The organism is Holtiella tumoricola (assembly GCF_027857615.1).
GTDB lineage: Bacteria > Bacillota > Clostridia > Lachnospirales > Cellulosilyticaceae > Holtiella > Holtiella tumoricola.
Window position 1 is genome coordinate 1 of the sequence record NZ_JAQIFT010000065.1, and the last position, 54555, is coordinate 54555.

General features: G+C 33.2%; 53 protein-coding genes and 1 riboswitch. Of the genes, 7 read left to right on the forward strand and 46 right to left on the reverse strand.

Annotation, left to right across the window (positions count from 1 at the left end):
- Positions 1-389: 389 nt before the first annotated feature.
- The 20 genes from PBV87_RS18740 to PBV87_RS18830 form a co-directional block, all read right to left on the reverse strand.
- Complete coding sequence (locus PBV87_RS18740) at positions 390-1106, reverse strand: FtsX-like permease family protein (protein ID WP_271013335.1); 717 nt, start codon at positions 1104-1106, stop codon at positions 390-392.
- Between the two features lie 141 nt (positions 1107-1247).
- Positions 1248-3035 (reverse strand): ABC transporter permease, encoded by a 1788-nt coding sequence (locus PBV87_RS18745; RefSeq protein WP_271013336.1) that lies wholly within the window; start codon positions 3033-3035, stop codon positions 1248-1250.
- Entirely contained in the window at positions 3035-3715 is a 681-nt protein-coding gene (locus tag PBV87_RS18750; protein ID WP_053986050.1) for an ABC transporter ATP-binding protein, read from the reverse strand. Before PBV87_RS18750 ends, PBV87_RS18745 begins: the two co-directional genes overlap by 1 nt.
- A 70-nt stretch (positions 3716-3785) precedes the next feature.
- Entirely contained in the window at positions 3786-4982 is a 1197-nt protein-coding gene (locus PBV87_RS18755) for a sensor histidine kinase (protein WP_271013337.1), read from the reverse strand.
- 1 nt (position 4983) lies between these two features.
- Positions 4984-5652 (reverse strand): response regulator transcription factor, encoded by a 669-nt coding sequence (locus PBV87_RS18760; protein ID WP_271013338.1) that lies wholly within the window; start codon positions 5650-5652, stop codon positions 4984-4986.
- 161 nt (positions 5653-5813) lie between these two features.
- Positions 5814-7385 carry a Na+/H+ antiporter NhaC family protein gene (locus PBV87_RS18765; protein WP_271013339.1) on the reverse strand — a complete coding sequence of 524 codons (1572 nt, stop codon included), beginning with the start codon at positions 7383-7385 and terminating at the stop codon, positions 5814-5816.
- A gap of 135 nt (positions 7386-7520) precedes the next feature.
- A riboswitch (Lysine riboswitch) is annotated at positions 7521-7696 on the reverse strand.
- 118 nt (positions 7697-7814) lie between these two features.
- The gene (locus PBV87_RS23080) at positions 7815-8075 is read right to left on the reverse strand and encodes a diguanylate cyclase domain-containing protein (RefSeq protein ID WP_416388427.1); all 261 of its coding nucleotides are present in this window, start codon (positions 8073-8075) and stop codon (positions 7815-7817) included.
- A 78-nt stretch (positions 8076-8153) separates the two neighbouring features.
- Positions 8154-8360 carry a hypothetical protein gene (locus PBV87_RS18770; RefSeq protein ID WP_053986053.1) on the reverse strand — a complete coding sequence of 69 codons (207 nt, stop codon included), beginning with the start codon at positions 8358-8360 and terminating at the stop codon, positions 8154-8156.
- A 72-nt stretch (positions 8361-8432) separates the two neighbouring features.
- Positions 8433-9581 carry a lactaldehyde reductase gene (fucO, locus tag PBV87_RS18775; protein WP_271013340.1) on the reverse strand — a complete coding sequence of 383 codons (1149 nt, stop codon included), beginning with the start codon at positions 9579-9581 and terminating at the stop codon, positions 8433-8435.
- A 151-nt stretch (positions 9582-9732) separates the two neighbouring features.
- Positions 9733-10281: a TetR/AcrR family transcriptional regulator C-terminal domain-containing protein gene (locus PBV87_RS18780; RefSeq protein WP_271013341.1), complete on the reverse strand. Its 549-nt coding sequence runs from the start codon at positions 10279-10281 to the stop codon at positions 9733-9735.
- Between the two features lie 19 nt (positions 10282-10300).
- Entirely contained in the window at positions 10301-10714 is a 414-nt protein-coding gene (locus PBV87_RS18785; protein WP_271013342.1) for a peptide deformylase, read from the reverse strand.
- Positions 10715-10785: 71 nt separating this feature from the next.
- Positions 10786-11364 carry a hypothetical protein gene (locus tag PBV87_RS18790; RefSeq protein ID WP_271013343.1) on the reverse strand — a complete coding sequence of 193 codons (579 nt, stop codon included), beginning with the start codon at positions 11362-11364 and terminating at the stop codon, positions 10786-10788.
- Positions 11365-11518: 154 nt separating this feature from the next.
- The gene (locus tag PBV87_RS18795; protein ID WP_271013344.1) at positions 11519-12793 is read right to left on the reverse strand and encodes an alkyl/aryl-sulfatase; all 1275 of its coding nucleotides are present in this window, start codon (positions 12791-12793) and stop codon (positions 11519-11521) included.
- Positions 12794-12925: 132 nt separating this feature from the next.
- Positions 12926-13744, reverse strand: coding sequence for a PepSY domain-containing protein (locus tag PBV87_RS18800; protein ID WP_053986059.1), 819 nt, complete (start codon positions 13742-13744; stop codon positions 12926-12928).
- Between the two features lie 94 nt (positions 13745-13838).
- Positions 13839-15200 carry a sensor histidine kinase gene (locus tag PBV87_RS18805; protein WP_271013345.1) on the reverse strand — a complete coding sequence of 454 codons (1362 nt, stop codon included), beginning with the start codon at positions 15198-15200 and terminating at the stop codon, positions 13839-13841.
- Complete coding sequence (locus PBV87_RS18810) at positions 15197-15871, reverse strand: response regulator transcription factor (protein ID WP_271013346.1); 675 nt, start codon at positions 15869-15871, stop codon at positions 15197-15199. The genes PBV87_RS18805 and PBV87_RS18810 overlap by 4 nt, the downstream gene beginning before the upstream one ends.
- A gap of 182 nt (positions 15872-16053) precedes the next feature.
- Positions 16054-16662, reverse strand: coding sequence for a hypothetical protein (locus tag PBV87_RS22955; protein WP_330680478.1), 609 nt, complete (start codon positions 16660-16662; stop codon positions 16054-16056).
- Positions 16663-16679: 17 nt separating this feature from the next.
- Positions 16680-18257, reverse strand: a complete 1578-nt coding sequence (gene abc-f, locus PBV87_RS18820; RefSeq protein ID WP_271013347.1) for a ribosomal protection-like ABC-F family protein — start codon at positions 18255-18257, stop codon at positions 16680-16682.
- Positions 18258-18526: 269 nt separating this feature from the next.
- On the reverse strand, positions 18527-19255 hold the full coding sequence (locus PBV87_RS18825; protein ID WP_271013348.1) for a TVP38/TMEM64 family protein: 729 nt from the start codon (positions 19253-19255) through the stop codon (positions 18527-18529).
- Between the two features lie 155 nt (positions 19256-19410).
- On the reverse strand, positions 19411-19842 hold the full coding sequence (locus PBV87_RS18830; protein WP_271013349.1) for a pyridoxamine 5'-phosphate oxidase family protein: 432 nt from the start codon (positions 19840-19842) through the stop codon (positions 19411-19413).
- Between the two features lie 120 nt (positions 19843-19962).
- Here PBV87_RS18830 and PBV87_RS18835 point away from each other — a divergent pair, with 120 nt between their 5' ends.
- Complete coding sequence (locus PBV87_RS18835; protein ID WP_271013350.1) at positions 19963-20907, forward strand: helix-turn-helix transcriptional regulator; 945 nt, start codon at positions 19963-19965, stop codon at positions 20905-20907.
- 47 nt (positions 20908-20954) lie between these two features.
- On the opposite strand, the gene PBV87_RS18840 is transcribed toward PBV87_RS18835, so the two are convergent.
- From PBV87_RS18840 to PBV87_RS18865, 6 genes are all read right to left on the reverse strand, one after another.
- A complete protein-coding gene (locus tag PBV87_RS18840; RefSeq protein WP_271013379.1) occupies positions 20955-21329 on the reverse strand; it encodes a phosphotransferase enzyme family protein in 375 nt (124 codons plus the stop codon).
- Positions 21330-21335: 6 nt separating this feature from the next.
- Positions 21336-22268, reverse strand: a complete 933-nt coding sequence (locus PBV87_RS18845) for a helix-turn-helix domain-containing protein (RefSeq protein WP_271013351.1) — start codon at positions 22266-22268, stop codon at positions 21336-21338.
- Positions 22269-22361: 93 nt separating this feature from the next.
- Positions 22362-22796 (reverse strand): hypothetical protein, encoded by a 435-nt coding sequence (locus PBV87_RS18850; protein WP_271013352.1) that lies wholly within the window; start codon positions 22794-22796, stop codon positions 22362-22364.
- Positions 22797-23043: 247 nt separating this feature from the next.
- Positions 23044-24210, reverse strand: a complete 1167-nt coding sequence (locus PBV87_RS18855) for an iron-containing alcohol dehydrogenase (RefSeq protein WP_271013353.1) — start codon at positions 24208-24210, stop codon at positions 23044-23046.
- Positions 24211-24253: 43 nt separating this feature from the next.
- Complete coding sequence (locus PBV87_RS18860; RefSeq protein WP_271013354.1) at positions 24254-24823, reverse strand: DapH/DapD/GlmU-related protein; 570 nt, start codon at positions 24821-24823, stop codon at positions 24254-24256.
- 19 nt (positions 24824-24842) lie between these two features.
- Positions 24843-25346 (reverse strand): cyclophilin-like fold protein, encoded by a 504-nt coding sequence (locus PBV87_RS18865; RefSeq protein ID WP_271013355.1) that lies wholly within the window; start codon positions 25344-25346, stop codon positions 24843-24845.
- Between the two features lie 164 nt (positions 25347-25510).
- Here PBV87_RS18865 and PBV87_RS18870 point away from each other — a divergent pair, with 164 nt between their 5' ends.
- Positions 25511-26404 (forward strand): LysR family transcriptional regulator, encoded by an 894-nt coding sequence (locus PBV87_RS18870; RefSeq protein ID WP_271013356.1) that lies wholly within the window; start codon positions 25511-25513, stop codon positions 26402-26404.
- A 60-nt stretch (positions 26405-26464) separates the two neighbouring features.
- Here the strand turns inward: PBV87_RS18870 and PBV87_RS18875 are convergent, their stop codons facing one another.
- Together PBV87_RS18875 and PBV87_RS18880 are read right to left on the reverse strand one after the other, a co-directional pair.
- Positions 26465-29728, reverse strand: a complete 3264-nt coding sequence (locus PBV87_RS18875) for a hypothetical protein (RefSeq protein ID WP_271013357.1) — start codon at positions 29726-29728, stop codon at positions 26465-26467.
- Positions 29721-32153, reverse strand: a complete 2433-nt coding sequence (locus PBV87_RS18880) for an efflux RND transporter permease subunit (protein ID WP_271013358.1) — start codon at positions 32151-32153, stop codon at positions 29721-29723. Before PBV87_RS18880 ends, PBV87_RS18875 begins: the two co-directional genes overlap by 8 nt.
- A 147-nt stretch (positions 32154-32300) precedes the next feature.
- On the opposite strand from PBV87_RS18880, the gene PBV87_RS18885 reads away from it, so the two are divergent.
- Positions 32301-32867, forward strand: coding sequence for a TetR/AcrR family transcriptional regulator (locus PBV87_RS18885; RefSeq protein WP_271013359.1), 567 nt, complete (start codon positions 32301-32303; stop codon positions 32865-32867).
- A 114-nt stretch (positions 32868-32981) separates the two neighbouring features.
- On the opposite strand, the gene PBV87_RS18890 is transcribed toward PBV87_RS18885, so the two are convergent.
- From PBV87_RS18890 to PBV87_RS18905, 4 genes are all read right to left on the reverse strand, one after another.
- Positions 32982-34424, reverse strand: coding sequence for a bifunctional metallophosphatase/5'-nucleotidase (locus PBV87_RS18890; RefSeq protein ID WP_271013360.1), 1443 nt, complete (start codon positions 34422-34424; stop codon positions 32982-32984).
- Positions 34425-34441: 17 nt separating this feature from the next.
- Complete coding sequence (locus PBV87_RS18895) at positions 34442-34792, reverse strand: DsrE family protein (RefSeq protein WP_271013361.1); 351 nt, start codon at positions 34790-34792, stop codon at positions 34442-34444.
- A 507-nt stretch (positions 34793-35299) separates the two neighbouring features.
- Positions 35300-35959: a DUF4367 domain-containing protein gene (locus PBV87_RS18900; RefSeq protein ID WP_271013362.1), complete on the reverse strand. Its 660-nt coding sequence runs from the start codon at positions 35957-35959 to the stop codon at positions 35300-35302.
- On the reverse strand, positions 35959-36495 hold the full coding sequence (locus PBV87_RS18905) for an RNA polymerase sigma factor (RefSeq protein WP_271013363.1): 537 nt from the start codon (positions 36493-36495) through the stop codon (positions 35959-35961). The genes PBV87_RS18900 and PBV87_RS18905 overlap by 1 nt, the downstream gene beginning before the upstream one ends.
- Before the next feature lie 440 nt (positions 36496-36935).
- Between PBV87_RS18905 and PBV87_RS18910 the strand changes: the two genes are divergently transcribed.
- Complete coding sequence (locus tag PBV87_RS18910) at positions 36936-37628, forward strand: YjjG family noncanonical pyrimidine nucleotidase (RefSeq protein ID WP_271013364.1); 693 nt, start codon at positions 36936-36938, stop codon at positions 37626-37628.
- Between the two features lie 131 nt (positions 37629-37759).
- Here the strand turns inward: PBV87_RS18910 and PBV87_RS18915 are convergent, their stop codons facing one another.
- Together PBV87_RS18915 and PBV87_RS18920 are read right to left on the reverse strand one after the other, a co-directional pair.
- Entirely contained in the window at positions 37760-37981 is a 222-nt protein-coding gene (locus tag PBV87_RS18915) for a hypothetical protein (RefSeq protein ID WP_271013365.1), read from the reverse strand.
- Positions 37982-38035: 54 nt separating this feature from the next.
- The gene (locus PBV87_RS18920) at positions 38036-39442 is read right to left on the reverse strand and encodes an MATE family efflux transporter (protein WP_271013366.1); all 1407 of its coding nucleotides are present in this window, start codon (positions 39440-39442) and stop codon (positions 38036-38038) included.
- A gap of 222 nt (positions 39443-39664) precedes the next feature.
- On the opposite strand from PBV87_RS18920, the gene PBV87_RS18925 reads away from it, so the two are divergent.
- Entirely contained in the window at positions 39665-40096 is a 432-nt protein-coding gene (locus PBV87_RS18925) for a MarR family winged helix-turn-helix transcriptional regulator (RefSeq protein ID WP_053986083.1), read from the forward strand.
- 243 nt (positions 40097-40339) lie between these two features.
- On the opposite strand, the gene PBV87_RS18930 is transcribed toward PBV87_RS18925, so the two are convergent.
- Both PBV87_RS18930 and PBV87_RS18935 read right to left on the reverse strand, forming a co-directional pair.
- Positions 40340-40630, reverse strand: a complete 291-nt coding sequence (locus PBV87_RS18930; RefSeq protein ID WP_053986084.1) for a hypothetical protein — start codon at positions 40628-40630, stop codon at positions 40340-40342.
- Positions 40631-40849: 219 nt separating this feature from the next.
- Positions 40850-41023, reverse strand: a complete 174-nt coding sequence (locus tag PBV87_RS18935; protein WP_271013367.1) for a hypothetical protein — start codon at positions 41021-41023, stop codon at positions 40850-40852.
- Positions 41024-41291: 268 nt separating this feature from the next.
- Here PBV87_RS18935 and PBV87_RS18940 point away from each other — a divergent pair, with 268 nt between their 5' ends.
- Together PBV87_RS18940 and PBV87_RS18945 are read left to right on the forward strand one after the other, a co-directional pair.
- Positions 41292-41642: a MerR family transcriptional regulator gene (locus PBV87_RS18940; RefSeq protein WP_053986085.1), complete on the forward strand. Its 351-nt coding sequence runs from the start codon at positions 41292-41294 to the stop codon at positions 41640-41642.
- Positions 41643-41731: 89 nt separating this feature from the next.
- The gene (locus PBV87_RS18945; protein WP_301335131.1) at positions 41732-42556 is read left to right on the forward strand and encodes a nitroreductase family protein; all 825 of its coding nucleotides are present in this window, start codon (positions 41732-41734) and stop codon (positions 42554-42556) included.
- Positions 42557-43315: 759 nt separating this feature from the next.
- Here the strand turns inward: PBV87_RS18945 and fmt are convergent.
- From fmt to PBV87_RS18995, 10 genes are all read right to left on the reverse strand, one after another.
- A complete protein-coding gene (fmt, locus tag PBV87_RS18950) occupies positions 43316-44257 on the reverse strand; it encodes a methionyl-tRNA formyltransferase (protein WP_271013368.1) in 942 nt (313 codons plus the stop codon).
- 281 nt (positions 44258-44538) lie between these two features.
- Complete coding sequence (rlmH, locus tag PBV87_RS18955) at positions 44539-45018, reverse strand: 23S rRNA (pseudouridine(1915)-N(3))-methyltransferase RlmH (protein WP_271013369.1); 480 nt, start codon at positions 45016-45018, stop codon at positions 44539-44541.
- A gap of 588 nt (positions 45019-45606) precedes the next feature.
- The gene (locus PBV87_RS18960; protein ID WP_271013370.1) at positions 45607-45771 is read right to left on the reverse strand and encodes a hypothetical protein; all 165 of its coding nucleotides are present in this window, start codon (positions 45769-45771) and stop codon (positions 45607-45609) included.
- Between the two features lie 82 nt (positions 45772-45853).
- Positions 45854-46693 carry a glycoside hydrolase family 25 protein gene (locus PBV87_RS18965; protein ID WP_271013371.1) on the reverse strand — a complete coding sequence of 280 codons (840 nt, stop codon included), beginning with the start codon at positions 46691-46693 and terminating at the stop codon, positions 45854-45856.
- 204 nt (positions 46694-46897) lie between these two features.
- Positions 46898-48544 carry an ABC transporter ATP-binding protein gene (locus tag PBV87_RS18970; RefSeq protein ID WP_271013372.1) on the reverse strand — a complete coding sequence of 549 codons (1647 nt, stop codon included), beginning with the start codon at positions 48542-48544 and terminating at the stop codon, positions 46898-46900.
- Positions 48538-50181, reverse strand: a complete 1644-nt coding sequence (locus tag PBV87_RS18975) for an ABC transporter ATP-binding protein (RefSeq protein ID WP_271013373.1) — start codon at positions 50179-50181, stop codon at positions 48538-48540. Before PBV87_RS18975 ends, PBV87_RS18970 begins: the two co-directional genes overlap by 7 nt.
- Before the next feature lie 746 nt (positions 50182-50927).
- Positions 50928-51632 (reverse strand): ABC transporter ATP-binding protein, encoded by a 705-nt coding sequence (locus PBV87_RS18980; protein WP_271013374.1) that lies wholly within the window; start codon positions 51630-51632, stop codon positions 50928-50930.
- Positions 51616-52395 carry an ABC transporter ATP-binding protein gene (locus PBV87_RS18985; RefSeq protein ID WP_271013375.1) on the reverse strand — a complete coding sequence of 260 codons (780 nt, stop codon included), beginning with the start codon at positions 52393-52395 and terminating at the stop codon, positions 51616-51618. The genes PBV87_RS18980 and PBV87_RS18985 overlap by 17 nt, the downstream gene beginning before the upstream one ends.
- Positions 52395-53468 (reverse strand): branched-chain amino acid ABC transporter permease, encoded by a 1074-nt coding sequence (locus PBV87_RS18990; protein ID WP_271013376.1) that lies wholly within the window; start codon positions 53466-53468, stop codon positions 52395-52397. The genes PBV87_RS18985 and PBV87_RS18990 overlap by 1 nt, the downstream gene beginning before the upstream one ends.
- A gap of 3 nt (positions 53469-53471) precedes the next feature.
- On the reverse strand, positions 53472-54362 hold the full coding sequence (locus PBV87_RS18995; protein WP_271013377.1) for a branched-chain amino acid ABC transporter permease: 891 nt from the start codon (positions 54360-54362) through the stop codon (positions 53472-53474).
- Positions 54363-54555 lie beyond the last annotated feature (193 nt).

Sequence of the window (54555 nt, forward strand, 5' to 3'; positions counted from 1 at the left end):
TCATGATACTAAGCTTTTGTTTGATTTTCATTGCTGTCTCCTTATGTTGTCTTAGACTTTTTATGATTTGATTCATTCACTGGATTTCAGTTTATACTATTCACAAAACTTAGTTTCACATCATTAATCCCCATTTTTTGTTTCATAAATAACTTCTTGTATTTAAGCTTATTATAAGCCGCTTCTCTGAGACTTCCCCATTTAAATATGTATTTTTTATATTTTGATAATAAATTTCTATGAATAATATAGATTCATTATATACTTATCAACTTCTGTTAATCAATTATATTTTTATCTATGATTAACTTTTTATCTAATTAAATATTTAACTATTTACTATAAATAAAAGCTAGGAATTATCTTGCTCATTCCTAGCTTTATAAGCTTTACTGCATTTCATCTTTGATTACATCTATAATTGTTTCTTTTATAACTTTTCTTGATAAGAAATAAGATAAGCTAAAGATAATACTGGATAATATTATTGAACCTATTATGAAAAATCCATAAGGCAGTATACTCCAAATATTCATCCAACTAAATCGTGCTGTCGTAAGCATCAATATTCCAACTCCAATCAATATTGGAATGCTATATATGATAGGCTTAATACTATAAAAAGCACTTTCTAAAAGAAGTATTTTTTTAATCCCTGCTGGTGAAATCCCAACACTTTTAAGCATAGCAAATTCTTTTCTACGTATATTCATTTGATTGCTTAATGTGCTATAAATATTAACTATACCAATTAAAGTAATAAAACCTACACCTATTCCTGCAATCATCATAATAAGCTGTGTACTTTTTTGTTGTCCTTCTCTTGAAGTAATTATATCCCACATTCTAAAGTTAGCTTTATCTTTATGTCTATCATAGATCTCTTCTATTTGTGCTTTAACTACTGGTATATCCTCTTCAGCTACCTCTAGGTAACTAATATCTCTGTTATAGCGCTCTTGGTTCCTCTTTGTAAAGTTAGTCACAAGTCTTTGTGACATAGACTCGGGTATAATCAAGATTACGCGGTAATAGTCATAATATCTTCCATGGTCAATGATTTGGTCCGTTACATAGCCAACCTCTACATCAAAAGTATAAGGCACTGTTGCTTTATCTATTGAATCTAAATCTTCTGTTACTGTGAGTACTTTGCCTTTTTCCCAATCAAAGAGTGGGATTGTTTCTTGCTCTTCTCTTATTGCCCTATTATTATAAGTTACAAGATTATAAAGGATTGCCTTGACCTATTCTCCTTCATAAAACTCTGCTGCATCAGCACCTATTCTTTCACAGTACTCATTAAAAGATGCATCATCTATGGCTAAAAACTCTGTAGTAAAGTCATATTTACCATCTACCCACTCTGCTTCTTGCTCTAAATAGGTTTTCTCCCTTGCTTGAAGTTCGGGTGATAAGTCTTCTAGTGACACCTGAGTCTGTCCATAAAGTGTTCCTTTATTTCTTTGGACCTTCTCCACTTCATTAATAGCTCTTACTTCCCTATCTAACCGTTCAAATTCATCTTGTCCCACATCACTTAGATAAAGTTTCATTTCATAATTTATAGGTCTTGGCTCATAGCTCACTGATAAATTCCATACATTAAGATAAATGATTCCTCCCATTAAAATCACAAAGCTTAAAGTGAGGGAAATATAGGCTGCTCTAAATCCTTTTCGATGTGCCCTATTAGATTTAAGTGCCAAAGTACCTTCATAACCTAGTACTTTACCTATCCATTTTGAAAAGATTGTATCTTTTAATTTTTCTACTTTATAATCCCCTTGTTTAATGGCTACAATAGGTGATAACTTAGCAACCTTTCTTGCTGGGAAATAAGCTGAGATTAATATAATAGCTAAAGTCATTACAACAATCATACCAACAGTGCCTATAGATATGTACACATCTACATGAGCATTCATTTCTAATGTTTTATAAGTTGCATTTAAATAGTTGAACACTAAACTTGCAATACCATATCCACCTAATAACCCAATAGGTATACTTATACTTCCAAGTAGTATGCCTTCAAATAATACTGAATGCCTAATTTGCTTCGGTGTAGCACCAATACTTTTAAGAAGTCCTAAGTATTTTACACGGGCATTGGCTGATACTGCAAAAGTATGATAAATAATGGTTACAAAGAAACTCATAATAAATAAAATAGCAACACCATAAACCATCATCATACTCATAAACTGATCTGTAACACCCTCTTCAAATACCCCGTAACTTTCTAATAAATCATAATAGTATCTTACAGGATATCTCCCCTCGGCATCTGCAGTAAGCCCTATATTTTGTGCAATCTGAGGTGTCAGTTTGTAAGTATCTTTTACATTCTTAAACTGCATATTTACAATATATGTTCTATCTTCACGTATTTCATCTGAATAGCCTATACTTATATAACTTGGTATCTCACTATACTCATAATAAGCATCCAATATTCCCACAATCGTGTAGGTTTTACCTGCTTCTACTACTTCAAATAATTCATCGTCTATTAGCCCATCCCTTACATCAATAGACTCACCTTGTGCCACACGCTGTCCTTCATCTACAGTCATCTCACTGCCTATTTTATACTGGGGGTTATCCTTGAAGAAGTCTTCTGATATAGCAATTTCACCTTCTTTTTCAGGTAGCCTGCCTGAAATGGCCATATCTTCCCATCCCATATCATTTCTATAGTTTTTGTCTAAATCAATATGAGCAAAGTAAGGTCTACCTTCTGTATCATTGGGTCGAAGTGCATAAAAATTTGTTTTAATAAAGGTCTTTTCTACTTCTGGATTCTCCTTAACATAGGCTACCTGCTTGGCTGAAATATCTACAGCAAATGCCCCATGCCATTCGCCTGCACTTTCTATCCATAAGGCAATACTACTTTCCTTATAGGAATGGGCACAAAATATAAGTGCTGAAATAAATACAGTGGCTATCAAAATAGCAAAGCAGCTAAAGAAAGCATGGCGCTTGTTACGTTTTAGATGGGTTAGTGTAAACCTACTCATAATATGCATTACTTATTCACCTCATCAGAAACAATTTTACCATCTTCAATCTTAATCACACGGCTTGCTTCTAAGGCAATTTGCTCATCATGGGTAATAATGATAATAGTTTGTTTATACTTTTTATTGGACATCTTAAGAAGTTCTATAATCTCTTTTGAATTCTTACGATCAAGATTGCCTGTTGGTTCATCTGCTAATACTATAGCCGGATTATAAATCATGGCACGTCCTATTGCCACACGCTGTTGTTGCCCTCCTGAAAGCTCACTTGGTAAATGGTTCAACCTATCTTTCAAACCTAAAATAGAAATAATCTCTTCAAAGTAGCTTTCATCTATCACTTTTCCATCTAATAAAGTGGGTAATAAAATATTTTCCCTCACATTTAATGTTGGTACTAGATTAAAGAATTGATAAATAAGCCCTACTTTACGTCTTCTAAATATTGCCATCTTATTCTCATTGAGTTTGGATAAGTCTACACCATCTACAATAACCCTACCACATGTTGCCTCATCTACTCCGCCAATCATATGTAACAATGTAGATTTCCCTGACCCACTTGCCCCTATAATCGCTACAAATTCACCCTTCTCAATAGAAAGATTAACATGATCTAGTGCTTTTACTTGCATATCATTCTTACCATAAGTTTTACATAGGTCTTCTATTTTTAAAATTTCCATTTTAATTACTCCTTTGTTCTTTGTTATAGTACCATTTTAATTTTTCTAAATGACATTAAAGTGACAAAGGTTAATAAAATTTAATTTGAAACTGTGCCCCCTCTCCTACATTCTCAACTTTAATTGCTCCATTTTGCTTTTCAATAATTGTTTTTGCCATTGCAAGACCTATCCCAATACTTTCTTTAGAAGCATTCTTACCCTTATAAAACCTAGTAAAGATATGTGGCAAGTCTTCTATAGAAATTCCTCCTCCTTGATCTTGTATGATAATCTCTGTATAAATAGGATTCTGGCTCCATTCTATTTTTATCATCGCCCCTTGTGGGCTATGCTGTACGCAATTATATAGGATGTTATGAATGGCTTCATATGTCCAATTTCTATCCCCCACAAAGTAGCTTTCTTCCCCATCTTGTTGTATCTGAATTTCTTTTTTCTTTATAGGACCTTCTAGCATTTCTACGACTTCTTCTATAAAACTTGGAATAGCTATCTCTTGTCTTTTTAATTTAACTGTGCCTGCATCGAATTGAGCCAACTTTAGAAGAACTTGTACAAGCCCACTTAATCTTTCTATTTGCATATTAAGTTGATCAATAAAATATCTATTTTGTTCATCTACTTCACTATCTAACAATAAATCTGTCATAATCCCCATAGACGTCAAAGGTGTTTTAAGCTGGTGACTAATATCTGCAATGTTTCTAGCTAAGTTTAGTTTTTCTTTTTCTTGCTCTTCTTTACTTTCTCTTAAAGCAAGGGTCGTTTTATAAATTTGGTCTTCAAATATAGAAAGCTTACCTTCACTTACACCTTCAATATTTAATTTGTAATTTCCTTTTGCAATTTCTATCAAATAGTTCTGTAAATGTCCAAATCTTTGCTTGAGTATTCTATAAATACCATATGTAGTAATAAGTATGATGCTAAAAATAATTCCCATTACTAGGCTATTCACTTTCATTAAGCTTTCTAGCCCTCTTTGATTATGCACCAGTTGTAGAGTATCTCCGCCATAGCCATACCGTCTTAAGATAGCCTGCCCCTGTAAAATATCCCCTTCTTCTAGTTGTTTTAAACTTTGCATTATGGCTACTTCACTTTCTGGAATCTCCTCTACTACCTTACCAACTATAGCTGAGATCTGCTCATAATACATCTGACCTATTTTTTCATAACTTATATAGCTTGCAATCCTTCCAAAGGTCATCATGATACAAAAGCCTATTACTACTATAAAAATAACTTTCCAATAATTCCTCACCTTATGCCTCCAATCGGTACCCTACACCTCTAATAGTTTGTATTAACTTTTCAGTAGGCTCTTCTATTTTCTCACGCAACCTCTTAACCATTACTGTTAGGGTATTATCATTTACAAAGGTGCCGTCTATTCCCCATAGATAATCCAAAATACGCTCTCTAGAAATCGTACACTCTTTATTCTCCATCAATAATAACAGTAACTTATATTCACTTTTTGAAAGGATTAGTTCCTCATCTTGTTTATAGACTCTTCCTTGATTTTTATCTAATTTAATATTTTTACATTCCAAAATATGAGTCTCTTCCTTTTGAGTTCTTCTTAAGACTGCCTGTATTCTAGATAATAGAATTCTCATCCTAAAAGGTTTGGTAATATAGTCATCTGCTCCCATATCTAATCCTCTTATCATATCTTCTTCTTCATCTCTAACAGTCAAAAAAATGATAGGTACTTCACTTTTAGTTCTCACATACTCACAAAAACTATACCCTATGCCATCAGGTAAGTTTAAATCTAATATGATTAAAGCTATTTCTTCATTAAGATATCCTTTTGCCTCTTTTATATTGCTTACTCTACATATATGATAACCTTCTTTTTCTAACGCAAAAGCTATACCCATAGCAATGGTTTCATCATCTTCTACCAATAATATTTGTGTTGTCACTTACTATCTCCTTTGCCTTAAACATTTAATTGCATATTTTTATACTTATCATAGTTTTATTAAAGCTAAAAAACAATATAAAACACATAAAAAATCCTAGGAAATAATCAGCATCACTGCCCTTATTCCTAGGATTTCTTCTTATATTATATACCTGTAGTTTATGCTACGTTTACTTCTTTAGCATTTGCTACTTCTTGTTTTTTAGTAAGTTTATTTAAGATTGCAAGTGTCGCTAATAATAATACAATTGAACTACCAAGTGTAATCCATACATTTGCTGTGAAACCTGCAATAATGTAACCTACGAAACAACATCCTGCCACTACTAAAGTATATGGAATCTGTGATGATACGTGATCAATATGATTACATCCAGCTCCTGTAGATGAGAGAATTGTTGTATCTGAAATTGGTGAACAGTGGTCTCCAAATACTGCACCAGCAAGTGTTGCTGCAAGTGTTGCTGTAATAAGTTCTGGCGCTACTGCTGCACAGATCATTGTTACGATTGGAATAAGAATACCAAATGTTCCCCATGATGTACCCATTGCAAATGCAAGTCCGCCTGCTACAAGGAATACAATCGCTGGAATAAGTGCTGGTGGCATATGAGATGCTGCTACTAATCCCCCTACGTATTCACCTGTATTTAAAAGGTCTCTACATACACCACTAATTGTCCAAGCAAGTGTTAAGATAATGAATGCACCTACCATTGATTTAACACCAATACCGATACCATCCATGAACTCTTTGAATGTAATAACTTTACGTGGTACAAAGAGAAGGAATGCTACAATAAGTGCTCCAAAACCAGCTAAAGCTAAAGCTGGACCTGCATCTGTATTACCAAAGCCTTCTGCTAAAGTCATACCACCTTCGAAGTATCCCCCTACATAAAGCATAGAAAGAACTGCAAAGATAATAAGAGAAAGGATAGGAATGATTAAGTCAAATACTTTTCCTTTTGAAGAAATTTTTACTCTAGCAAGTTCATCATCTTCGCCCTCTGCTGAAATGCCTTTGTTTTCTTTACCTTCTCTTGCTGCTTTTTCAAATTTAGCCATTGGACCAAACTCAATATTTGTTACACAAAGTACAACAACCATGATTAATGTTAAAATAGCGTATAAGTTAAATGGAATAGTTGCCATAAATGTTTCCATACCATTAAGTGGTACACCGTTTACATCTAATCCACTCATTTGTGAAATAACTGATGCTGCCCAAGATGAAATTGGTGCGATAATACAAATTGGTGCTGCTGTAGCATCAATAATGTACGCAAGTTTCGCACGCGAAATTTGATGTTTATCTGCTACTGGTCTCATTACTGTACCAATTGTTAAACAGTTAAAGTAGTCATCAATAAAGATTAATCCACCTAATAAAGATGTTCCAAGTTGTGCACCTTTTTTAGATTTAATTTTGTTACTTGCCCAATCACCATATGCTCTTGAACCACCTGCCATTGTAATAACAGCTACAAGTGCGCCTAAAAATCCTAAGAATAAAATGATTGATGCATTGGCCCCTAATTTATCTGCCATTAATGTAAATGTTACATCTACTGCTTTAACAACGCCCCCGCCTGTGTTAAATGCATAAATAAGTGTTCCTGATAAAATACCTACAATTAATGAGGAAATAACCTCTTTTGTCATTAGTGCTAGTGCGATCGCTATAATTGGTGGTAAAATCGATAACCATCCGATATCAATTGCTTCCATATTATTTCTCCCTCCGTTTTTCTTAATTAAAATGAATTTAAGTAACAAAAAAGTCTTGAGCAGATCACTCAAGACTTGGATTCCGATTCAGCAAATACCTCACTAGTAGGCCTTTGCTCTCATTCAACAATAGACTTTCGTGATAGCTCCCCACAAATAAATTTGTGACAGTGTTATACATGTTCTATATAACCCCAACGTTATAGTCTTAAAGCATTAACTATACGCTTCGGCGATTAGTCCTTTCTGTTTGCTTCAATGCGCTTAACTCCACAAACATACTCTTAAAAACCGCAACCTCTATCTACTTCTTATTTAATTGTTATCTTATGCCTACACTATATAACATAAAATTAATCTTGTAAAGCATAAATTTTAATAAAATGAGGTAAGCTAATATATTTCTTACTCCATGACCTCACCAAAGGCTTACATAAAATGCCCCTTTTCACCTTGTTTCATTTGTATTTTATTCCTATACATTTTTTCATCTGCTTCCTCAAAAACATCTTGATAGGACTTATGTATAAGCTTATTATAAACTGCTACACCATATGCAACAAAAACCTTAATTTCAGCTGGTAAGGCATCATTATCCTTACCATTAATTTCTTGAAATTGCTCAAATAATTCCTCATAACATTTAAGCTCATCTTTTTCTAATATAACTACAAACTCATCTCCATCTATTCTATATAACGTACTTTTTTAATATTAGATTAATCAATATAAGAAAAGCACTTCATACTGAAGTGCTTTTCTTATAACTTACTTATATAACTGTCTATTTAGTAGAAAAATATTTTCTATTTCTTTTCCTTGTGTATCATAATATTTCACTTCTGCCCCAGCTATATACCCTACACTATCTCTATCTAGTACACTACCTTGAATTTTTAATAATTCCTCTTCATTCATTGGCAATTCTACTTCTTTTGTTTCCTGATCCCGCGTGCAAACTATTTTGACTTTCATCTGAGTATACTCCTTTTTGTCATTAGTATGCACCACTTTTGCGTAATCATGATATTTATTGCAAATTAAATATTATAAGAGTGATTCGTATAAAGCTTTAATCTCTTCTACATTTGTTTCTCTTGGGTTACCTGGTCTACATGCATCATCATAAGCTGACTGAGCAAGGAAATCTACATCTTCTGGTTTAACAATTGCTTTAAGGTCTGCTGGAATACCTACATCTGCTGAAAGTTTTTTCACTGCATCAATTGCAGCTTGTCTGTATGCTTCCACTGACATTTCATCTACACCATAAACACCCATTGCTCTAGCAATTTCTCTATATTTTTCACCAGTATATTCTGCATTGTAGGCCATAACGGTTGGAAGAATAATCGCATTTGCTACACCATGTGGTGTATCATAAACAGCACCTAGTGGATGTGCCATAGAGTGAACAATACCTAACCCTACATTGGAGAAGCCCATTCCTGCAATATATTGTCCAAGCGCCATACCTTCACGGCCTTCTGCTGTATTCGCAACTGCGCCACGTAAAGATTTTGCAATAATTTCAATAGCTTTAAGATGGAACATATCTGTCATCTCCCAAGCTGCTTGAGTAATATATCCTTCAATTGCATGTGTTAATGCATCCATACCTGTTGCTGCTGTAAGCCCTGCTGGCATACTTGCCATCATATCAGGATCCACTACTGCAATAACAGGAATATCGTGTGTATCTACACATACAAATTTTCTATTTTTCTCTACATCTGTAATAACATAATTAATCGTTACTTCAGCTGCTGTGCCTGCTGTAGTAGGTACTGCAATAATAGGCACACTTGGTTTTTGAGTAGGTGCTACACCTTCAAGACTTCTTACATCTTCAAACTCTGGATTATTAATAATAATCCCGATTGCTTTAGCTGTGTCCATAGCAGAACCTCCACCAATTGCAATAATATAATCTGCACCTGATGCTTTGTAAGCTGCTACGCCTGTTTGTACATTTTCGATTGTTGGGTTTGCTTTAATATTAGAGTAAATTTCATATACAAGATTTGCGCCCTCTAATACTTTAATCACTTTGTCAGTTACTCCAAATTTAATTAAATCAGGATCTGAACAAACAAACGCTTTTTTAAAGCCTCTTTTTTGTACTTCTCCTGCAATCTCACAGATTGATCCTTTACCATGGTAAGATGTTTCATTTAATACTATTCTATTAGCCATAACTTCCCCCTGTTTATATCCTATTGATCTTATGATTAAATCTATTATTAGCATAACGAATAATATGTCAAAAAAACAAGTTACACATCTTCTAGTTTGTCAAAAAAGTGACAATCATTATTATGTGTCACTTTTTTGACAAACTCTGCTTCTATATATCTGAAAGCAAATTTGCTAATCGATCTGGTAAAGCTTCTATTAATAGATTAGTAATTTCCTCTGGCGCTGGTCTCTCTTTCTTATTTACCCATTCTACTGTCATATAAATAGAACCCCTACAATACATTCTTAATAAAAATGCTAAATCTTCTTCTAAAGGTTTATTGGTTTTAGAAGTAATAATCTCTTCATAAAACTTAAAAATACAATCATAGTCATAATTCATCAATGAATTATAGTCATTAGACTGAAAAGCAGCTGAAAAGAATATACACTCTTCTTCAATAAACCTAAACTTCTTATGCAAACCCTCTCTTAAGCTACAGCTAACCCCCATCTGCTTAAAAGATTTCTGTACTAACCTTTCAAAGTACCAATTCACCAAATCATATTTATCCTGAAAATAGCGATAAAAAGTCTGTCTCGTCATATCACACTGGCTTACAATATCCTTCACGGTAATCTTATCTAAACTCTGTGTTTCCATCAGTTGTTTGATGGCATTAGCTAATTTATATTTTGTTTTATCTCTTTTGTCCACCTAAACCCCTCCGTATATTTTAAATTAAGATGCCTTCACAATGATCCATTTCATGCTGGATTACCTGTGCAACAAATCCATTAAAATGTTGTTTTTTCTTTCTAAAATTTTTATCTCTATACTCTACCTCTATTGAAGAATATCTCGTTGTTTTCTTTGTTCCTTCATGGGATAAACAAGCTTCTTCTGCTTCATAAGTGGATTGACTATGCTTAACTATTTTAGGATTCACCAATGGAATAAAGAATTCTCCCATTTTAACTACAATAATACGCACCTTTTCTCCGATTTGATTGGCTGCAAGTCCAACACAAATGTCATCATTAGCCTTTGCTGTATCTACCATATCATCAATAATATATAGATCTTCTTTTGTTGCCTCTACGGCTTTTTGTACTAATCTCTTATGGTCTTTTACTATTTCTCTTATCATTTATATCCCAAGACAATTTTGTCTTTTTCCTTTCTTAATCAGTCCTATTCATGACTATATTATTTTAATTATTATTCTTGATATTGTTTTAAAAATTGCTCAAAGTCTTTAGTCTTCTCCCAAATATCTACTGCATATGCATCAAGCAAGTACAATATGGAATCTTCTACAAGAACATATTCACCATCTTGAGTACCTATTCCCTTTCTTGTAACAGATAAGCCCTTCTTTGTATAGTGTGCTTTACCTGCTTCAAAAAGCTGCTCTCGACTTTTGATGTATTCTTCTACATCATTATTGGGGATAGAGTAGGCATCTACAGTTGTCATCCCCTCTATATACGTCTTATTCTCTACTTTTTTCTTATCCCATTGGTGCACTGGATACCATATAAAATCAATTACATTATCTCCTGGTACAAAAGAGTATTTGCTTAACACATAAACATAATTATTATAACTTATCTCAAAGTACTCGGGCATCTCTTCAAATCTCATTGTATAGTCTATCCAAGTAAATGTTTCCTGCTTATCAACTGTCTTTTTTACAAAGGGAATCAACTCTATAAAACTATGGACAGTTTCTTCACTTTCAAAGATACCTACTACATAACGTCTATCTTCTTGTTGAAGCTCTAATAAATAACTCATCCATATCCTCTTTTCTTAAAATCTTACCTCTATTATAGCGAAATAAGCCTTATCTGTAACTTTATTTTTTCGTAAGAAAGCTACTCATAAACAAAATGCGCCCCATAACGTGGGACGCACTTTTAATTTGATGTTTATTTATAAGTAGGATTCATTATTCTTCTAATAATGCTTTAGCTGCTGCTATATAGTAGTGGCGACCATTAGCACTGGTTTCTAATCTGGACAATGCCATAAGCCCTTCTGACTTAAGAACTTTTGCTGTTTTCATTTCTTCATTTGCATTAATAAGGAGATCACATAATTCTACTGCCCATTGTGGCTCCTCTTCAACTAATGCTTTTTTGATTTCAGCTATAACTTTTGTACTATCACCTATTAATTCTAGCATCTTCTCTCCATAAGTCTTAGGAGCAAGCTTATTTAAATGGGTTGGGTTACCATCAAACCAACCTACATATCCATTGTAGATACTACGTACAGACCATGCAACTGTACCATAGAACTCCCCTAAGTAAGGAAGATTTCTAAGATGTTCAGGTAAAGTAATAGTTGTTGCTAACTCATCTACACTTAACCCTTTATTCATTCCTTCTAGTGTTGCTTCTAACACATACTCTACTGCATCTTTAAAATTACCTAATACTTCTTGTACAGTTGCCTTTCCTAGAAGTGGTTGTGTATGTCCTGGTAATACATATTCTGCTGGATAGGATAAAATCAGGTTCAACGTATCTACCCATGCGCTTACATCTCTATATTGACTACCGCGTAGAGCATAGAGGTTTGGCCAACACCCATAATAATTATCACCGCAGCAAATCACCTGCTTCTCAGGTAACCACACAAAGATTTGGTCATCTGTTTCTCCAATTGCTAAAACCATCTCAATTTCTACACCGTCAATAATACGTTTTACCTTTTCTTCTGTATAAATAGTTGTCGGCGCTAAAGGTGTGCCTTTACCTTCACCAACAACAAAACCTTCTCTAATCCCTATACCTTGTGTAATAACTTCTTCGTCTGTCAAAGTATAACCAAATTGATAGAAAGTACGTTGTTTTAAAATATCATTAATTTTTTCCATACGCCCTAATAATGGCTTCTTAGGTGCAAATGCAATAATCTCATTTAAAGTCTCTGCAAATACTCCTGCTCCACCCCTATGATCTGGATGTCCATGAGTATAAATCAATGTTTGTACTGGTTTACCTATAAGTTCATCAATGATCTCTTTTAATTTTTTAGCTCTTTCATCTGTATCTAATGCATCTACTAAAATCACAGAATGCTCTGCTTCTATAGCAATTGCATTACTATGTCCATAACCCATTATATGATAAACGCCATCTGTAACCTTTGTTACAGTCGGTGGATATGCTATCGCTGCAAAGTCTCTTAATAGTGCTTCTCCATTTTTCTTTAACAAGTTGAATTCCTCCAGTACTGCCATTTATTCTTTTTAAATTTATCTTAACTGTAAATATTCAACTTTGCTAGTAAGCACTTTAAAGTGCCTTAGTTTCCTTTTGGATACTAAGGCACTTCAATTTAAGACTTTTTAGTCATTATCTACTTCAAATTCATTGTCCATTTCAAAATCTACTATATTTCCACTCACTGCATTAATTTCATAATTGTATTCTACCCCATTATGATAAAATTCAATTTCATATACTGTTATACCATTATCATGGTCAATACCTGCTTTTGTAAAAGTTACTGCTTCTCCAGTTAACTTTGCATGTGAAAGTGCAACTTCTTTTGCTTTTTGTACGCCAATTGTTCCTTGTGATACTGTTGGTTTAGTTGATACTACTGGTATCATAGTTTCTTGATCTTTACTAAATTCTCTAACTTGTCCAGTTTTTGCATCTATTTCATAATCATATTCTGTTCCATTATGGTAGAATTCAACTTCATATACTGCTACACCATCATCATAATCAATATTGGCTTTTGTAAAAGTTACTTGTTGTCCACTTAAATTAGCATGTGAAAGTGCGGCTTCTTTTGCTTTTTGGGCACCTATTGTTCCTTTTGATGCTGTAGTATTTGATGTTGTTGGTTTAGTTGATACTACTGGAGCCATTACTTCTTTATCTTTACTAAACTCTCTCACTTTACCATTAAGTGCATTAATCTCATAATCATATTCTACACCGTTATGGAAAAATTCTACTTCATATACTGCTACACCATCATCTGTATCCATTTTAGCTTTAGTAAAAGTTACATTCTTTTCATTTAACTTGGCATGTGCTAATGCTACCTCTTTTGCTTTTTGGGCACCTATTGTACTTGCTGCTACCATTGTTAATGCCATACTACCTACTGCTACAAATGTTGTGATTGCTGCTACTTTATTGAACTTTTTCATATATAAGACACCTCTCGTGGTTTAATTTTTGCTTGATAATGTTATTTTAATAGTGAAAGATTAAAATAACATTAAAACCCACGATAAATTTTAATTATTCTTTTTTAAGAATTAATGTAAAGGTACTCCCTTTTCCAAATGTACTCTTTATCTCCATCTTACTATCGTGTAGCTTCGCAATTTGCTTAACCATAGAAAGTCCTAGTCCCATAGAATAACTTCCACCTTGGTTACGGGATTCATCTACTCTATAGAATCTTCCCCATATCTTATTTAAATCTTCTTGTTTCACTCCAATGCCATCATCTATAACAGATAAATAAATTGCATCTTTTCTATCATTTAAAGTAACCAATATATGTCCATTTTCCTTGCCATATTGATATGCATTAGTGATTAGATTGATAAGAAGTCTAGATATTAATGTTTGATCTACATAGGCATAGATATTGGATTGGATATTACATTTAATTGAAATATCTTTAATTTGTAAATAAGCTTGTTCCTCACAAATATTTGAGACTAACTCGCTTAAATTAATCTTTTCTTTATGAACTGCCTGTGTTTGTTGATCTAATCGTGTAAAAGCTAGAAGCTGTGCAATCAGCTTTGACATCTTAAAACCTTGTCTTTCTATAACTTCTAAGGCTTCTTTATACTCTTCATTGGTCTTGTCTCCATCAAGAGCATACTCACATTGTGCTAAAATAACTGCTGTCGGTGTTCTTAGCTCATGAGAAGCATCTGAAGTAAACTTCTTCTCTGCTTCAAATGCATCTTCTAATCGTTCAAACATTTTATCGAAGCTATGAGCTAGGCGGTAAATCTCATCATTTCTTTGTTCCATTCCAAGCCTTTGAGAAAGATCTTTGCCCTCTGCAATCTTTTCTACTGAATCAATAATCTGCTCAATAGGTTTAAAGGAATGTTTCGTGAGGCTATAACCTACTATTGCTGCTAGTATGGTGAGTACAGGTAATGTAAAAAATGATATTTTAATAACTGTATCAATCGCTCCTATTTGGCGCATCTCTTCTTTGGGTGCCATTCCTCTTAACCATAAGTTGCCATAATCCTTTATGGGTACGAGTAGATCATAAACATAATAACTTTGATTGCTAGTTACAGTCTCATAGATCCCTCTTTCTTGTAAAGACATTGCTTCTGTAGAGATATTATGTTCTTGGCCTGATATCAACACCCCCTGTTCATCGTAAACAAATACAAAAATTCCATATTTATAAGGTACAAAATCTTCATCAAAATCTAATCTGCCATTTTCATATTCAATTTCTCCAATATTACTCTCCACTACGTCTTGGAGTTGCCTTTTATAGTTGTTTTCTATTGTTATTCCTGATACTAATAAAATTGCACTGAATGCTAGGATCACAATTAATATCATACCTGATGTAAAACAAAGAGTGATCTTACTCTTAATCGATAACTTTTTCATACTTCTTCCCTCAAGACATATCCCGCGCCTCTTACAGTATGAATCAGCTTATTGGTATAGGAGTCATCTATTTTCTTTCTTAAATAACGAATATATACATCTACAGCATTGGTTCCACCCTCATAGTCAAAATTCCATAAGTTGTTCTCTATCTTTTCCCTAGATAGCACCTTCCCTTTGTTGCGTATTAAATACTCAAGTAATGAAAATTCTTTGGCTGAAAGGGTAATCACTTCATCTCCTCTTTTCACCATATGGGCTGATACATCAACACTTAAATCTGCAAGCGTATAGACACTGGTTTGTACGCCTGCTACATGACGTGTCATCACACGCATTCTTGCCATAAGTTCCTCAAAAGAAAAAGGCTTGATTAAGTAATCATTTGCCCCCATATCTAACCCCTTCACCCGATCCTCAATAGAATCCCTAGCAGTTAGAAAAATAACTGGAGTCGTATTGCCATTTCTTCTCATCTCTTGTATGACCTCTAACCCATTCATTTTAGGCATCATAATATCTAATATCACTACATCATACTCTGCAACACTCATAAAATCTAATGCCTCTTGTCCGTTAAAGCAAGCATCTATTGTGTAACCTTCTGAGTTTAACTTCTTTACAATAATATTATTTAAGTCTTGTTCATCTTCTGCTAATAATACTCTCATCTCTGTCCTCCTACTTCTACTATCTTTAGTATGCTCCATTTCATAAAATAAAGCATGCTTACTTTTATCTTCTTAGATATGTACATTATAAGTTATCACAGCGTAGATAACATTAATATCTATTTATTTTAACTTCTTAGCAAATAAAAATAGAGAGTAAATATACTCTCTATTTCTATAGATTAACGTCTTTTATCTATCTCATCTGTTAGCAGTGCCTTTGAAATATACATTGCATCAATTATCTTTTTAAAGCGTGTGTAATGGGATGTACCTTCTGCAAATTTCCCTTGGCCTTTTTCACATTTGCTAATAATTGAAGTAATTGGGGCCATTGCTTCAATTAATTCTTCTTTTGTATATTGCTCCGCCACATCTTCATTGCTTATTAATGCTTTTGAAATGTACAACGCTTTTATTCTATTCTTAAGAAGTGTATGCGAAGAAGTACCTTCGGCAAATTTAGGCTGCATTTTTTCACAATTACTTATGGTTGAAGATACAACTTGTAATGCTGCTACTAGCTCTTCATTGGTATATTGGTGTATGGCATTCCTATCTACTACTACAAAAGATAGGCTGTCTTCTATAAATTGAATATAACATCCTTCTGCTTCTAAATAGCTTTTGATAAATACTCTTGCTACATCTTGTTTTCCATCACAGGCACATGCTCCCATACCATAGGTCGTAGCATGTATTTCATCATGACACTCCACCTTAAAATATAACTCTTTTTCAAATAAGGCTGCATTCAGATGAACCAATAGATTATAAGTTAATGTTTGCATCTATTTTTCTCCTTCCCTTAAAGTTGAATCGTCTTAGTCGCTATTGCTTTTCCAAACCAGCTATCATGTTCTACAAAAATCATGGTTGGTTGATATTTAAGAATTGCCTTTTCTAATTGTTCACTAAAATAGGTATCCATATAATTTAAAGGCTCATCAAATATAATTAAATGATTGTCTTCTGCAAGTATACGTGCAATATTAACTTTCTTCAATTCTCCACTACTATACGTTTCAAGAGGACGTACTAAGAAATTTTCCGGTAGCTCAAAATAATCACATAGCTCTAGGAATTTTTCATACACCGGGTCTCCTGTAGTATATTTAAATCCTTCTTTTATATACCCTGTTTTCCATGTTGGCTCTTGGGCTACCATAGCAACTTGTAACCCCTCTACATATTCTATCCCCTCATTAGGTAATTCTCTGTTTAAGATTTTTAATAGCGTACTCTTACCTACACCATTTTTTCCTTTCACCCATATACGTTCTCCAGCGCATACTTCGAAATTAAAACCTTTAATAATTTGCTTCGTGTGGTCTGTATATCTAAAGCTTAGCTCTCTTATTTTCACTAAACATTTTTCTTCAATATCTTCTCTTTGATGCATCACAAGAGGCTTCACTTCTTCATAGTTTTGAAGAAGTTGTTTCTTCCTATCAATATGATCTTGCACTCTTGATTCAGAACGTTTGGCTTGCTTCATATACGTCTGTACCCCATTTGCTCTACCATTAGATGCAAATTGATATTTCTGTGTATTACCTATACTTGCCCAGTTTCTACTTTCTTTTGCACTACGTTCTAACTGACCTATTTCTTCTTCTAATCTTTCTCTAGTCCTTAGTTCATACTCTTCTTTTTTATCCTTATTGTGCTTCCAACTGGAATAGTTCCCTTTTTCTATGGTAATATCCTTCTTATTAATAGAAATAACATGATCAATCACTTGGTCTAGAAATTCTCTATCATGTGATACAACAATGAATCCCTTTTTCTTTTTAAGATATTGGGCTACAGCATCTTTCCCTTCTAAGTCTAAATGGTTGGTTGGCTCATCTAATAAAATAAAATGTTTTTTTCTTAGGAACAAAGTAAGGAGCATAATTCTCGTTTTTTCTCCACCTGATAAGGTGTCAAAATCACGTTCAAGCAACTCTGGATCTAACTTCATTTCATCCATTTCTTTTAAGATTTTACTTTCTATTTCATAGCCGTCTCTTTCAAGATACATTTCTTGTAACTTGGAGTATTCATCAAATCTTGCTTCATCATTTTGGCTAATAATAGCCTCCATAGTATCTTCTATAGATTTAAAACCACCAACATTTTCTTTAATAATATCTTTAGTGATTCTATACTCACAGTCATTTTTATAAGGGAAATATTCTACTTCCACAGGTATGTTTATTTTCCCAGTTGTAGGCTCTAATTCGCCTTTTAACAGTCTTAATAAGGTAGTCTTTCCTCTTCCATTTCTCCCAATCAATCCTAACTTCCACTCTGTATTGATGACTAAATTTACATTCTCATAGACAGGATTATAGAAATCTACATAATAGTAGCTCATTTTATTAATGGTTATTTTCGACATATAGCCTCCTTGTTGGCCTGTACTAAAAAAGCAATAAAAAAAGAGCTCAAGAAACAACTTGAACCATGAAATAATTCGTATTTATTCAGTACAAAGAAAACCTCCACTTCTACTTTCAAAGTGTAGTCTTTCTGTATTTGTACTTCATAAACGAATTATTTTTCTCTGATTCTCATTTTTTTCTCAACCTCTTGGATTCATTATTTTAACACATTATAGAATGTACATCCTATTTTGTCAATGTTCTTAATTTTTATTAGTTCTTTCTATTAATCAGCTGTCACTTTAGAATGTTGCTTCATAAATTTACGATTGATCCAAATCCCAACAGCACTTACAATACCTACTACTATAAAAGTTATAACAGATGTCCCCACTTTACCTTGCTGTAATGCATCCCCTGCAAAAGTAGATGAAATAACAGCTGGCACTCTAGCTATGAAAGAAATAAGAAGGAATTTACTTAATGATAAATCTGTAAAGGGGATAAAGTATGTCAATATATCCTTCGGTGTTCCTGGTATAAAAAAGAGTATGAATACCAGTTTTTCTATCTTTTTATTGTTCTGTAAAAACTGAAGCTTTTCAAACTTACTTTCATTAATAAATTGCTTTATAAAATCATATCCTAATCCTTTTACTAAGTAAAAAATAATGACTGACCCTATAGTAAGCCCTATTTGGCATACAATATACCCCCACCAAGTACCGTACAACATACCTGCTAATACTTCCACTGCTTCTCCTGGAATAATGAATATAACTACTTGTATAATTTGAATGACTACAAAAAACATCATTCCCCATATGCCTTTATCCCTGAGGCTTTCTACTACTAACATTCTTCCCTCTTCTGATAAAAACTGTTGTGCATATGGGAGTGCCATCAATCCTATTCCCATAATCAATCCTACAATAATAATAAGAGCACTAAATTTATAAATAGAAGAAAATGTATTTGATTTCTTTTTAGGTACTATTAAAGTTGTTTGCTCCATCTTTTAAATGTCCTCCTCTAGCTGTCACTTTTAATCTACAACTAGTTTAATGGACACATCTTAATATTCTTACTAGTGATTCCTTAATATTTACTTAAGGTTTCTTAAAGAAAGTTATAATATATTTTTTTCCAAAATCGCTATATTAAAATCTCTTAAAGCTTATTAAAGACTATACTACCACTTTGTTCAAAATCCACTGTAACCTCAGCTTCTGTAAAATGTATTTCAAAAAGAACTAAGTATGCTCCCACTTGTTCTATGGTCATTGCATAGTCTGGAATCTTTTTAATAAAGCCTTCTTTCACATCATAAATCGTCTCTTTGCTCTTCTCCACTTTAGCATCCTTAACTCTTATATGGGCGTTACCTTCATATGGTATTGTGGTAAAGGCAACATTATTATTTTGCGCAAACTCCTCTACCTTTTCATTATCTGCAAAGGATGCAAAATAAAGAACCCCTTCCTTTGATTCATCATAAAAGAAGTTAACCACACGCACATTAGGTTTGCCCTCTCTACAAGTTGCTAATGCAATTTCCTTATGCTCTCCCATAAGTCTCTTAAATACTTCTAAAATATTCATTTGTATGCCTCCTCATTCTTTATCTCTATAAGACTTTTTTATTATATCGCGCAAATCTTGACAACATTATGTCAGGGTTATAAGGTTAATTTATAAAAATAGATAAGGAAAACTATACCTATGAAAATTGATCGTTTAATAGCTATCATTATGGTACTTCTTAATTGTGATAAAATTACTGCGACCAAGCTTGCAGAAATGTTTGAAGTAACACCTAGGACAATCTATCGAGATATTGATACAATCTCTCAAGCTGGTATTCCTATTGTTACAACTACCGGCATTGATGGAGGCATTAGTATACTACCCTCCTATAAAATTGATAAGAAATTCTTTTCTCCTGAAGATATCCAATCTCTTTTAATGGGACTCTCTAGCATTTCCACAACGTTGCCACCTTCAGAATTAGTAGGTATTAAAGAGAAGCTAAAAAATCTTCTGCCTACTGAACACACTAAAGAACGCTTGCTCAAATCAAACCAAATTACCATTGACCTTACCACCTGGATGGGAAATAAGAAATTTATAGTGACTCTGGAACAACTTAAAGAAGCTTTAAATTTGAACACACTTATTATGTTTGACTACTACAACTTAAAAGGCTCTAAAACCAATCGTATTGTAGAACCTTACCAGCTTATTCTCAAAGAATCTTATTGGTATTTACAAGGTTACTGTACAGAAAAAAATAGCTTTAGAACCTTCAAATTATCTCGTATCACTAACCTTAAGTTACTAAACTCTACTTTTGTTCCTCGTAATTTTACACCCCTTCCACTAAGCGGACAGGGATGGATTGATCAACAACTTATTCCTATACAACTACGTATTGATGCCTCTCTTCTAGAAAAAATGATAGAGCTTTGTGGTGAAGATCATATCATCCCCACTGATTATAATACGTTTATCGTTACTTTTCCTTTTGTACCAGATGATATGGGGTATAATCTTCTACTTAGTTTTGGAGATAAGTGTGAATGTTTATCCCCTCCAGATATTCGTAAAGAATTTGCTAATCGTATTAAAAAATTATATAGCATTTATACTACTCAGCTACCTTTGTAGTAGGATTAATTCACATAAAAAAAGAGAGCCTTGTAGCTCTCTTATATTTAAAAAATATCCTCTTTATTTTCCCATATCCAACTAAGCATTTCACGATTTTGTAATGCGCAGTCTTTGTAAACCTCATGATCAACAAGCCATGCAATAAAAATCATCTGAATGGAATAGATTACATAAGGAATTGCTTGTTTTTCTTCCTCCGTAAGGTGTGCGATTTGGTCATATCCTTTAATAATACCCTTAAGTATATCAGGCCACTTCTCATATCCTTCCTCTACTGCCCTAGATTCTGATAAAATTCCTGTGGCACAATAACAAGGGTCAAAGAGTCTCACATTACGTTCACTTATAGTGAAGTCTATGAACCCTGTAATATGCCCTTCATCAAACATAATATTAGAAGGATTAGCATCTCTATGGATAACTTGTCATGGAAGTTGATTATAAAGTTTAGGGAAGTTCTCCATATACTCTAAATAAAATGCTTCTGGTAGCGGGCATCCCCATTGTTCCATCACCGTTCTAGTCTGTGGCATCGCCCAGTTCATAACCACTTCTAACATATTGGTATCATTGACCTCTAGCATATCATCTTGAGCTAGCAACGCTTGATGAAGTTCTCCAATAGCTTCTCCATATTGAATAGCAATTTCAACTCTATTCTCTTGATACCTTTCTTCAACAGGTAAAAAGGAACCAGGAACTCTATTAGTAACAACGAAAAATCGATCTCCTTCAATAATAAATTCTTCTCCTTGTTTTGTAGGTATAGGGCAGGGTGTCACAAGCCCTACCTTTGTAAGTGCTTTAGAAATTGCAATGTGCCCTCTAAGCTCTGCAATATTTTTACCTGTTTTAAAAATAAACTGATTACCAATGTTCCAAGTATCTCGTGACTGCATTGCGCCACCTGCTACAAAAGTAGGTTCAATTTTCAACGTTCTATCAAGTTCCCAATTTAATAAGATCTCTTTGATTTGTGTGTTTGTAAGCATACGCTTTGCCTCCTCCAATAAACAAACTGCTTTTGGTTTCTTAGCAGTATTTAATTTAAGAAACTTAGAAGGAGAACATCCAAACTCACGTTTAAAAGCCTTATAAAAACCAGCATGTGTATCAAATCCATAAAGTAATGCAGTATCAACCATTTTACCTGTCTGGCTTATTTCATAAATAGCATGTAGAATACGCCTTTTGGTAATATAAGCTGCTACTGGCATTCCTACAACATCTGAAAAAAGATGACAAAAATGATAATTTGAAAATCCCACTAACTTTGCTATTTCAGATATTAAAAGTTCTGTTTTTAAATTTTCTTCGATATAATCTATGGCTTTTTGCAATAGTTCAATGGTTGACATGTTTGTTCTCCCTTCGCTTCTTCCCTCTCGGTAATTAAAGTTTATCAGAAGATTATCTAAAAAATATTTCCTACATTGTGATGATTAAAGTCGTTACCTTTGAGCAAGGTATTCTCTGATGCGTGGTTTTAGTTTCTGCTTATCTCTAGAATACTTCAAATAGAACTCTAAACTTTGTACCATCATTTTTTGACCATCTATCAAGAGTACCTCAGCATCTTTATTAAATTCATCTTGATTTATTGCTTTACTACTTTCATAAAATAAGCAATGTACTTGCTGACCTTCTACTTCTATAAAAAAGTACTCTAAGCCTATCTCACAAACCCTTTCACTTAAACTCATCTTATAATCTTTAAATACTTCTTTAACCTTTTCTCTTTCACTGTACATAAAGACTATATCAATATCATCCATTTCAAAGTCTATTCCATGAATAAAGACCGAAGTTGAAGCATCAAAATGATAGCTTATATTGCTTTGCTCCAATATGTTAGCTAAATTTTTTATAACTATGCTCTGTTCCATTAGTCTATCCCCCATATCTTAACTATCAATTATCTTTACTTAAACTGAATTTATAACACATTTAGCCAACACATTTTAATACTTACTTAAAGCTTCTTAAAAAAAATTATAATGTATTCTTCTTTTAAAATCGCTATATTACTAAAAAGTTCTTTTTGCTTTATAATGTCTACTTCCTTTAGAGCAGGGTAATAAAAACAAAAGGCACTACTTTTATCAATAAGTAGTGTCTTTTACTATAATCTTATTATAGTGATTGCTTTAAAATTTGGATGATTTCTTCCTTAGTTAAAATCTTATATCCTCCAGGTAAAATAAAAGCACCATCTGCAATATTACTTAACATCTCTTCTGTTACCCCTAACTCTGTTAAATTCATTACTAAGCCCAGTTCTTTCATATAATTTTCCATTTGATCAAGGCCTATTTTTGCTACTTCATCATCACTTTTACCTTCTGGATTAACATTCCATACATTTATTGCATAACGTTTAAATTTAGCAAGACCATCTGGCATAATATGGCGATAATACGGCATGGATATGGCTGAAAGTGTCATTCCATGTGTTGCATTTGTATGACCTCCAACTGACTGTCCAATCATATGAACCATCCAGTCTGTAGTTTTTCCTTTAGCAACTAATGTATTAAGTGCCCATGTGGCAATCCACATAATATTACTTCTTGCTTCATAATTTTGAGGTTCTTTAAGTGCAATTTTTGAACTATTAATTAATGACTTTAATAATCCCTCCATAATATAATCTGAAGTATTATCATCTGTTCCAGAGAAATACTGTTCTAAAATATGAGACATTATATCATAAAAACCAGCTACCATTTGATACTCTGGTAATGTATAAGTATAGATTGGATTTAGAATAGAGAATTTAGGAAATACCTTATCTCCAAATACATGACCAATTTTTAATTTGCTTTTAGAATTTGTAATAACAGATCCGCCATTCATTTCAGATCCTGTTCCTACCATTGTTAGAATACATCCTACAGGAATAATTTTGTTATCTACATCTTCCATACGAAGATAATATTTTTCCCATGGATCTTCTTCACAATGCGTTGATACTGAAACTGCTTTTGCATAGTCACAACAAGATCCTCCACCTACTGAAAGAATTAAATCAACATTATTTTCTTTTGCAACTCTACAACCTTCATAAAGTTTTTCTAGTGTAGGATTTGGCATAACCCCTGATACTTCAAAAACATCTTTATCTGCATCTTTTAAAATCTTTATGACATCATCGTAAATACCATTCTTTTTAATAGAACCACCACCGTAGATTAATAGCACACGTTTACCATAAGTAGCAAGTTCTCCACCCAAATAAGAAAGTGCGTCTTCTCCAAAATAAAGCTTTGTTGGATTTGAGTACTCAAAGTTTCCTAACATATATAACCTCCTATTTTTAATTACTATATTTTATCCCTATAACTTACTCTTCTATATTTTTTATACATCTTGCAGGATTTCCACCCACCACTGTTTTTCCCTCTACATTTTTTGTAACAACTGCTCCAGCAGCTATAACAGCCCCCTCACCAATAGTTACACCAGGTAAAATAGTTGCATTGGCTCCAATCCATACATTCTTACCTATATAAATGGATTTTGGAATGAGGTTACCTCTCTTTTCAGGTACCATACTATGGTTCAACGTGGCTAGCACAACATTATGTCCAATAAGTACGCCATCTTCTATAGTAATACCACCCTGATCTTGAAACCTGCATCCAGAGTTGATAAATACATTTTTACCAATTACAATATTCTTTCCACAGTCCGTATAAAAAGGTGGAAACATACGAAATGATGGATCCACTGATTTCCCAATAAGCTCTGAAAAAATCCTTCTAATTTCTTCAGGCGTCTGATAAGAATTATTTAGTTTATTAGTAAGCTTTAGAGCTTCCTGTGAAAGATAGCTCATAAATTTATGTACCTCTGAATTTGCATCTATTTCCTTGCCACTATTTAAGCACTCTAAAAATTTTTCTAAATTCACGGTTTCACTTCCTTTTTATCTACTCTTTTACTGCAAAAGTAATCTCTACAGTTCCATTTCCAAGTACTTCAAAAAGTGAATCTGCATTCTCCACATAACCAAGATCCGTATATTTATAAGAAGAATCAAAGTCTTTATAAAATACCACTAAACAATCTGAACCATAAAGTTTGAGATCACCTGCTTTTATTTCTACCGTTGTTATCTCATTAGTGGGTAAACTACTATCCATATAAGAGTACTTTTCATTGCCATTCAATTCATTAAGTGTGATGGTCATGGGTAACAAGTTTATAAATGTTCTAACTGTCTCATTATCATAGAGTGTAATACTATAAGTTTCAGCACCAATTATCATTTCTAATTGCGGTACCCTACCATCTACTTGTTGGGTTACGCCTATACTATTAACAGGTAACTCTATATTGCTAGGTAATTTTTCGATGAGCTCAATCCTATTTCCACATCCACTTATTATTCCAAATAAAATGAATACAGCTAGACTATTTATGATTTTATGCATCCTATTCCTCCCCTTATTTATAACCCCCTTACTGATGTTTAGTATAAATGCCAAGAATAGATATATCCAATACTTATATCAAATACTCAAGTATACTTGACAGGCATATCAAACCCTCCTAAAATTGACTCATTATAGTATGTTTTAGAAAGGAGGATTCTCTTATGGAGTTACGTGTATTACAATATTTTCTTGCTGTAGCTAGAGAACAAAGTATCTCTAAAGCCGCCGAATCCTTACATCTATCGCAACCAACACTCTCAAGGCAAATTCGCGATATGGAAGAAGAATTAGGAAAACAATTACTGATTCGTGGTAATCGTAAGATTACGCTTACTGAAGAAGGCAGGATTCTACGAAAGCGTGCAGAAGAAATCATCAATTTAGTACAAAAAACGGAAAAAGAAATTACATTTACTGATGATACTGTGAGAGGTGATGTTTATATAGGTACTGGAGAAACAGAGGGTGTACGCTTACTTGCGCGTGTTGCTAAAGAACTTCAAAAGGTATATCCCCAAATTCATTATCACATCGTCAGTGGAGACTCTATGGATATCATGGAACATCTAGATAAAGGTCTTTTTGATTTTGCTATCTTACTAGATCCTGCGGATGTATCAAAGTATGAAGCTATCAAACTTCCTTATAAAGACATTACTGGTGTTTTGATGCGCAAAGACAGTCCTCTAGCCAAAAAAGAAAGGATTCATACTTATGAACTAGCAGCTCTACCCCTTATCGTCTCTAGGCAACAACTCAAAAATGGTATTTTGGATTTTTTAACTTCCCAGTCAGGTACTCCCCTCAATATTGTTGCATCTTATAATCTAATATTTAATGCATCTCTTATGGTAGATGAAGGTCTTGGATATGCTATTGGTCTTGATAAGATTATTAATACTACCGGTAACACAAATCTAACATTTAGACCAATCACTCCACCTGTTGAAATTGGAATGCATTTTGTTTGGAAAAAATATCAAGTTTTCTCTAAGCCTGCTGAAATTTTCTTACAGAAGATGCTTACTTCCTTAGAAAATAATTTAAACATATAAAAAGAGTGAGGTTATTGCTATTAAGCTTAACCTCACTCTTTTTATAATTTAGATAGATATTTAATCTGTCAGTTCTATTCCTTCTTCTCGATTGCGTTTTTTCTTACTTCTATGGAAGAAAACACTCCCACCTACAATAAACATGCTGATTGCTATCCCTATAATGATTTCCTTTATATAGTTTGGCCCTTCTACACGCGTACTTCTCCATGTCACCTCATGACTTGCCACATCAAAGTAAATATATTTACCATCTCTTTGGTAGGCTTGTTGCTTCCAGTTCTCTCCTTCTTTAACTTCTAAAGTTAATGTCTTGTTTGAATCAGGTGCGAGATAACGTATACGATGTACTTCATTACCATCCTCTGGTATAACCACATACCATTCTTCTATGGCTACTTTATCATCTGACTTATTTTCTATCTTCTCTTGTGCTAAGTTTTCTACGACTAGTTTATCTGTTTCATTAAATAATCCTTCCACTAGGACAATAGGCATAGCCTGGTCAAGACGTTGCTCACTTTCTAATGTAGTCACAAGTGAAGAGTATACTGCATCTACATAGACATCAAAAAGCATGCATTCTTTATCAAAGTCTTCCCATTTACCATAGTAATTCTCTCTATAAGGCACTTCTGGTAACATCCCTTTGTCAAATGCTTCTCCGTATGTAACCTGTACTTTTTCTAGTAACTTACCTTCAACCATAAAGTAAACGGCAAGTTCTGAGAATGACTTAGGCATTCCCTCAAGGGTTATAAAGTCTTCGTACACCAATGGTTCTGCTTTTCCAGCATAGCTAATATTATCAATAGCACCTAAATCATCTGCAACATAGTAGTTGCCTCTAACTTGACCGCCACTTTGGACTTTACCAGCAACAGCCCCTCTATAGTCATTGCCTTTTTCTATCTCTATAAGAGCGCGACAATCTATAATATCCTTGCCTTCTCCTACAATACCACCTATATAGTCACCACCTGATAAGAAGGTTTTTGCATAGCTTGAACGGATGAGAGACTTAGACTTTCCTGCAATACCACCTACATAGTTTCCACTCTCACTTGCTACTTTTCCTTCACTTACTGCATCTACAACGTAGCCCAGTTGCATCAACCCTACTACGCCTCCCGCACTATCTTTCTTTGCCTCTACTTCACCTATGTTACGGCAAGAACGTAGTACTGCTCTTGTTTGGAAGACAAAATTAATGGATTTATCTCCCTTTATTTCAAGGTCATCTTCAGGGTCAAAACTCTTTTCAACAGCCATAGCACCTGCAATACCACCTACATTGATATCTCCTTTTACAAATCCTTTATTGGTACTATTGGCTACTTTACCTTCTGTCTGACTCTCTGTATCTATTTTAGAAATATCTTCTGTATAGTTATCTACAGAAGGTTCAAAACTCATAACACTTTCTGTAATATCTAATAGAACATCTAGGACAACAAAGAACTGTTCGGTAATTTTCCCTAAGTCATCAAAAGCTAAATTCATTTGCTCATTGATGATAACATTCAGTTCCCCTAAGGCATCTGAGGTTTCATGCATACTGGTATAGAGACTTTCCTTTGTGTCTTGATAGGTACTATCTCCTACTGTAAAAGTTACTTCAGGCTGTTCAGATAAATAAGTGATTACTTCTTCTACGCCTTTTAAACTATCTGAAAAATACCCTGCTGCTATTTCTATTTCATCTAAAGCATCTCTAAGAGATTTAATAGCCTTTGCTCCATATTCATTGCTATCTTCTAGGTTACTTAATAACTTAGAAAAATTGCTACTACTACTTTGTAACTTACTTAAGCTACCTTCTAGTGCACTGCCACTTCGCTCAAAAGATAACCTTGCATCTCCAAGATATGCAAATGCTTGCTCTATATCTTTATTTGCCAACGTCTCTGCTGCTGTAATGATTAGGTTATTACCTCTTTTTAAATAATAAACAGCATCTTCTAGTTCGCTTAATGCACTGCCTACCTGGTTAGAAACATTCTCTAACTCAGTAATACTTCTGCCCATACTATTACTAAGTTTCACCATATAATCCATAGATTTTTGTAGAGGTGCTATGGCTTCTTCCATACTCACTGCCATATCTGAAAATGCCTCTGTCACAGGTACAAAACGATCAATAGCTTCTGCGATCGTCACACTTATACGATTAACCTCTCCTACATTGGTATCAATAATCTCACCTGTTTGATCTATAAGCGATTCTGTATGTGCCTGCGCTGTATCAACATAAGTCTTCATCTGACTTAGTTGTCCACTAATTAAATCTGTACTACCTTTACCATTAGTCATAGCATTTTGTAATAAACGCTCTAAAGTGTTTAGCTCATTTCTTAAGGTGTCTAGTTGTGACTTAGAATAGGTTAATAGGGTATAAGGCTCCATTTGTCCAACAATCCCCCCTACTTCCTTACGTCCATAGATGGTACCTATATTAGTACAAGCATTGATATATCCAGATTGTCTTCCTGCAATACCTCCGATATTATACCCTACATGCTTATAGCCTACTATTCCTCCATTATTACTATTTTGTATCATTCCAGTATTTAATCCAGTAATCCCACCAATATCTGTAATATCCGCACTGATTTCTGTAACTTTCGTTTCCTCATCAACAATTTTTTCAAAGGTAATATCTTCTTCTATCACATGAGTATTAATATTTCCTTTATTAGTACTTCGTAATATGGACCCTCTATTTTCTCCTGCTACACCACCAATTTGATGCTGTCCATAGACTGTAGCATTCACCAAGCAATCAATGATTTTACCAGAGGCTTCGTTTATACCTACAAGTCCTCCAACTTGCTTAGTACCTGTTACCTCTCCTACAAAAGTACACTTCATTAAAGTTCCTTTGTTCTCACCAACAATACCACCAATGATCTCTTTCGAACCTGTAGGATTGATCTTTCCCTCTACTGTCAGGTTCTTAACGATACCACCTTCTTCTAAATAGCGAAAAAGTCCCTGGCCCCCGCCTCCCTCTTCTAATTTAACACCACTAATAGTATAGCCAGCCCCATCAAATGTACCTGAAAAAATAGGAATAGGCATAAATGTTTCCCCGCTCAAATATATATCATTTTGTAAAATAATTTGTTTTCCTTTTGACCAACTATCTAAACGTGCCTTTTTAGCTACCTCTATAAATTCTTGTGCATTAGAAATAGTAATTGTTGTCTCCTCTGCTTTTACTGTAAAAAGTGGAAGCAATATAGGTGCTATTAATAAAAGAACTAATAAGAGTGCTACAGGGCGCTTCATTGGATTCATTTTTCTACAGTTGCTTTTATACATGTGCTGTTTCCTCCTCTATTTCTTCTACTTCTCCTGTACTTACCATAGCTTTTAAATCTCCTTCTAGAACACCTTTCATTTCCATATCTACTACACCAGATACATATCCTCTTACTCTACCATTAACAAGCCATTTCCCTGTGCGCTCCTGTACTAAGGTAGACTTTTTCTGTGCAAAAGTTGTACGCTCTATGATGCTATCACCTAGTAATAAAATCTGAGGGAGTACAAAGATAACCAATATCATAGAAATAATCGTTCCACGTCCAATACAAAGGCCTAACGCAGCAATTGTTCCATCTGTTGAAAGCTGACTAATCACTATCCCTGCTGAGGCTAAGATGACACCTGAGGTAAGGATCGTTGGGAAGCTTTGATTCAATGCTTCTACTATAGCTTTCTTAATAGGTAAGGTTTTCTTAAGTGTCATATAACGACTTGTAATAACAATGGCATAGTCGATATTGGCTCCCATTTGAATAGAAGATACAACTAAATAACCTAAGAAAAAGAGTGGTTTATTCTGCAAATAAGGGAAAGAGAAGTTCATCCATATACTTGCCTGAATTACAATAATCAACAGTACTGGTAAGCCTGCTGATTTGAAGGTAAACATGAGGATTAATATAACAAACAATGCCGATAAAATACTGATCACTAAGTTATCCGTTGCAAAGGTTGAAGATAAATCATAGTTACTTGTAGAGTTCCCTACAATGTAAACGTCTTCATCATAATACTTAGCTGCTACCTCATGAATCGTATCTAAAAAGGCAAAGGTCTCTTCACTTTCCTCTGGTAAATTTAAATAGATAAGCATACGACTATAATCTTCGCTCATTAGTTGTTTCTTTGCATCTGTTAATTGACTATGTAAATCTTCAAGCTCTTCTTGAAGTTCATTCTCTAAAGTTACATACCCCTTATCTACTTGGTCATATAAGAACATAAACATATCAATAAGCGGTACACTATACTCTCCAATATCACTTACTATCTTGCCATAATCTTCATCATTGACTGCATAAGCCGCATATAAAAGCTGTGCCACTTCATAGTCTAAATCGATCAGCTCAGAAAAAGCTCTCGGTGTTAAATAATCTGTGAGTACATAATCATCCATCGCCTCTGTAGTGGCTAAACCTAAAGTAGAATCTACTTCATCATAACGCTCTAGTTCTTTTAGGAGTTTCCCCTCTGATATGTAATCTCCTGATGGTACTATAAGGGCAAGCATATTATTTTTTCCAAAAGTATCATTAACCTTATCTTCTGCCATCTGTACTGCATTTCGTCTAGGTGCTCTTAAGTCTGCTACACCAAAGCTAAATGGGCAACGATTAAAGAAGACGAAAGAAGCCAAAACTAAAATTACAAATACTGGCGGTATCACATACCTTGTTTTCACTGCAAACTTACCTAATCCACGAATAGAAGGGATAAAGTTACGATGCTGTGTTTTATCAATGAATTTGCTAAATACAATCAGTAAGCCTGGCATTAATGTAAATACACTAAGTAAGCTTAAAATAATGGCTTTAATGAGCACTACAGCTAAATCTCCACCTATTCTAAAGTGCATAAACACAAGCGCAAAAAGCCCTGACATGGTTGTTAAACTACTCGATGCAATCTCTGGTATAGCTTTGGCTAGTGCCGCTATACATGCTTCACGTACAGGGAGGGTTTCATGCTCTTCTGTAAATCGATGACATAAGATAATGGCATAATCAATCGCTAGTGCTAACTGTAATACAACAGCTACTGAATTAGAGATAAAAGAAATCTTACCGAGTAAGAAATTAGTCCCCATATTTAGTAGTGCTGCTACTCCAAATGTTAAGATTACTACGGGTATTTCCCCATAGCTCTTTGAAGTAAAGAATAAAACTAAAACAATAATGACCGCAGCAATCACTACAATAACCTGCATCTCATCAGCTAGTTGTTTAGCTGTGTCCACCCCTATAGTTGTTGAAACATAAGAGTCATACGGTGCTATCACTTCTCTAATTTTCTCCATGGCCGCAAGGCTTATTTCATCTTTATCCGTTCCTTTAAATGAAACCTCTATAAGTGCTGAAGCATTTTGATAATATTTGTCTTCTTGTTCTAGGGTAACACCAGATACCCCCTCTATCCTCTCTATCTTAGAGGCAATCTCTTTGGCGTGATCATAAGAAATATTGGCTAGCATAACCTTGGCTGAACCAAAAGTGGTAAACTCTCTTTCCATAATCTCAACACCTTGCCGTGTCTCGGTATCCTCAGCTAAATACGCTGTAATATCATTCTCTACTTGTACCCAACCCATTGCATATATACTAAATATAATTGCAAACAAATAAAGTAGGAAGAACAAATTACGTTTATCTACAATAAAGGTTGCAATCTTTTCCATGACATGCTGTGATCCTGCTTTCATAACGCTACTCCTTCCAGTTTTTGAGATAATTGACATCTGTCTATTTGTAAATTATAATAAACTTCAATTATTACAAAAAGGCTCAATATCACCTTTTTGCCACTTATTTTACACTTTACTAGAAAGTGTCTCCGAAAGAGGTCTACCATGGAAAAGAAAATGGATTTAAGAGTTTATAAGACTTATACTGCATTAGCAACAGCTTTCATACAGCTTTTAGAAAAAAAGAGTTTTGACGATATCACTATTCAAGAATTATGCGAACTTGCTACCATTCGTCGTGCTACCTTTTATAAACACTTCGCAGATAAATATGAGTTCTTTGTGTTTATGATTAAATGCTTAGAAAACCAATTTTATGAAAAAAACCCTGATCTTCTTACTCATCAGCGTTCTAAATATCACTATATTAAGCTCATACATTATACCCTTGATTTTATCTCTCACAATGAAGCTCTGGTTAAATCTATTTTCAAGAATAGTGTATCTGCCCCTTTACTTAGTTTACTTACTCAGCAGACCACTAAGATCCTTGAAGAAAATCTAAAAGAAGATATAAAGCACGGTGCTGTCTTTCCTGCTAGTCCTGAAGTACTTGCATCCTTTATGATAGGTGCTTTTATTCATACAATCTCTTGGTGGGTATCAACTGATATGCAGATGCCAAAAGAAATATTAGTCAAACAACTTATTGGTATTATTGATAAGTTTTAATGCCCTACTTCTCATTATAATGACTTTGATAATCCTAAAATAATTTTTCACTAAAAAATGCCGTGTAATCATTCTATTGTCCTAATTACACGACACCATAACATCATTTATTTCTTAAATAACTGTAAATGTTCCCAAATAAGATTCTTCTATGTTACCTTTTTCAGCTAAATAACTTTTCATGGCCTCAATAGCAGTAATATTTAACTTTTCTCGGTTAGTTCCATAATGTTGTGGGACACCTTGTTCTGTTATATAACTACATTGATACATTGTATCTGCCTCTAATGGTCTTCCTTCAGCAAATAACTTCTGGATACGATAGTGATGAGGGTTTTCAATTTTTATATAAGCTTTTATTCCTATTGCTCTAGGTAAATATCCCCCAATCTGTCCAAAAGGATTTCTAGAATAAGTATGATTAATGTTATCTTCTAACATCTCTACAATTTCATAACCTTTCAAATCCACATTAATAATTTTAGGATTCATTGGGACTATATTATATAAGTTATTCTCTGTAATATTACCTGGGGGAATGGGTGCACCATATCTCCATCCATGTGAAAAGCAAATTTTTCGTCCTGTAGCATATGATATAGAATGTAATAAGAAATTATCCATAGTAGATTCAAGTGAATAATCTCTACAAAGTAAGCTATTGGTTTTCCCAACGACTTGATCTAACTGCTTTTTATAAGGCTTATAAGCCTCCATAACTAACCTGCCTATTCTTTCATCTTCTGGTATATCAGCAGTTACAGGTATGAGTTTATGTTGATAGTCAATGATTCTGCCATTTATTATCTCAACATCTAATTCTCCTATAAAAGAGCCATGACATCCTGATTGAATTAATAGGGCATTTCCAACCTTAATTGGGGCATTCAATCTATTATGGGTGTGTCCGCTTATGCATATATCAATCCCTGTCGTCTTTGATATAATTTCATAATCTGTTGGCATACCAAGATGTGATAACATAACTACAATATCACATTTATGCTTATTTCTCAGTTGAGCTGCAATAATTGGTGCTTCCTTATATTCGGGTGACATATAAATCCCTTGTGAAAATTTTTGTGGAAATCCTTGTACAACATGCTGACAAGCCATACCAAAAATACCAATCTTCATTCCATCTATTTCTTTAATTATATAAGGATCAAATACACGTTGTTTTGTATCATAGCGATATACATTTGCTGCTAGCAATGGATAATTTAGTTCATATACTAAATCACGAAGCTTTGAAGGTGTATATGCAAAATCCCAGTGAGCAGTCATTGCATCTAATCCCATCTCATTTAGAATTGGAACAATGGCATTTCCATGTGTTTGTGTTGTGATGAATGTTCCATGAAAAGTATCTCCACAGTCAAGAAAAAGACTATTTTTCTTCTCTCTTCTGATCTGGTCTACTAGACTTTTAATCCTTGCATATCCGCCTGCCTCTTTAACTTCAAGATTTTGAGGTCCAAAGAATACTTCAGGATGAGGTGATATATATCCATGAACATCATTCATTTGTATTAGTGTTAGAAATTTACTTTCCATATTATCACCTCCCTTTATTAAGACTTGATATAAGCATAGCCTTCTTCATGCTTTTTAGCAATTTCTACTACCCCTGCTGGTACTACTGTTGCAAATGCACAAAGTGGTTGCTGACCAGGATTAAATTTTTTTAAAGCATTATTACATACTGCAAATACAACATTTTCTTTATATAATTCATCCATTTCTAAATACCACTTTGACTTTTCTGCAACCTCTTGAATTAGACCAACTACAGCAATTCCATTAGCAACTATTTCAATTTCAAATGTTGTATTATTTTCTTTACCATACTTCAACATATTCTTTACATTTTCTAGCACCATATGCCATTTTGATTCAGAATCTACATGATATAAAACTTTCATCTTTAACCTCCTGAGTATAAAAACTAAAAATTATCTTTTCCATTACTATAACCATCATTTCATATCCTATACAAAAACAGACCGCCTATACCCTTATGAGTATAGGCGGTCTGTTTTATCTTATAAGTTCATTATTTTCAACCTTATTAAGCTATTGAATTATTTTGTTTTTAACATCTATCTGAACCTTGTAAATCTCTTAATTAATAAAATTATAATATATATCAAAAATAATACATTAATTAACTGCCAAATATATTCTACCATACTATTTTCCCTTTTAATTAGCTTTATAAAATCCCCTTATTATTTTTATTATCTTACTAATTTAATTTCCAGATAAATCTCTATTAATATATCTATATAATTCATGAAGGAATTATATCTATCTTAAATACTTTAGACTTATATTTTATATCATATAAATTACCTCCTTCATTTGTCATATATCCATATAACGAATAAAAAGGATAATTAGGGACACTTTTCTTTAAAAAATTTATTTTTTTATTTTATACTTAAACTTACTTTTATAAGCTCCCTTTTTTCTATTTCTGATGACAGCATAAATTGATACCCTTCTTGTATCCACATTAGATTTTTTATACCTTTATTCTCATAATAATAAATTTCTCTATCCTCTAAAATAAGCTTTTCTATCGTAGTGCCCTCAGTATCTATAATCATATTATTAGTATTTATTTCTATCTGTCTCAATAAAATCTCCTCACCTAATTTATTCTGATAGGTAATATGTACATCATTAAAAATTTGTTCTTGATCAGTCATTTCAAAGCCTTCTGGAAGGTACTGTGGCAAATAACTTTCTTGTATATCTCCACCATATTTACCCTCATGCTTTTGATATGAAATGCTTGTAAACTTTTCAAATACATCCGTAATCAACTCTATAACTCTTACTCTAACTGCCTCTACACTCATACTTAAACTTCCTACAATACTTACTATTAAAATAGCAATACCTATTTTTCTAGCTAATCCAGAAGATTTATTACATTTTTCACTCTTAATTAATGTATATATTTTTTCTTCAAATGCTTCTGTAAATCTATGATCTTCTTTATCTTTATTTTCAAGCTGCTCTACAATAATCGTTTCTGCTTCTCTGGCTGCTTTTATCATATCTAAGTCATCTATTTCATCCATTATCCCACCTCCTTTAAAAATTCCTTTAATTTTCTCTTTGCGCGTTGTAATCTTTTTCTTACATTCTCTTCTGATAAACCTAATAAGTTTGCTATTTGTTTATCTGTATAATGATGACTATATTTCAATAATATAATTTCTGAGTAATGATGTGGTAAGGATAAGATTGCAGCTGTTAGTGGATTTTCTACTTTATCGATAACCTCTTGCTCAACAGTCGTACCCCCATGCTCTATTAATGTTTCTTCATTAATTTGAACTGTATTTTCTCTTTTTCTCTTTCTATATAAATCAATGGCTGTATGCTTGACTACTATAACGATAAATCCTTTTGTTTTAGGACACTCTACATCATTAATTTTATTCAAATGCTTCATTATTTTTATAAATGACTTATGTACTGCATCTTCTGCTAAGTATTCATCATTTAAAATATCATTGGCTATATGAAACATAAGCTGCCTATAATTAAAATAAATTTTTTCAAACTTACTTTTCTCTTCTTCCGTATCTATCATCATTAGATAAATGAACATTTTCTAGCCCCCAACTTTTTTTGCAAATTTCTACTCTACTTTTATTATACGATTTCAATAACCTTATTAAAATTTAGAACTTATATTCTAAAGTGGCTTTACATAAGCATTCTTAGATAATTCTCTAAGTATATTAAAAGGTATCCCTATCAAAAACTCATTTCATAGCTACTTCTAACATGACTAATGTCATATCAGAATTTTTATAAATATAGTATTTTATTTATATCACATTGTAAAGAGAACAGATAACTTTGAATATATGTACGTATAATTATAGATTACCTATACTTTAATATTTTTATATAGGACAGGTGGTAGGATGTGTGTTATTTTAAATAGGTATTGTACTTCATACAAAATCTGATAAAAAGTATAAACAAAAACTACGTAAATTACTTAATCATTATATTATTTATATAAAATTTGGAGGACATATTATGAAATATGAAGTTATATTATTTGATGCAGATGAAACCTTATATGATTTCAAAAAATCTGAAAGTGAAGCATTTAAAAATACAATGCTTAAGTTTAATATAGACTATGATGAGAATTATCATTTGAAAATTTATAAAGAAATAAATACAGCTCTATGGAAAGAATTTGAACAAGGGCTTATTACCCAAGAAAAATTAAAAATAGAAAGATTTAAAAGATTATCAGATAAATTAGAGATAAGTTTTGATGAAACTAACTTTGCAAATTTATATATGGAATATTTAGCGGATGCATCCTTTTTATATGATGATAGTATGGAGCTTATAGAAACGCTAAATAAGTCTTACAGACTTGCTATAATCACTAATGGCCTTACTTTAGTGCAAGATAAAAGGATCAGAAAATCTACTATAGCAAAACATTTTGAGACTGTAGTAATCTCTGAAGAACTATTAGTTTCAAAACCTGATCCTAAAATTTTTGAACATACTTTAAAACATATGAATTTCTTTGATAAAAGTAAAGTCTTAATCGTAGGAGATAGTTTAAGTTCTGATATACAAGGTGGAATAAACTTTGGTATAGATACCTGTTGGTATAACCCTAATAAGATTGTAAATAATACTTCAATCACACCTACTTATGAGATTTCTAATTTTGATGAGCTTAAGTCTCTGCTACTTCATGTATAAAAATGCTGCTGTAATTTTGAAAAGAAACTAGACTCTCAATGTTTCTATATCTTGAATCGTCCATTTTTCTTGAAATAAATAAGGCTGGTAGCCCTAATTCATGCCACCAGCCTATTTATTATTCTACGTCATTAATACATATTCGTTCCATTTACAAGTGCATAACAAATATTATGCATTGCATTTCTTAGCCCATACCCTATACCAATAGGATCTTCTTTATAGGTCTCTTTTAATGTTTTTTCTGAAGCTAATAACTCCATTTCTAACATTAAATCATTCCCATTTTTCACGTAATAAATCTTGTAGTAATTCAGAAGAACCTCCACATCCTTACATACAAAATGCTTCATAAAAGCGATGAGCCCTTTCCCTAAATATCAATATTATAATACCTTTTTTAATCTTTAAGCTACTTTACTTAATTTACTTTCCTCTTTATCTTCTAGTGCATTTATTTGCTTCCACTTCATGCTCATTAATATCATAGCTAATATAAATGCTAATATATCTGCTATAGGTGCTGCGTAAATTGCTCCTTTTATTCCCATTACTATTGGTAATATAAATAGCCCTGGTAAATAGAAAATAATTTGTCTTGAAAGCGATAGTATGCCTGATTGCATTGGTTGCCCTATAGCTTGGAAGAATATTATACAAACAATTTGGATAGCATTTAATATACATCCTGCTAAGAAGATGCGGAAGTACATAACTCCGAATTCATTATACATTGCATCCCCTGCTCCAAATAAATTAACGATTTGTTGAGGGAAAAATTCAAAGCAGATTAATCCTAAAGTAGATACAATAACTGCTCCTGTTAAAGCTATTTTAACCGTTTCTTTTACACGGCCCATTTTTTTAGCTCCATAGTTAAATCCTAATATTGGTTGAGCACCAACAGCTATCCCTAATAATACAGACAGCATAATTTGATTCACTTTAGTTACAATTCCAAATATGGATAAAGGAATTTCGCTACCATATACAGATGCCGCTCCATATTTTGTTAACACATTATTTGTAGCAATAGCTACTATAGCAATAGCCGCTTGTGTTATAAAACTAGATATGCCATATGTTAAAGTCGTTTTACAAATGTTAAAGTTAGGTTTTAAAAACTTAAATTTAAATTTAATATTATTGAATTTCTTAATATATAAGATACCAAGTATTGTACTAACAAGCTGACCAATAATCGTTGCATAAGCTGCACCTTTTACACCCATGTCGAATGTAAAAATAAATATGGGATCAAGTACTGTATTAATTAGAGCACCACATAGCATAGAAATCATTGCAAACTTAGGATTTCCATCTCCACGTATAATCGAATTAAATCCAGTACTAAACATAGCAACAGGTAGTCCAATAGCTATAATTCTTGTATAATCCATTGCATATGGCATAACAGCTTCTGTTGCACCAAACATTCCTAAAATTTGTTTCAGGAATAGACTACTAATAAGAGCAAGTACAATACCTGAAGCAGCAAACATCGTTATGGCATTTCCTACAATAAGTTCTGTGCTCTTAGTATCTTTCTCCCCTATTTTTAAACTAAAGAAGGCTCCAGCCCCATCTCCTATCATTAATGCAATTGCAAGTGCAATAACTGTCAACGGGAAAGCTACGCTCGTTGCTGCCGTTCCAAAATAGCCAACCCCCTGACCAATGAAGATTTGATCCACTATATTATATAATGCACTTACAAGTAGCGATATAATACATGGTATTGAAAACTTTAGCATAAGTTTTTTTACAGGTTCACTAGCTAATTGCTGTGAAATTTTATTTTCTACTTTGCTCATCTTTATTTCCTCTTTTTCTTTTTGAACTTTAATGGCTTCTCATTCCATTTAACCTTATTATTTAATTTTTATATTGTAAACCTGGTTAACATTATTCATAATATCATCACAATATTAATAATGTCAACTTAATTTACATCAACATTTACTTATAACTTAAAATGGATATAATAAAGATATAGTAAACTAGGTCTAAACTTAATAATATAAAAGGAGTTCCCTATGCAATCATATTTTGAAAATTTAAACATCATTGACTTGATAAGTGAAAAGCATGCCCAACTTCGTAAAATGGTAAGAGATACTTGGGTAGAACAAGGAAATCACTATTTAACAGATACAGAATCTTACATCCTGGCTCTAGTAGAAAGAAGTCCTATGACTGTAGCACAACTAGCGCGAATTATTGACATCTCACGTCAAGGTGCTCATAAGTGTGTGCAAGGCCTGATCTCTAAGGGCTACATTAAATCAGAAATCCTAGAAGGTAACTGTAAAAATAAAGTCCTTACACTAACTCAAAAAGGAATACTATTCCGCCAAGAAACACTCACTATAAAAGAAAAGTTTGAGCAAGATATAAAGACATCTATAGGTGAAGAACATTTCAATCTAGTAAAACAAACCCTTCAGAAAACATGGTTTCCAGAATAATTCATTTCACTTTTACACAAATAAAAAGCTTTTTCTTGGTTTGAATTAGATAGTGATCATCCAAACTAAGAAAAAGCTTTTTAACAAGATTATTTATATCTTAGGTATTTAATTATTGATATAAGATATAATTTTTTTAATATTTATATCTTATGTTGGTTAATTCCTTTTCTTTATAGAATCATATATTAATGTCAATGGACCATTAATTTCAATTATAGTATTTAAAATTGAAATTAAAAATTACTCTAAATCTAATCGTTCTCTCCAGTAGTCTAAAAACATATCTTCATTAAATTTGACTACTTCTTGCTGCTGATTCATTATCCTACAGAATTTACTCCATTTATCTCCCTCTTCATTAAGTACACTGATAATGGCTTCATCCTCAACTGCATTCCTAGATTTGACAAGCTCAGCTGTATCATCTAAAAAAGCTAAAAATACACTAGAACAGATGTCTTTGAGCTGTGCTTCATCAGTCGCTTCATTAATTTGCGGTAAATATTGATTAATATAATCTTGAGCTTTCATCTTTTTACTTCCTTTATCTGAAAAATTCTTTCATCAAGACTGTAAGGTATCATTAATCTTTCACACTTAGTCTCTTATTAAATATGCCACAAAACACTCATAATTATTAGGATATTGTTTTCGATCTACTTTCTATCTTCTGTCTTATATTCATTGGTTTAAAAAACATAGCATTTTTTATAGTAAGGTTCTCCGTAACGTACTCTACAGAGCACATTTTTATTTTAATATTAGTCTACCTCTTCCATTTTTACATATTTCTGCCCAAATTAGAATATTAACTATTGGTGTAATTCTTCTAAACACACTCTCTCCTATGGATTTATCATAAACTTCTTTTGCAATATATCTTTCTATTGAATTTGTAGGTAGTTTTCCTTTGCATGACTTCATTCACTATTTCAAATGGTATTGGCTCTCCCTCTGCTTTCAAAGTAACAGTTTTTTACGAAAATTTATTGGTATTCTTATAATTTTATAAACCTTGTTATTTCTAAAAACTATTTGTTTTAAGTATTTTTTAACAAATAGTTTTCTAACTCATAATACTACTATTAATTTTAAATCTACTTATCTTCATTTCATGACAAATCACTTTTATAAACTCTATAAGATAAGTTATAATGATTAAAATTAATATTAACTATGAGGAGTACATTTTATGGAATATAAAATAAAAGAAGTCTCTGAAATAACTAATATATCTCAATCAAAAATAAGATATTATGAAAAAGAAGGATTATTACCTGGATTTAAGCGAGATAAAAATAATATAAGAGTATTTTCAAAAAAAGATATAGAACTACTAAATTTAATTCGGTGTTTAAGAAATATAGGAATGTCAGTCAAAGAAATTCGTACTAATTTAGATATTCTATCAGATAGTAGAAATAATCAATTAGCAATAAATATTTTAATGGAACATCGAAGCAAATTAGAAAAACAAAGAAAAATACTAAAAAGCTATATCGAGAAAATAAATTTAAACCTTGAAAGTAGACAAAATAATTAGTATAGATTTTCCTTTTAAAATACTTGACTTAAACTATAGTTTAATAACTATAATTATAAACACCAAGATATATAAGGAGGTATTTTATAATGATTGTAAATACTGATAAGTGTATAGGTTGCACTTTATGCAAACAAGATTGTCCAGTAAATGATATAGAAATGATTGATGGAAAGTCTCATGTAAAAAATAAAACTTGTGTAAAGTGTGGACATTGTATTGCAATTTGCCCTGTAAGGGCTATATCATGTGATGATGAAAAAGATTATTCAATGAGTGAAGTAAAAGAATACAACATTGAAGAATTTTCAGTAAATCCAGATGTGTTAATGAATTTTATGAAATTTAGAAGAAGTGTTAGGTTATTTTCAAACAAAGATATTGAAGAAGAAAAGATAGATAAAATACTTGAAGCAGGCAAATTTACTCAAACTAGTGGAAATTTACAAGATGTTTCATATGTGGTTGTAGAAGATAAAATACAAGATCTTAGAAAAATAGTGCTACAGACTTTAAATAACCAAGCTGATAATTTGTTGGATGATGAAACTACGGCTCCCCAAATTAAGATGTATGCTAATATGTGGAAAACTATGTATAAAAACTTTGTAGAGAATCCTGATGGAGAAGATAAACTATTCTCTAAGGCTCCTCTATTGATAGTAGTAAAATCAAAAAACATTGTAAATGGAGCTTTAGCAGCATCAAAAATGGAACTTATGATAAATGCTTTAGGACTTGGAACATATTTTAGCGGATTCTTATTAAGGGCTGTAAACTTTAATCCTGAAATAGGTAAGTTTCTACAAATAGATGATAGTGAAGAATTAGTTGCATGTATGGTGATTGGTTACCCAAAAGTACATTATAAAAGAACTGTCCCAAGAAAAGATGTACACATAACTAGATTATAATTTCAAAACCTTCAAATTATACGAAAATACTAAATTATAATCAATATATTGTTGTATTAACTATAGTTTAGTATTTAGTTCAGTTAAATTACATATAATTTTGGATAAAACATACTTATTTACAGTTTAACTATAATTAATTTATTAAAGGGCTCTCTATTTGATTAAATTTTAAATGAAAAAAAATGTTATGTTATCATTATCCTTTTAAATAAAAAACTTAATCTAACCGTAGATGGATGGCTACGGAGGTTTTAGTCGTTTTCTCCTCCTTGGGCTACTGGTGAATCTTTCATCATGGCACAAAGGGGGTAGTATTGGAATGTCTATACTAATGATATCTGTAATAGGAGCCATAATTATAATGCTAATTAATCTTTCTTTTAGACATGTTGTATTTTTAAGCCCTCTAAAATTTAGTATAACCCTTAAAGGGTTTCAACTAGAAATTAATACAAAAGAAAAGAGCACTCCATCCGACCAAGAATAGGTATGCTCTTTCTCTTTTTAAGATTATTCTACTATAATTATTTCCAATAGTCCTAAAATAAAATAAACGTCTCACTTTAGGAATGCTTAGTAATTACCAGCTACTGAGCATTTCTTTTATATACTTATATTATAATAAGATTTTCTTAAAAATAAACTCTCTTATAGCATATTATTTTTAAAATTGTACTAGAACTATCTGACTCAAACGACTAACTAATTGTAAGTTTAAATGTTAGATTATCCATAAGAAAGTGAACTATTCATAAATTACTTGAATACCTTACCAATTAGAGTGTTTTTCTCTTTAAATCCGTTAAAATAATCTTTTACGCTCATCTTTTTACTCCCTGAAGGTTTTATTATTTTTAAAATAATTTCTCCATCAGATACTTTAATGCCTATTCCATCCTTGTATAATTTACATATTTCACCATTTAATTTTTCATTATAGTTCTCTTCACCTATAATCGCTTCGTATATTTTTATTTCTTCATCCGCTAAAATAGCATGTGCTACTGGCCAGGGATTAAGCCCTCTTATTTTGTTAAATACTTCCATTTTTGTTTTATTAAAATCGATATGTTCATCTTCTCTGGATATATTATAACCAAATGTTACTTCATCTTCATTTTGGACGATTCTATTTGCTTGTCCATTGATAATACTCGGTAATGTTTCTATTAATAGTTCTGCACCTAATAGGCTTAATTTATTATGCAATATCCCTACATTATCAGTATCTTCTATTTCAATACTTTTTTGACTTATGATATCACCATTATCCATTTTTTCACCCATATGCATGATGGTAATACCCGTAGTCGTATATCCATCAATAATCGCTCTATGAATAGGTGCACCTCCTCTTAATTTAGGAAGAAGTGATGCATGAACATTAATACAACCATATTTAGGATAGTCTAATACCTCCTTTGGGAGAAATTGACCATATGCACAAGTTATAATGACATCAGGATTTAAATCGATTATACTTTGATATTCTTCTCTTATTTTAGTTGGTTGTATTACGTTTATATTGTTTTCAAGTGCCACCTTCTTTACAGCTGGTTCTGTCAATATTTGTTTTCTACCAACTAATTTATCTGGTTTAGTTACTACTCCTATTACATTAGTATGATAAATTAAGCTATTAAGTATATTTACACTAAAATCAGGTGTACCCATAAATATTACTTTTAAATCCTTCATTATGATAATCATCCTTTCTATTACAGACATAAACCTCAGGTTATGATTTGCTACTTTTTATTTATTTTTACTCCTAACCGTAAGAACCCTCTATTTTACAATTAGTTTAGCATCTGGATAAACTTGTGTAAATATTTATAATTTTACTATTCAACTCTTATCATGGATAATAATTTTGCTGTGTGCTACGATCTATGCCCCATCAATGCAACTCTTTTTACATCTCACTACTATTAACCACTATTATTTTCTACACTCATTAAATCTAAAAAGGGGCACATTTATTTATGATACGGTTCACCGTTATTAATTCGATACCCTCTATAAATTTGTTCCACTAACATGACTCTAAAAAGTTGATGTGGAAATGTCATTTTTGAGAAGGATAAGCTATCATTTGTTCTTTTTAGGACTTTATCTGAAAGCCCAAGTGATCCGCCGATAACAAATACGATGTGGCTGTTGCCTTGTACCCCACAGTTTGCTAGCATCTGCGCAAAGCCTTCTGATGTTACCATCTTACCCCCTAGGTCTAGTGTGATCACATAAGCTGTATCTTTAATTTGTGCAAGAATCTTGTCCCCTTCTTTGTCTTTAATTTGGAGTTCTTCTTTTTCTGAAGCGTTGTCTGGTGTTTTTTCATCTGTTAATTCTATAATGTTAAGTTTGCAGTATCTGCTCAGTCTTTTGCTGTATTCATCTATCGCTTGTACTAAATATTTTTCTTTAAGTTTGCCTACGCATACGATTTCTATTTTCATGTGTCTCTCCTAAGTGCCGTTTTTTCTTATTATAACATGCCTTGTATCTTACCTATACCTATCATTATTAGTTTTATTTAGGTATTTTCTCTTAAAGTATTGCTTGGTAATGGCATAGTGCACAAAAAAGCAGTTAAACTTTTTCTATTTACTCTGTATAGTTTAGTCCCCATCTATTCTCATTAATTATAAACTTAGCACAATTTTAAATCAATTTCGTAGAAATTCACTTTTTTTATTTACAGATAAAAACGACAAGATATTTTATATTTTTTCATTTATAGACATTTGAATCTTTATGTATCTTGTCAATTGCACTCGGCTAGGCATTGGGTGTATAACTTTGTTATAGCATCGTTAAAGATCTCAATCCTAGGCAGAACTTTTAACGATACTACTAAGAATCGGTTTGAAAGTTTTTAGTCTCCCCCTTCTAAAGATGGACAAGCTTTTTCTTGGGACTAGATTGAATGTTGGTGGCAATCATCTAATCTAGTACATATATCTCTATTGACTTGTTTCTTCTAAGCCACGTTTAATTGAATATACGATTTAACTATAGGCACGATTCGGGTACTTTGCTTATGGCTAACTGACTAGGCAACCTGCAGTGATAACTATGGCAATAGCTCTTTCACCTACGGAACCCCTACTCAGTACACCATCATCAATAGTCCCTACTCTATCCTCTACCTTAAATCTTCCATTCCTTTGAACAAGTGCTTTCTTCTTATAGTCAATAGTCCTTGCCACACAACAATACAAGCCAACCTAAGTCTACCCGTTTTAAGGGGGAGGGTACTCTTAGGTTGGCTTGTATTGTTTTTATTAACTTTTATTGTACTTCACTTATTTCATCAAACCATAGATTCATATCTACACCACCTGATATGCCTGCCACACTACCATTATCGGTATACTGCCACATTTTAAATTCATAGGGGTAACTTGGTTCTTCTCTATACTCTGCTAACCAGATATCATATGTACTAAGGTCACCTAATTCAATGACATCTTGTAACCAGTGTCTATTTCCATAGATCATAACTTGGTATCCTACTTGTTCAATCTCTTCACAAAATGCCTTTGTAATCTCTGTAATCTCATCTTTTGTTAAATGACTAATACGGTCATTCCCTTCAATAAACTCTAAGTCAAAGACTACTGGATAGGTCACATCATGTTTCTTGATTTGTTGTAATACAAATGCTGCCTCTTCTTTTGCTTCTTCTGGTGAAATAGCTTGTGAGAAGAAATAAACACCTACATCTAAACCTACTTTATTCGCTGAAGTAACATTATAAGTAAAGGTTGGATCTTCTTTAATATTACCTGTCTCGTAGCCTCTATAGCCTACTCGTAAGATGGCAAAATCAATATTTTCATCCTTTACTTGTTTCCAATCAATCTCACCTTGATATTTAGATACATCAATGCCTAGCTTTGCTTTTATATTGCTATAATTGTACTGCTTCTTGTCATTATGTTCTTCTAAATATGTCCAATCATAACTATGTAGTGGGAGTTCATCTATGTATTGATTCTCTATTGTTTCATCTTTGTACTTCATGGGGATTACTTGTTCTTCCGGACTATAGCTCAAACTAAAAATAGTTCCACACATATACATACTTAACCCAATAATCACCAGATGCATTTTACTTTTTTTAGTCACTTTCATTGCTCCTCATCTGTGTATCAATCTCTCTATGATTAATATGATAGCCTACAAAGAACATCTTTCTCTCTTCTTCGCAAGCTATCATCAAAAATCAAATCCTTTTTCCCTTTTAATCCTTATTCTACATCCAAAAGCTTACAAAAGAACCTATAAGTTTCTTACGAAACTGTCATAAATAAAATCGCCTCAGTCAGTTAATTAACTTGCTTGTTTCGCATGCTTTGGGTAAGGATAAACTTGCTTATTCTTTACCATATAGATTTCATTGTAGTCCTTTTCATGCTCTTTGAAAAGTACATGTGTAACATGGATGATGGTTACACCCTCTAAATCTAAGAGACTCTTTTCAATTTCTTTAGCTTTTGCTGGATCTAAAGCTGAAAAGGCTTCATCTAATAAAATTAAATCTGCCTTTTCAAGTAGAGCACGGGCTATAGCAATACGGCTCTTCTCTCCCCCTGAGACATTCTTCCCATCATCATAAAGCATTCTTTCTAATCCATCTGGATGATTATTTACAAAGTCGGCCAGCCCTGCCTTCTCTAAAGCCTCCAAGATTTCCTCATCTGTATAGGTTTTATAAAGCGTTAAGTTATTGCGTAAGGTATCTTCAAAAATAAAGACTTTTTGATCGATGTTACTAATTTGTTTAAAATAAGCCTCTTTTTTAATAGAACTAAGAGGTGTATCCCCCATCCAAATGGTACCTTCTATTGGATTAAAGTATTTGCGTAGCAGCTTTAATAAAGTAGACTTACCACCTCCACTTGGCCCGATGATAAGATATTTTTCTCCTGTTCTAAAGGCTACATTCACATCTTCTAAGATTAGCTGTTCCTTTTCATAACCAAAGGATACTCCTTCTATACTAATGCCTTTACCCAGTTCACAATGCTCTATTTCCTCTTTAGTCTCTTCATGATTTGTAAGTGTAGCTTCTATTTTCTTAATGATGCCTCCTACTGTAGCAATTTGTGGCATAGCTTCACTAATCATCATCATTGGCCCAAGTATTCTAAACATCCCTTCTACAATAAGGAGCACACCACCTATGGTACCTTCCCCTTGTAAAGCCAGATAACCTGCGACACCCATGACACCTAATATCATAAAATTAGATACCGTGTTTTGCATACAATACACATAGGAGAGTAGACGATCAATCAAGTACCCTCTATGCTGAACGGTCTCACTTTTTTCATCAAAGTTATTTTGAATACGCTCTTGTAAATTGTTATTACGAATAATGTGGAAGGCTGATAATACCTCTTTGATATACCCTGTATACCCTTCAAATAAATCACTTCTTGCAGTGGTTTGCTTGGTAATAGGCTTTTGAAGTAAAAAGGTAAGTCCTGTATTAATCACTACAAGTACAAGTCCTAATGATACAAGCTTTGGATTAACCGTAAAGATCATCCACATCCCTGCGATAAAGACAGCGCCCCCATCTATAATTGAATATACAGGATTGATGAACTTTTGCTCTAACGTATTAAAATCATTGGTTAATGCAGATAAATACTTGGCGTTGTTCTCTGAATAGAACTCACTAATATTTTTAGCATAAACCTTTTCTAAATAATAATCCTTCATCAACTCATTGGCTTTTCGTTTATAAAGATTCTTTGTACAAGTTACAATAATAGCAATAGGTACCAACGTCAGTGCAAGTCTCATCACTCTCATACTCTCCGTTGTAAATTGCTCCATTTGCTTTCCTAAAGCTAAATCAAAAAGCCCCATAAGCTGAATCATTACATAACCTTCTAATAACCCTAGTACTAAAGTAAATCCTACAGCCATCAATAAATACGGCCATACTTTTGTTAAGCGTTTTAGCATACGCTCACCCCCTCAAAATAATCTTTAGCATCATATTGGTTCAATCTACCCGCCTGTAATTCTAGAACATAGTCATAGCCTTCACTTATTCCTTCATAATAACGATGACTGATAGCAATGACCGTTTGGGGTAGATTTAAGAATACCTTCTCTATCTCTCTTCCTAATGCTTCATTTAAACTTGCTGTCCCCTCATCTATAAAGAGGATTTCTGCATCCTTTACAATGGCACGTGCAATAGCAATACGCTGTCTTTGCCCGCCTGATAGATTCTTGCCATTTTCAAGAAGCGGTGTCTCTAAGCCTTTTTCAAGCTCTGCTATAAGACTTTCTAGCCCTGCCCCTTTTATAGCCTCTTGCATAAAGGTTTCATCTGTCTCACGATAAAGATTGATGTTATTACGTATAGTGTCCTCAAATAAGAAGATATCTTGATCAATAACTGCTACTTTTTCATTAAAGCTTCTTTCATCAATGGTTCTATAGTCTATACCATCTACTTTAATACTTCCTGTGTAGTCTTCATTCAACATTTGTAAGAGATGAAGCAATGTAGACTTACCTGCTCCACTAGCTCCTTTAATTAAATACTTTTTCCCCTTTTCTAGAGTCATGTTAGTATGGTCTAATAGCTTACGCCCTTCATAACCAAAGCACACATCTTTGAGCTCAATGGTACGATCAAACCGAAAAGCATTTGACTTTGTTTCTTCTTGTGAGACCTCTAAACAGGTCAACTTCTCATAAATTTTAATAGAAGAACGCATGACATTGACTAATGGCAGACTATCCATCACACGGAAGATAATTTGAGTACTGAGTTGAAATAAGAAAACTGCGATACCAAAGCCTAAGCCGCCTCCTATCTTCCCTCCTAAGTAGAAGATGACCCCTGCCATGACAAAGTATCCCACAAAGATCAATACATTTTGTTGTATCTCTGAATAGTTATTAAAGGCTTGCTTTCTTGCCTCCGCTCTTGAGATTTCTTTTTTATTTTTCTCTAAGAACTTATCTTCCATATTTCCAAGCTTAATAATCTCTAGCCCGTTAAAGGTATTACTCATATTAAGGGTTAGGGCTTCATTCCCTTCTGATACAGCTTCTTGTAACTTCTGGGTACGCTTTAAAAAGAGTGTACAAACCCCATAGCAAATCATAGATACAAGGAATAATCCCCCTGCAAGAACTGGCTCATAACATGAAATAATAATTAATCCAATGATATACATACCAAATCCTGAAATCAGATTAAGCAAACTGATAAAGAACTTCTCCTCAATTAAATTCACATCATTGGTCAATCTTGAAACATAATTTTCTTTCGATACCTTGCCAAATTGTTTTGGACTCATTTTAAGTACTGTACCAAAGGCTTCTGCTCGTATATCCAAAAGGACTTTACGCATATACCCAATACGTAAGAATCTAGAAGATAAGTAAAGCCCAGCGCCAATCAGTACAATAATGACACCGTAGCCAATACGTGTCATAAAAAGTTCCATACTTCCTTGCTCTAGTGCATCCATAATATAGCCTGAAAGCCCCATGATCAATAAGTCACTTACTATAAAGAAGCAGCTTGCAATCATATAAATAATAAATTCCCATTTTCTCTTTAATAATAATGTTTTCATAAACCCTCCTAGAAATTACAAGGGCTCTTCGTTGCAAATAGATTATATATCTAAACATTTAAACGCACAAAAATAGGCTATAGGAAATACTACTTCCTATAGCCTCACTTAGCCTACTATGTTTACCACTAGCATCTGTTATACACGATCATTCCTTAACTGGAATAAACAGTTGCCCTATCTCTGGTTCACACGCTCTAGACTAACTCTATCTATAGAAAAGTAGAGTTTAACTGAATATATACTATCTGCATCAAAGAACACACCTTTAAGCATAGGAAACAAACCTATACTAAGGCCTCAAAGTAATTTTGTTAAATTCTTTTTGATATTTTGGTGTCCTTTGCTAATGATACTTCTGTATCAAATTAGCAGTATAGTATTCTACTCATCCTCTACTTTCCTCCAATTCATTAATTTATTGTATAATTATATTATATTAAAAATCATTTGTAAACCTTTTTATTATTTTACATTTTAATCCATAAGTTATTCACTTCTATTTTTTATCCTCAAGCATAAATTACAATCTTATTGTATTGTTTAACATACTTTTAACATACTTTACCTTTAGTTTTTACATCCTACCCGTATACTCATTGTTGTACTCTGATATGAGCTAATCGGGTATAATTTCTTCAAGACTACATCCTATCCTCTCGATACATAATTCGAGACGAACAAAGACCTACAAGCGGGCTGATCACCCCCATTCTTGTAGGTCTGTTTTTTATTTCGTTATCTTGCTATTTTTTCTTGCCTAAATAAGCTTCTTGAATCTTTTCATTATGAAGCAATCCTATCCCTGTTCCTTCTAAAATAATATTTCCTGTTTCTAAAACATAACCATAGTCTGCACATTTTAAGGCTAGGTTGGCATTTTGCTCTATGAGTAAGATGGTCATCCCCTCTTGATGAATGGTCTTGATAATCTCAAAGATATCTCGAATAACTAAAGGTGCTAATCCGAGGGACGGTTCATCCATCATAAGCACTTTAGGCTTAGACATGAGCGCGCGTGCCACAGCTAACATTTGTTGTTCCCCACCTGAAAGAGTTCCTGCCATCTGCCAATGCCTTGACTTTAAAATAGGAAAGAGGTTATAAACCCACTCTATATCTGATGCTAAATCATCTTTACGAAGATAGGCACCAATCTTAATATTTTCTAATACCGTTAAGTTCGGAAAGATACGTCTTCCCTCTGGTACAAGTGAGATACCACTACTCACAATTTGATTAGTACTTACCCCCATAATGCTTTGCCCATCTAATAAAATATCACCCGAGTCTGCTTTTACCAGCCCCATAATAGATCTTAGAATGGTACTTTTCCCTGCGCCATTAGCACCTATCAGTGTGACAATATGGTTCTTTGGAACTTCTAGACTTACCCCTTTAACAGCTTCTATGCCTCCATAACTTACTTTTAAATCACTGATTTTCAGCATCTTCACTCACCCCCAAGTAAGCCTCTATAACCCGTTCATTTTGTTGAATCTCCTCTGCAGTTCCTCTTGCAATTAACTTTCCAAAGTCTAAAACATAAATACGATCTGATATTTCCATAACTAAATCCATATGATGCTCAATCATAAAAACTGTTAAGTGAAAGGTATCTCGAATACGCTTAATAAACTGAGTCAGTTCCAACGTTTCTTGAGGGTTCATCCCTGCTGCTGGCTCATCTAAAAGTAAAAGCTGTGGTTTGGTCGCTAAAGCCCTGGCAATCTCTAAGTGACGCTGCTGCCCATAAGGCAAACTACTTGCCTTTTCATCTTTCACCTCTAATAAGCCAACTGTTTTTAGTAACTCAAGGGCTTGCTCCTTCATCCCCTCTTCTTCTTTCCTTGCCTTGCCTGTTCTAAATACTGTGCTAAAGAAGTTATTTTGTAAATTCATATGCTGAGGAATAAGCACATTTTCAAATACTGTCATTTCTTTAAATAGACGAATGTTTTGAAAGGTACGTGCAATCCCCTTTCTTGTAATACGGTCTACCCGCATGCCTGTGATGTCTTGCCCTTTAAACTGAACCTTTCCCTGTGTTGGTTCATAAACACCCGTCACTACGTTAAAAACCGTTGTTTTCCCTGCACCATTGGGCCCAATAAGTGCAACGATCTCACCTTCATGTACTTCTAAATCAAGTCCATCTATAGCTACAACACCACCAAATTGCATCATAATCTGACTAAGGTTTAAAACATCCATTAGCACCCCTCCTTTTGTTTTTTCTTATTAAATTTTGTCTTTAAGTTTTTAAAGAAAGAAGCGATGCCTTCCCAAGTAAATTCATTTTGCCCCATGATTCCCTTACGATAATACAGTACAACCAACATTAAGATAACAGAGAAGACAACCATTCTAAGTCCTGGCCTAAAGAGAGGAATGCTAACACCAAATAAGGTTGCTGGCTCATCTAAGAACCTTAACCATTCTAGCCCTGCTGTTACAAGAAAAGCTGAAATAACTGTTCCTGAAATACTTCCCATTCCCCCTAATACAATAATCAATAAGAAGTTGTAAGTAAGGGTGAAATAAAATTGCTTTGGATCTACTGTTCCAAGTAATGCCGCAAATAACCCACCACCAATACCTGCCATAAATCCACTAATAATAAAAGAGAGCATCTTGTGCTTAAAAAGAGAGATGCCCATAGCTTCTGCTGCTACTTCATCTTCCCTTATAGATTTAAACGCTCTGCCATAACTAGAACGAATGAGTAAGAACATGAAGATAATAAAAAGCAGCATAATCCCAAATGTCCACCACATACTTGTAATGGTTGGGATATTTTTAATCCCTAATGCACCATTTGTAATCGTCTGTAAGTTAGTAAATACAATACGTATAATCTCTGAAAAGCCCAATGTAGCAATCGCTAGGTAATCCCCTTTTAACCTAAGCACTGGTGCCCCTATTAAAAAGGCAAAAAAGGCTGCTACAAGTCCTCCAAGTAGCAAAGCCACTACAAAAGGAAGTTGAATGTTGGCAATAGCTGGATGCATCGGTTCTAAGTAATAAACCATTTCACGTTCTGCTAAGGGTACTGTAAAAATCCCTACACAATAAGCACCAATGGCCATAAAGCCTGCTTGACCTAGTGAAAAAAGCCCTGTAAATCCATTAATCAAGTTCATAGATAACCCAAGTATGGTGTAGATGGCACATAAGTTAAGAATACGTTTTAAATAGCTATCAAAAAAGATATTGCCCAATGCAACGAAGATGCCCAGCACGATTATCGCCCCTAAAGTGAGCATCATTTTTTTCTTCTTCGTCATCTTTTACACCTTCTCTATAACTTTCTCACCCATTAAACCACTAGGCCTTACAAGTAAAATAATGATAAGAAGTACAAAGGCAATAGCATCTCTATATCCTGTTAAACTGGTAAAACAAGCAACTAAAAGGACTTCTACAAGTCCTAATATAAAACCACCAATAACAGCTCCTTTCACATTACCAATACCACCAATAACGGCTGCTATAAAGCATTTAAGCCCAGGCATAACCCCCATCATTGGCTGAACTTGTGGATATTTCATCCCCCATAAGATAGCACCAATAGCTGCAAGCCCTGATCCTATAGCAAAGGTTGCTCCAATAACTTTATTAATCTCTATCCCCATAACCTTTGCAATCTCATAATCTTTAGATACTGCACGCATTGCCATTCCTAACTTGGTCTTATTAATAATAAGTAATAATAGCCCTAATAAAACTAAGGTCACTATAGGTACAACGATCATCAACGGTTGAATACTTACACCACCTATTGCTATAGGTGTGGTCATAAACGTAAACTCGGGAAAAGCTTTGGGCTTACCTGAAAACAAGAAGGTCGCTAAGTTCTCTAAGAAGAAGGATACTCCTATGGCAGAAATCAAAATAGAAGACTTAGGTGCATCCCTTAAAGGCCTATAAGCTGCTTTTTCTACTAAAGCACCAAGTATTACTGTACATATTACAACCAGTATAATAGCTATGTACCAAGGAACATGAAAAACAGTAATACCGAAAAAAGCAAAGTAAGCTGACATCATAAAAATATCACCATGAGCAAAATTAATTAATCTCAAAATCCCATAAACCATTGTATAACCAATGGCAATTAAGGCATATAAACTTCCTAACGAAATACCATTTGCTAGATGTTGCATCCACGTACTTAACATATCATGCCTCCTTTTTCTATACATACCTTACAACTGCTTCTCTTTTGTTAAGTACACCTTGGAATACACGCTCCTACGGCTTCTTCTAAATATTTTAGAAGGGGTTAGCCATTAGATGCCCCCGGCAAGGCTAACCCCTCTATCCCTACCATTTACCTCTTTCTTTCTTTCTTTCTTTCTTTCTTTCTTTCTT

Bases quoted from the DNA above. Each gene is read 5' to 3' on its own strand.
- PBV87_RS18745 (WP_271013336.1), bottom strand. From the start codon at position 3,035: ATGCATATTATGAGTAGGTTTACACTAACCCATCTAAAACGTAACAAG.
- PBV87_RS18750 (WP_053986050.1), bottom strand. From the start codon at position 3,715: ATGGAAATTTTAAAAATAGAAGACCTATGTAAAACTTATGGTAAGAAT.
- PBV87_RS18765 (WP_271013339.1), bottom strand. From the start codon at position 7,385: ATGGAAGCAATTGATATCGGATGGTTATCGATTTTACCACCAATTATA.
- PBV87_RS18770 (WP_053986053.1), bottom strand. From the start codon at position 8,360: ATGAAAGTCAAAATAGTTTGCACGCGGGATCAGGAAACAAAAGAAGTA.
- fucO (WP_271013340.1), bottom strand. From the start codon at position 9,581: ATGGCTAATAGAATAGTATTAAATGAAACATCTTACCATGGTAAAGGA.
- PBV87_RS18785 (WP_271013342.1), bottom strand. From the start codon at position 10,714: ATGATAAGAGAAATAGTAAAAGACCATAAGAGATTAGTACAAAAAGCC.
- PBV87_RS18790 (WP_271013343.1), bottom strand. From the start codon at position 11,364: ATGAGTTATTTATTAGAGCTTCAACAAGAAGATAGACGTTATGTAGTA.
- PBV87_RS18800 (WP_053986059.1), bottom strand. From the start codon at position 13,744: ATGAAAAAGTTCAATAAAGTAGCAGCAATCACAACATTTGTAGCAGTA.
- PBV87_RS18805 (WP_271013345.1), bottom strand. From the start codon at position 15,200: ATGAAAAAGTTATCGATTAAGAGTAAGATCACTCTTTGTTTTACATCA.
- PBV87_RS18810 (WP_271013346.1), bottom strand. From the start codon at position 15,871: ATGAGAGTATTATTAGCAGAAGATGAACAAGACTTAAATAATATTATT.
- PBV87_RS22955 (WP_330680478.1), bottom strand. From the start codon at position 16,662: ATGCAAACATTAACTTATAATCTATTGGTTCATCTGAATGCAGCCTTA.
- abc-f (WP_271013347.1), bottom strand. From the start codon at position 18,257: ATGTCGAAAATAACCATTAATAAAATGAGCTACTATTATGTAGATTTC.
- PBV87_RS18825 (WP_271013348.1), bottom strand. From the start codon at position 19,255: ATGGAGCAAACAACTTTAATAGTACCTAAAAAGAAATCAAATACATTT.
- PBV87_RS18830 (WP_271013349.1), bottom strand. From the start codon at position 19,842: ATGAATATTTTAGAAGTATTTAAGAGACTTATGGGAGAGCATAAGGAA.
- PBV87_RS18835 (WP_271013350.1), top strand. From the start codon at position 19,963: ATGAAAATTGATCGTTTAATAGCTATCATTATGGTACTTCTTAATTGT.
- PBV87_RS18845 (WP_271013351.1), bottom strand. From the start codon at position 22,268: ATGTCAACCATTGAACTATTGCAAAAAGCCATAGATTATATCGAAGAA.
- PBV87_RS18850 (WP_271013352.1), bottom strand. From the start codon at position 22,796: ATGGAACAGAGCATAGTTATAAAAAATTTAGCTAACATATTGGAGCAA.
- PBV87_RS18855 (WP_271013353.1), bottom strand. From the start codon at position 24,210: ATGTTAGGAAACTTTGAGTACTCAAATCCAACAAAGCTTTATTTTGGA.
- PBV87_RS18865 (WP_271013355.1), bottom strand. From the start codon at position 25,346: ATGCATAAAATCATAAATAGTCTAGCTGTATTCATTTTATTTGGAATA.
- PBV87_RS18870 (WP_271013356.1), top strand. From the start codon at position 25,511: ATGGAGTTACGTGTATTACAATATTTTCTTGCTGTAGCTAGAGAACAA.
- PBV87_RS18875 (WP_271013357.1), bottom strand. From the start codon at position 29,728: ATGTATAAAAGCAACTGTAGAAAAATGAATCCAATGAAGCGCCCTGTA.
- PBV87_RS18880 (WP_271013358.1), bottom strand. From the start codon at position 32,153: ATGAAAGCAGGATCACAGCATGTCATGGAAAAGATTGCAACCTTTATT.
- PBV87_RS18885 (WP_271013359.1), top strand. From the start codon at position 32,301: ATGGAAAAGAAAATGGATTTAAGAGTTTATAAGACTTATACTGCATTA.
- PBV87_RS18890 (WP_271013360.1), bottom strand. From the start codon at position 34,424: ATGGAAAGTAAATTTCTAACACTAATACAAATGAATGATGTTCATGGA.
- PBV87_RS18895 (WP_271013361.1), bottom strand. From the start codon at position 34,792: ATGAAAGTTTTATATCATGTAGATTCTGAATCAAAATGGCATATGGTG.
- PBV87_RS18900 (WP_271013362.1), bottom strand. From the start codon at position 35,959: ATGGATGAAATAGATGACTTAGATATGATAAAAGCAGCCAGAGAAGCA.
- PBV87_RS18905 (WP_271013363.1), bottom strand. From the start codon at position 36,495: ATGTTCATTTATCTAATGATGATAGATACGGAAGAAGAGAAAAGTAAG.
- PBV87_RS18910 (WP_271013364.1), top strand. From the start codon at position 36,936: ATGAAATATGAAGTTATATTATTTGATGCAGATGAAACCTTATATGAT.
- PBV87_RS18915 (WP_271013365.1), bottom strand. From the start codon at position 37,981: ATGAAGCATTTTGTATGTAAGGATGTGGAGGTTCTTCTGAATTACTAC.
- PBV87_RS18920 (WP_271013366.1), bottom strand. From the start codon at position 39,442: ATGAGCAAAGTAGAAAATAAAATTTCACAGCAATTAGCTAGTGAACCT.
- PBV87_RS18925 (WP_053986083.1), top strand. From the start codon at position 39,665: ATGCAATCATATTTTGAAAATTTAAACATCATTGACTTGATAAGTGAA.
- PBV87_RS18930 (WP_053986084.1), bottom strand. From the start codon at position 40,630: ATGAAAGCTCAAGATTATATTAATCAATATTTACCGCAAATTAATGAA.
- PBV87_RS18935 (WP_271013367.1), bottom strand. From the start codon at position 41,023: ATGAAGTCATGCAAAGGAAAACTACCTACAAATTCAATAGAAAGATAT.
- PBV87_RS18940 (WP_053986085.1), top strand. From the start codon at position 41,292: ATGGAATATAAAATAAAAGAAGTCTCTGAAATAACTAATATATCTCAA.
- PBV87_RS18945 (WP_301335131.1), top strand. From the start codon at position 41,732: ATGATTGTAAATACTGATAAGTGTATAGGTTGCACTTTATGCAAACAA.
- fmt (WP_271013368.1), bottom strand. From the start codon at position 44,257: ATGAAGGATTTAAAAGTAATATTTATGGGTACACCTGATTTTAGTGTA.
- rlmH (WP_271013369.1), bottom strand. From the start codon at position 45,018: ATGAAAATAGAAATCGTATGCGTAGGCAAACTTAAAGAAAAATATTTA.
- PBV87_RS18970 (WP_271013372.1), bottom strand. From the start codon at position 48,544: ATGCTAAAACGCTTAACAAAAGTATGGCCGTATTTATTGATGGCTGTA.
- PBV87_RS18975 (WP_271013373.1), bottom strand. From the start codon at position 50,181: ATGAAAACATTATTATTAAAGAGAAAATGGGAATTTATTATTTATATG.
- PBV87_RS18980 (WP_271013374.1), bottom strand. From the start codon at position 51,632: ATGCTGAAAATCAGTGATTTAAAAGTAAGTTATGGAGGCATAGAAGCT.
- PBV87_RS18985 (WP_271013375.1), bottom strand. From the start codon at position 52,395: ATGGATGTTTTAAACCTTAGTCAGATTATGATGCAATTTGGTGGTGTT.
- PBV87_RS18990 (WP_271013376.1), bottom strand. From the start codon at position 53,468: ATGACGAAGAAGAAAAAAATGATGCTCACTTTAGGGGCGATAATCGTG.
- PBV87_RS18995 (WP_271013377.1), bottom strand. From the start codon at position 54,362: ATGTTAAGTACGTGGATGCAACATCTAGCAAATGGTATTTCGTTAGGA.